Annotated in this window: 45 protein-coding genes, 1 tRNA gene and 1 pseudogene; 23 read left to right on the top strand and 24 right to left on the bottom strand. The window is 48.8% G+C overall.

Annotation, left to right across the window (positions count from 1 at the left end; genetic code table 11):
• The first annotated feature begins 425 nt into the window (after positions 1-425).
• Both QM529_01525 and QM529_01520 read left to right on the top strand, forming a co-directional pair.
• A complete protein-coding gene (locus QM529_01525) occupies positions 426-878 on the top strand; it encodes a hypothetical protein (GenBank protein ID MDI9313344.1) in 453 nt (150 codons plus the stop codon).
• 27 nt (positions 879-905) lie between these two features.
• Entirely contained in the window at positions 906-1,562 is a 657-nt protein-coding gene (locus tag QM529_01520) for a hypothetical protein (protein MDI9313343.1), read from the top strand.
• 453 nt (positions 1,563-2,015) lie between these two features.
• Here the strand turns inward: QM529_01520 and QM529_01515 are convergent, their stop codons facing one another.
• Entirely contained in the window at positions 2,016-2,669 is a 654-nt protein-coding gene (locus tag QM529_01515) for an HAD hydrolase-like protein (GenBank protein MDI9313342.1), read from the bottom strand.
• A gap of 9 nt (positions 2,670-2,678) precedes the next feature.
• Positions 2,679-3,536: an aminotransferase class IV gene (locus QM529_01510; protein MDI9313341.1), complete on the bottom strand. Its 858-nt coding sequence runs from the start codon at positions 3,534-3,536 to the stop codon at positions 2,679-2,681.
• Positions 3,537-3,641: 105 nt separating this feature from the next.
• Here QM529_01510 and argH point away from each other — a divergent pair, with 105 nt between their 5' ends.
• The 6 genes from argH to QM529_01480 all read left to right on the top strand — a co-directional run bounded on the left by argH (position 3,642) and on the right by QM529_01480 (position 9,539).
• Positions 3,642-5,036, top strand: a complete 1,395-nt coding sequence (gene argH, locus QM529_01505) for an argininosuccinate lyase (GenBank protein ID MDI9313340.1) — start codon at positions 3,642-3,644, stop codon at positions 5,034-5,036.
• The gene (locus QM529_01500) at positions 5,029-5,202 is read left to right on the top strand and encodes a hypothetical protein (protein MDI9313339.1); all 174 of its coding nucleotides are present in this window, start codon (positions 5,029-5,031) and stop codon (positions 5,200-5,202) included. The genes argH and QM529_01500 overlap by 8 nt, the downstream gene beginning before the upstream one ends.
• Before the next feature lie 26 nt (positions 5,203-5,228).
• Entirely contained in the window at positions 5,229-6,581 is a 1,353-nt protein-coding gene (gene lysA / locus QM529_01495; protein MDI9313338.1) for a diaminopimelate decarboxylase, read from the top strand.
• An 18-nt stretch (positions 6,582-6,599) separates the two neighbouring features.
• Positions 6,600-8,084 (top strand): M23 family metallopeptidase, encoded by a 1,485-nt coding sequence (locus QM529_01490; protein MDI9313337.1) that lies wholly within the window; start codon positions 6,600-6,602, stop codon positions 8,082-8,084.
• A gap of 49 nt (positions 8,085-8,133) precedes the next feature.
• Positions 8,134-9,375 (top strand): MFS transporter, encoded by a 1,242-nt coding sequence (locus QM529_01485; protein MDI9313336.1) that lies wholly within the window; start codon positions 8,134-8,136, stop codon positions 9,373-9,375.
• An 87-nt stretch (positions 9,376-9,462) separates the two neighbouring features.
• Positions 9,463-9,539, top strand: a tRNA-His gene (locus tag QM529_01480).
• Positions 9,540-9,615: 76 nt separating this feature from the next.
• Here QM529_01480 and QM529_01475 read toward each other — a convergent pair.
• From QM529_01475 to QM529_01465, 3 genes are all read right to left on the bottom strand, one after another.
• A complete protein-coding gene (locus tag QM529_01475; protein MDI9313335.1) occupies positions 9,616-10,188 on the bottom strand; it encodes a cation transporter in 573 nt (190 codons plus the stop codon).
• Positions 10,189-10,244: 56 nt separating this feature from the next.
• Positions 10,245-12,059, bottom strand: coding sequence for a translational GTPase TypA (gene typA / locus QM529_01470; protein ID MDI9313334.1), 1,815 nt, complete (start codon positions 12,057-12,059; stop codon positions 10,245-10,247).
• A 154-nt stretch (positions 12,060-12,213) separates the two neighbouring features.
• Positions 12,214-13,170 carry a TIGR01777 family oxidoreductase gene (locus tag QM529_01465; protein ID MDI9313333.1) on the bottom strand — a complete coding sequence of 319 codons (957 nt, stop codon included), beginning with the start codon at positions 13,168-13,170 and terminating at the stop codon, positions 12,214-12,216.
• 49 nt (positions 13,171-13,219) lie between these two features.
• Here QM529_01465 and hflX point away from each other — a divergent pair, with 49 nt between their 5' ends.
• The 9 genes from hflX to nth all read left to right on the top strand — a co-directional run bounded on the left by hflX (position 13,220) and on the right by nth (position 23,884).
• Positions 13,220-14,548 carry a GTPase HflX gene (gene hflX / locus QM529_01460; GenBank protein MDI9313332.1) on the top strand — a complete coding sequence of 443 codons (1,329 nt, stop codon included), beginning with the start codon at positions 13,220-13,222 and terminating at the stop codon, positions 14,546-14,548.
• 143 nt (positions 14,549-14,691) lie between these two features.
• Positions 14,692-14,892 carry a 50S ribosomal protein L35 gene (gene rpmI / locus QM529_01455; GenBank protein MDI9313331.1) on the top strand — a complete coding sequence of 67 codons (201 nt, stop codon included), beginning with the start codon at positions 14,692-14,694 and terminating at the stop codon, positions 14,890-14,892.
• Between the two features lie 53 nt (positions 14,893-14,945).
• Positions 14,946-15,323 carry a 50S ribosomal protein L20 gene (gene rplT / locus QM529_01450; GenBank protein MDI9313330.1) on the top strand — a complete coding sequence of 126 codons (378 nt, stop codon included), beginning with the start codon at positions 14,946-14,948 and terminating at the stop codon, positions 15,321-15,323.
• A gap of 165 nt (positions 15,324-15,488) precedes the next feature.
• Positions 15,489-16,589 (top strand): phenylalanine--tRNA ligase subunit alpha, encoded by a 1,101-nt coding sequence (gene pheS / locus QM529_01445; protein ID MDI9313329.1) that lies wholly within the window; start codon positions 15,489-15,491, stop codon positions 16,587-16,589.
• Between the two features lie 4 nt (positions 16,590-16,593).
• Complete coding sequence (gene pheT / locus QM529_01440) at positions 16,594-18,990, top strand: phenylalanine--tRNA ligase subunit beta (GenBank protein ID MDI9313328.1); 2,397 nt, start codon at positions 16,594-16,596, stop codon at positions 18,988-18,990.
• Between the two features lie 53 nt (positions 18,991-19,043).
• Positions 19,044-21,896 carry an excinuclease ABC subunit UvrA gene (uvrA, locus tag QM529_01435; GenBank protein ID MDI9313327.1) on the top strand — a complete coding sequence of 951 codons (2,853 nt, stop codon included), beginning with the start codon at positions 19,044-19,046 and terminating at the stop codon, positions 21,894-21,896.
• Positions 21,897-21,900: 4 nt separating this feature from the next.
• The gene (locus QM529_01430; GenBank protein ID MDI9313326.1) at positions 21,901-22,236 is read left to right on the top strand and encodes a YggT family protein; all 336 of its coding nucleotides are present in this window, start codon (positions 21,901-21,903) and stop codon (positions 22,234-22,236) included.
• 14 nt (positions 22,237-22,250) lie between these two features.
• A complete protein-coding gene (folD, locus tag QM529_01425) occupies positions 22,251-23,135 on the top strand; it encodes a bifunctional methylenetetrahydrofolate dehydrogenase/methenyltetrahydrofolate cyclohydrolase FolD (protein ID MDI9313325.1) in 885 nt (294 codons plus the stop codon).
• An 8-nt stretch (positions 23,136-23,143) separates the two neighbouring features.
• Entirely contained in the window at positions 23,144-23,884 is a 741-nt protein-coding gene (nth, locus tag QM529_01420; protein MDI9313324.1) for an endonuclease III, read from the top strand.
• A gap of 60 nt (positions 23,885-23,944) precedes the next feature.
• On the opposite strand, the gene QM529_01415 is transcribed toward nth, so the two are convergent.
• The 5 genes from QM529_01415 to QM529_01395 form a co-directional block, all read right to left on the bottom strand.
• The gene (locus tag QM529_01415; protein ID MDI9313323.1) at positions 23,945-24,649 is read right to left on the bottom strand and encodes a lysophospholipid acyltransferase family protein; all 705 of its coding nucleotides are present in this window, start codon (positions 24,647-24,649) and stop codon (positions 23,945-23,947) included.
• A gap of 14 nt (positions 24,650-24,663) precedes the next feature.
• Positions 24,664-25,926, bottom strand: coding sequence for a transcription termination factor Rho (gene rho, locus QM529_01410; GenBank protein MDI9313322.1), 1,263 nt, complete (start codon positions 25,924-25,926; stop codon positions 24,664-24,666).
• 199 nt (positions 25,927-26,125) lie between these two features.
• Entirely contained in the window at positions 26,126-27,559 is a 1,434-nt protein-coding gene (locus tag QM529_01405; GenBank protein MDI9313321.1) for a hypothetical protein, read from the bottom strand.
• A 37-nt stretch (positions 27,560-27,596) separates the two neighbouring features.
• Complete coding sequence (locus QM529_01400) at positions 27,597-28,373, bottom strand: ankyrin repeat domain-containing protein (GenBank protein ID MDI9313320.1); 777 nt, start codon at positions 28,371-28,373, stop codon at positions 27,597-27,599.
• Between the two features lie 475 nt (positions 28,374-28,848).
• Positions 28,849-29,166 (bottom strand): hypothetical protein, encoded by a 318-nt coding sequence (locus tag QM529_01395; protein ID MDI9313319.1) that lies wholly within the window; start codon positions 29,164-29,166, stop codon positions 28,849-28,851.
• 317 nt (positions 29,167-29,483) lie between these two features.
• Here QM529_01395 and QM529_01390 point away from each other — a divergent pair.
• Together QM529_01390 and QM529_01385 are read left to right on the top strand one after the other, a co-directional pair.
• Positions 29,484-29,744, top strand: a pseudogene (locus tag QM529_01390) (NifU N-terminal domain-containing protein).
• A gap of 75 nt (positions 29,745-29,819) precedes the next feature.
• Complete coding sequence (locus QM529_01385) at positions 29,820-30,068, top strand: NifU family protein (GenBank protein MDI9313318.1); 249 nt, start codon at positions 29,820-29,822, stop codon at positions 30,066-30,068.
• 85 nt (positions 30,069-30,153) lie between these two features.
• Here the strand turns inward: QM529_01385 and QM529_01380 are convergent, their stop codons facing one another.
• From QM529_01380 to QM529_01355, 6 genes are all read right to left on the bottom strand, one after another.
• Positions 30,154-30,645, bottom strand: coding sequence for a DUF805 domain-containing protein (locus tag QM529_01380; GenBank protein ID MDI9313317.1), 492 nt, complete (start codon positions 30,643-30,645; stop codon positions 30,154-30,156).
• Between the two features lie 93 nt (positions 30,646-30,738).
• Entirely contained in the window at positions 30,739-31,299 is a 561-nt protein-coding gene (locus QM529_01375; protein ID MDI9313316.1) for a DUF805 domain-containing protein, read from the bottom strand.
• A gap of 247 nt (positions 31,300-31,546) precedes the next feature.
• On the bottom strand, positions 31,547-32,131 hold the full coding sequence (locus QM529_01370; GenBank protein MDI9313315.1) for a DUF805 domain-containing protein: 585 nt from the start codon (positions 32,129-32,131) through the stop codon (positions 31,547-31,549).
• Positions 32,132-32,209: 78 nt separating this feature from the next.
• Positions 32,210-33,391: a serine hydrolase gene (locus tag QM529_01365; GenBank protein MDI9313314.1), complete on the bottom strand. Its 1,182-nt coding sequence runs from the start codon at positions 33,389-33,391 to the stop codon at positions 32,210-32,212.
• 89 nt (positions 33,392-33,480) lie between these two features.
• Positions 33,481-34,695, bottom strand: coding sequence for a serine hydrolase (locus QM529_01360; GenBank protein ID MDI9313313.1), 1,215 nt, complete (start codon positions 34,693-34,695; stop codon positions 33,481-33,483).
• Positions 34,696-34,725: 30 nt separating this feature from the next.
• Entirely contained in the window at positions 34,726-35,991 is a 1,266-nt protein-coding gene (locus tag QM529_01355; protein ID MDI9313312.1) for a serine hydrolase, read from the bottom strand.
• 183 nt (positions 35,992-36,174) lie between these two features.
• Between QM529_01355 and QM529_01350 the strand changes: the two genes are divergently transcribed.
• On the top strand, positions 36,175-37,329 hold the full coding sequence (locus tag QM529_01350; GenBank protein ID MDI9313311.1) for a type III PLP-dependent enzyme: 1,155 nt from the start codon (positions 36,175-36,177) through the stop codon (positions 37,327-37,329).
• 24 nt (positions 37,330-37,353) lie between these two features.
• Here the strand turns inward: QM529_01350 and era are convergent, their stop codons facing one another.
• The 7 genes from era to QM529_01315 are packed head-to-tail and all read right to left on the bottom strand — an operon-like array spanning position 37,354 to position 44,636.
• Positions 37,354-38,307: a GTPase Era gene (gene era, locus QM529_01345; protein ID MDI9313310.1), complete on the bottom strand. Its 954-nt coding sequence runs from the start codon at positions 38,305-38,307 to the stop codon at positions 37,354-37,356.
• A gap of 13 nt (positions 38,308-38,320) precedes the next feature.
• On the bottom strand, positions 38,321-39,013 hold the full coding sequence (gene rnc, locus QM529_01340; protein MDI9313309.1) for a ribonuclease III: 693 nt from the start codon (positions 39,011-39,013) through the stop codon (positions 38,321-38,323).
• A gap of 58 nt (positions 39,014-39,071) precedes the next feature.
• Complete coding sequence (gene lepB, locus QM529_01335) at positions 39,072-39,908, bottom strand: signal peptidase I (GenBank protein ID MDI9313308.1); 837 nt, start codon at positions 39,906-39,908, stop codon at positions 39,072-39,074.
• Positions 39,909-39,938: 30 nt separating this feature from the next.
• A complete protein-coding gene (prfA, locus tag QM529_01330; GenBank protein MDI9313307.1) occupies positions 39,939-41,060 on the bottom strand; it encodes a peptide chain release factor 1 in 1,122 nt (373 codons plus the stop codon).
• A 17-nt stretch (positions 41,061-41,077) separates the two neighbouring features.
• On the bottom strand, positions 41,078-42,373 hold the full coding sequence (gene hisS, locus QM529_01325; protein MDI9313306.1) for a histidine--tRNA ligase: 1,296 nt from the start codon (positions 42,371-42,373) through the stop codon (positions 41,078-41,080).
• A 29-nt stretch (positions 42,374-42,402) separates the two neighbouring features.
• Entirely contained in the window at positions 42,403-43,542 is a 1,140-nt protein-coding gene (ispG, locus tag QM529_01320) for a flavodoxin-dependent (E)-4-hydroxy-3-methylbut-2-enyl-diphosphate synthase (GenBank protein MDI9313305.1), read from the bottom strand.
• Between the two features lie 56 nt (positions 43,543-43,598).
• On the bottom strand, positions 43,599-44,636 hold the full coding sequence (locus QM529_01315; GenBank protein MDI9313304.1) for a glycosyltransferase family 10: 1,038 nt from the start codon (positions 44,634-44,636) through the stop codon (positions 43,599-43,601).
• 88 nt (positions 44,637-44,724) lie between these two features.
• Between QM529_01315 and QM529_01310 the strand changes: the two genes are divergently transcribed.
• Both QM529_01310 and QM529_01305 read left to right on the top strand, forming a co-directional pair.
• The gene (locus QM529_01310; protein MDI9313303.1) at positions 44,725-45,756 is read left to right on the top strand and encodes a glycosyltransferase family 2 protein; all 1,032 of its coding nucleotides are present in this window, start codon (positions 44,725-44,727) and stop codon (positions 45,754-45,756) included.
• 225 nt (positions 45,757-45,981) lie between these two features.
• Positions 45,982-47,871 (top strand): KUP/HAK/KT family potassium transporter, encoded by a 1,890-nt coding sequence (locus QM529_01305; GenBank protein MDI9313302.1) that lies wholly within the window; start codon positions 45,982-45,984, stop codon positions 47,869-47,871.
• 295 nt (positions 47,872-48,166) lie between these two features.
• On the opposite strand, the gene QM529_01300 is transcribed toward QM529_01305, so the two are convergent.
• Positions 48,167-49,711 carry a trimethylamine methyltransferase family protein gene (locus QM529_01300; protein ID MDI9313301.1) on the bottom strand — a complete coding sequence of 515 codons (1,545 nt, stop codon included), beginning with the start codon at positions 49,709-49,711 and terminating at the stop codon, positions 48,167-48,169.
• A gap of 217 nt (positions 49,712-49,928) precedes the next feature.
• Between QM529_01300 and QM529_01295 the strand changes: the two genes are divergently transcribed.
• Complete coding sequence (locus QM529_01295) at positions 49,929-51,440, top strand: glutamine synthetase family protein (protein ID MDI9313300.1); 1,512 nt, start codon at positions 49,929-49,931, stop codon at positions 51,438-51,440.
• Positions 51,441-51,654 lie beyond the last annotated feature (214 nt).

Raw genomic sequence — 51,654 nt, 5'->3', positions numbered from 1 at the left:
CAACCCAAGCCGATTCGGCGGGTCGCGTTTTCGCCTCCCCCGCCGTCCGAAAATAGCCCTTGGTTCGCCCTACCGCTCCGCTACTTGAGGGCAAGTATATTGTTTCCGAGGCGTCGCAATGGAAAACTGCGAAAGGGTTTTGGTGCAAAAATTTCGCTTGGATGGCTTGCAGATTCCTTTTCTATTGCCCTTTCGTTTCCTTTAACTGGCGATGCCTCGGAAGTGGATTCCCGACAATGTTGCTAAGGCAACATTTCGGGAATGACGGGAGAGGATTTTAGAGGGCGGAGAACTTGCGGCTGGGGTGACTGGTATGAGGGGCGAAATGCCTAATTTAATCGCTTTTTCCGTTAATTTTTTCTTGACTCTATCTTTTGTTATGCATAGTATTCTTTTATGAATTTATCTACTTTAAAGGAGCGAAGATGAAAAAATATTTATTATTAGCAAGCGTTATTTTATTGACTGGATGCGCGGCATGGAGGGACGAGTTATATGGTGTTCCGTTTAATCCAAAAACTTATACTGGCTATGTTGAAAAACGACCAAATGCGCAATTTCAAGCAGACGCTTTAAGAGGTATTCGAGGTATCACATTCGATCCAAAAGCTGTGCAGTTTGAGAATTTACTAGTGATAACCAAATTCAAAAGAAAATTCCTATGTGGTGAATTGAACGCAAAAAATCGTTTTGATGCATATGTTGGTTTTCAATCATTTATTTATTACGTAGATGTTAACGGAATAATCCAATTTGAAAACGATGAGGATTCGGATTATCGTTATTCTTTAACAGGAATTTGTTTTAGCATTTTAAAATCAAATCTCGTCAATTTATCAGGGCAGATAATTGTTGATGGATCGCATCGCAATTGGTGATATATGCATGAGAGATAAGGGTTTTTTATGACAGATGATAAAATTAAGACTATTGCCGATGTTATTGAGGAGATATATGACAAGGTTAAGCGAAGTAATAATTATTTGCCAAGCCTTGCAGACCATCCTGACGTAGCACCTCAGGCCTATGAGCATTTGCTAGAAATTGCCAAAATTTTAATAAAAGAAAATAGGCGTGATTTAATTGTCTACCCCATATATAGCTGGATGCCCTATCAACTTATAGGAAATTCAAAAATAAAATCAAACAGTTTAATAAAAAAAATGGAGAATTGCGATATATTAAAAAGCGCAGATACTATAAAAGATATTGCTGATAATATAAATTGCACTGATGATAAGTTGTTAGCAGCGACCTCGAAAGTCTTACATTTTTGCTATCCTAATGAATACGCTATCTTTGACAGCAGGGTTGGCAAGGCATTGAATCTTGATGAATATAATGCTGATGATTTTATTCTCTATACCCGTGCAATAAAAAGAGCGGCAAGAATAGAAAAGATGGAGTTGCGAGAGATAGAAGTTGCGCTTTTTCTTTATGGAAAAGAAAAGCAAGTAAAAGAAGATGCAAAGAAGAAAGCAGAGGAAGAAAAAGCGCAATTGCAGAAAAAAATAGCTACCCCACCAACTCCACCAACTCCACCAACTCCACCACCTGCTTAAGCTCCCTGTCCGCCGGTTGGGTTAATGGTTCGATGGGAATCATGATGGAGGTAACGCCGATGGCGCGGCCACTTTAACTTATTGCCATGAGCGGGCGGAAAGGTTGTTTTTTTGTAAAATTTTGTCCTTTTTTTGTAAAATTTTGTCCTTTTTTTATAAAAATTTTGTCCTTTTTTTATAAAAATTTCGTCCTTTTTTTGGTTGCTTTTCTTATAATTGTCTCGTATACAAATCGTCGGTAACTATAATATGCAAGTCACCTTTCAAATACTTAACACATTATAGCTAGCAAGGGGGTGGAAGCCTTGCAGATAAGATAAAAAAAAACGACCCGCAAACCCTTGTGGAAGGGGCAGGATAATCGTATCTTATCTCTCTCCAACAATTTTTTTATAGCACAATCTAAATGCGTTGTCAATACCGGTAGAAGAAAATACACTAACAACTTTTCCGCTACCCCACCAACCCCACCAACTCCGCCACCTGCTTAAGCTCCCTGTCCGCTGGTTGTTTTAATGGTTCGATGGGAATCATGATGGAGACAACGCCGATGGCGCGGGCGAAGGTAACATCAACATTCATGTCGCCGACATACCAAATCTGGTTGCGCGCTGGCCAATTTTTTTCCGCGCCGTAAATTTTTTCCATGACGGCGGCAAATGGTGCCGGGTCGGGTTTGTCGCGCACCGCATGCCCCGCCCCCACCACGGCCGAAAAAAATTTGCCCCAACCAACATGGGCGACCTCCGCCAACAACACCGGGTGATTTTTATTGCTGACCACCGCCATGGTTATTTGTTGGTCATGGAGCGCGGCCAGGGTTTCCGCCGCGCCGGTAAGTGGTTTTAATTCGCGCAGGTGCCGGCTGATATATTCCTCGTAATACACATCCCGCGCCTTCATAAATTGGCAACCAAAAATTTTGGGAAAGCTATCGCGTAGCGAATGTTGTCCGTTCAATTGGGTTTCGGCCTTGCTCTCCCACTGGCGTTTAATCCGCAACCGGTCAAATGTCGCCATCATCGAATCGTGGATAATATCCCAACTATCGACCAATGTATTGTCCCAATCAAAAATAATTAATTTCGGGCGTGAAATGTTCGTCATGAAGTAAGGTCATAATATAATTGGTTGCTTAAGCATTTCGGCGGTAATGGCCGCTTGAATTTTTTTCGTGATTGGCCCGCGTGTTCCCTGCCCGATTTTTTTATCATCAAGCATGGTTATCGGCACGCCGATTTGCGACGTGCTGGTTAAAAACATTTCGCGACCGGCGTAACATTCGGCGCGGGTGAATGCCCGCCATTCCAGCGGAATATCATTATCACGCGCCACCTTCTCCACCATTAATTTGGTGATGCCGTTCAAAATTTCATGGTCGGCAATATGGGTGCGAAGCACGCCCGATTTATCCACCAGCCACAGGTTCGACGAACCACCCTCGCTGATAATATCTTGGTCATTGTGGAAAGCAACCTCCGCCCCGCCGTTATCGCGCGCCCATTGTTTGGCCATGCAATTGGCGATAAGCGATATGACCTTAATATCCCGCCGTTGCCAACGAAAATCGCTGTGCGATTTTACCGCCACGCCATTTTCAATCGTGGCGCGGTCGTCAATGCGGTAATGTTTCACCATCATGCTAAGGTTGGGTTTTAAATCGTGGCTGTAATAATGGTCGCGCGGCGCGGTGCCACGGGTTATTTGCAAATATAACCCGCCGTGGCGCAATTGGTTTTGGCGGCAAAAATCGATAATTTTTAAACGCAACGCCGCGCGGCTGATGGCGTTGCTGATGTCGGTTTCCTGCAACGACCGATAAAGCCGGTCAAGATGGGGCTCCAGGTCGATAAGCCGGCCATGCCACGCCAGGATATATTCATAAACCCCATCGCCCAAACCATGGCCGCGGTCGTGCATCGACACCACGGCGGTTGAAAATGGTTGGTATAGGTTATGGGCGAAAACCGACATTGGGTCTTTATTAACTCAATTTCTGTGCCAACACAATCTGGCAATGTGATTTTATTACGCCCTCTTATATCTTTCTTTTTTTGGCGATGTTTGATATAAAAATTCATGGCCCACAAGCAGGATAACATTTTACGCACCAGTTTTTTAAACGACATGGCCGACGGCATGAGCGAGCTAAACTCCTCCCTCGCGGTTGATAAGGTTTTGTATGAGGAGGATATTGCCGGGTCCCTAGCCCATGTGGCCATGCTGGCGGCGCAAGGCATCATCACCAAACTTGATGCACAAAAAATTGCCGAGGGGTTAAAGCAAATCAAGGAAGAAATCGAAAATGGCGATTTCAAATGGCGCGACGATTTGGAGGATATTCACATCAATATCGAAAACCGCCTGCATGAACTTATCGGTGCGACCGCCGGCAAATTACACACCGCGCGCAGTCGCAACGACCAGGTAATGACCGACAGCAAATTATGGTTGCGCAAAAAAATCACGGCGACCATCGGCCAGGTTAAAAACCTGCGGCGGGTATTGTTTGACTTGGCGTCAAACCATGTTGATACCATCATGCCGGGTTATACCCATTTGCAAATGGCGCAGGTCATATCCCTCGCCCATTATTTTTTGGCCTATGACGAAATGTTTTCGCGCGACCAAAAACGTTTTGAAAATACCCTGTCGTTGCACGACGATTGCCCGCTTGGGTCGGGTGCCTTGGCCGGCACCAGTTTTAATATCGACCGCGCCATGACCGCCCGGGCCTTGGGCTTTGCCCGCCCCAGCAACAATTCGCTCGACGCCGTTTCATCGCGCGATTTTTTTATGAATTTTTTGGCCGATGCCGCCATCCACGCGGTGCATTTGTCGCGCATGGCGGAGGAAATGGTGCTGTGGGCATCGCCCCATTTTGGCTATATCACCATCGCCGACGAATGGTCATCGACCTCCTCCATCATGCCACAGAAAAAAAACCCCGACGCCGCCGAATTGGTGCGCGGCAAATCGGCGCGGGTGATTGCCTGCTTCAATCAATTGGCCATCGTGATGAAGGCACTGCCCCTGGCCTACGCCAAGGACATGCAGGAGGATAAAGAATGCCTGTTCGCCGGCGCGCGGGCAATAACCCTGATGCAACAGGCGGTGCACGGTATGTTAAGCACCATCACGATTAATAAGGAAGCAATGAAAAAAATGGCCAATATCGGTTTTGCCACCGCCACCGACCTGGCCGATAAATTGGTGCAGGAAAAAAACATGGATTTTCGCACCGCCTATCAACTAACCGCGCGAGTCGTAAAACGCGCCATTGCCCTGGGGTGCGATTTGTGCAATATGCCAGGCGATGAATTGCAAGCCATCGACAGCAACCTATCACCGGCGATGGTTAAAAACCTCACCCCCGATAATTCGCTGGCGATGAAACAATCCTTTGGTTCAACCGGCAAACAATCAATCCTGCAACAATTGGCAAGAATTAAAAAGGAAATGCACTATGAATAAATTAATGATTGCGTTACGCCACGCCACCCGGGTGACCATGGTCTTGGGCCTGTTGGTTTTGGTCGCGGTGCTGATGGCGGCCTGCGGCACCTATGGGTCGCCACAATACCCCGATGGCAAGGCGCCGTTTTACACCGCGCCGGTTTATAATTACATCAAGCGCTAACCAATTGTTTTTTTGCACCTATTTTTATGGTTCATTCTTGTCTTGACGATTTTGTTTATTACGACCAACATCAGCTGATGATGGAGGGGGTGGCTTTAAGCACTCTCGCCGACCATTATGGCACGCCGCTTTATTGCTATTCTAAGGCCTCGGTTATTCATGCCATCGACCAATATAAATCGGCCTTTGCCCAATCGCCCATCTTCAACCGTTCGGCCGGCGCAACCTCCCCCGAGGTCGCCATCCATTACGCGGCCAAGGCCAACAGCCGCCTTGCCCTGTTGCAAATTATCAAGGCTTCGGGCATTGGGCTTGATATTGTGTCGGTCGGCGAAATGATGGCGGGCATGCGCGCCGGTTTTGCACCGCAAGATATTATTTATTCCGGCGTCGGCAAAACCATGGCGGATATCGAATTTGCAATAAATAATAACATCGGCCAATTGAATGTCGAATCATTTGACGAAATAAACATGCTGGTCGCGGCGGCGCAAAAAATAAAACCCGCCAAACCAATCGATGTGGCGGTGCGCATCAACCCCGATATTTCGGCCGGCGCCCACGGCAAAATATCAACTGGCAAAGCTGGGGATAAATTTGGCATCGCCATCAACGAATGTTTTGCGGCTTACCAATCATTGGCGGCCTCGCCTTACCTTGCGCCCCATGCCATCGCCATGCATATTGGTTCGCAATTGACCGACATGGCGGTGGTGGAGAAGGCCTACCGCCAACTGGCCGATTTGATAAACAGCTTGCACCAGAAAAACATCACCATCAAAACCGCCGATATCGGCGGCGGCATGGCCATAACCTATGATAAGGAAACGCCCCTGCCCCTGGCTGATTATGCTGACATGGTGGGGCGCGTGTTTGCGCCGCTGGGGGCTATCGGCCTTAAAAAAATTGCCATCGAACCCGGTCGGTCGATAATCGCCCGCGCCGGCGTGTTATTAACCCGCGTTATTTTACAAAAAACCAGTGGCGGCCGGCATATCACGGTGGTCGATGCGGCGATGAACGACCTTATCCGCCCCACCCTTTACCATGCGCACCATGCGATATTACCGCTTGATGGCGGCAACCAACCATCGGGCGAAGCAATTGACATGGCGGCGCAAGATGTGGTAGGTGGCATATGCGAGACAGGGGATTTTCTCGCCCTGGCACGAAACTTGCCTAAGTTTAATAACGGTGACAAATTGGCGGTGTTGCAAGTGGGTGCCTATGGTGCGATGATGATGTCAAATTATAATACCCGCATGATGCCAGCCGAAGTGGTTGTCGCGGGGACAGAACATAGGTTGATACGCCCGCGCCAGACATTCGATGATTTTTTTGCTTTAGAACAACAACTTGAAACAACAATTGTAATATAATCAACCAATATTTGTGCCATGAAGAACGTTACAGCTTTTGATGATTTGGGCAAGCGCGCCAATAAATTTTCTCGTCCGGTGGCTGTTTTTTTTATTTTAATGGGCATCGGCGCGTTGTTTTTGGGTTATTGGTTTCAAGATAATTTGCAACTGGCGTCTGACGGCTCCAACCCTGCTATCAAAACCGCCGATACCAGCTCGATTGATAACGCCCTTGACGCAACCGGTTTGGGGCCGCAGGGCGACAATAGCAATGCCCCATCAGCATTACCTGGCACAGGCAACATAGTGGGCAACGTCACCCTGCCATCAGCCACGAAGGATAAAAAAGCGAACAACAGCGCGCCAACGCCAACCACCGCAATACCTTTGGTCGCCGCCAATATCAGCAAAAATGACCTATATAGTTTTATGCAAAAAGATAGCTTTGGTAAGGCCTTGGTGCGCGGTGGCGTCTCCCCGGCGGAGGCTTACCTCGCCACCCAACAGGCGCGAAAAATATTCCCCCTTTCCAGTTTGGGCGAAAACCAAGTGGTCAAACTCGATTTTGGTCGCACCGCGGATAACCAACGTTTCCTAAAACAATTTTCAGTGCGGGTGGGTGATACATCGCAATTGTTGGTCAAACGATTAGACGGCGGCACGTTCGAGGCCACCATGAACCAATTGGCGGTCGATAATTCGGTTAAGTTATATCGCTTTAAAATCGACAAAACCGGCAGTTTGGCCTCCAGCGCCGAAGCCGCCGGCTTATCACAAGAAAATATTCAAAACATGGTCGACTTGCTATCGCTTGATATCAACCTGCAAACCGATATTCACACCGCTGATTTGATTCAATTGCTGTTTGACGAAAGCACCGTCGCGCAAAAGGACGAAATCGGTGGTAACTTGCGGGTGGTGTTTGTCTCATCGCCCAAGGTCGGCACCGACAACGCCTTCTTCTACTTTGTCGATGAAGGTGGTTCGGCCGGTTATTATAACAGCGACGGCAAAAGCCAACGCAAAATGTTGTTGGCAACACCAGTCGACGGGGCGCGTATTACCTCTGGCTTTGGCGACCGGTTGCACCCAGTCCTCGGTTTTACCCGCGCCCATCGGGGGATAGATTTCGCCGCACCGATTGGCACCAAGGTCAAGGCGTCGGGTGATGGCGTGGTGGAGGTCTTGCGCTGGGAGAGCGGCTATGGCAATTATTTAAAAATTCGCCACCGCGATGGTTATGCCACCGCCTACGCCCACCTGTCGCGTTATGACACCGGCCTTGCGCTGGGCAGTAAGGTTAAGCAAGGCCAAATAGTTGCCTATGTTGGCAACACCGGCATCAGCACCGGCCCCCACCTGCATTATGAAATTATGATTAGCGACAACCAAGTTAATCCCTCCACCGTGAAATTACCGGCGCTACGCGCCCTGCGTGGTAACGACCTTAACCGCTTTGAATTGGTTAAAAAAGACGCCTTGCTTCGCATTCAAAACGCGCAGATAATGGCCAAGGAATAGCTAAGGTATAATCCTTGGTAGTATTTTTTTAAGAGGTCGGAGGCGTAACATGATTCACCCGTCTCTATCGCGCACCGTGGCTATCCAGCTCAGCGTTTTGCTTATTATCGCGGCGATGACCTATCACGGCGTCATCATTCAAATCCAGGCCAGCGATTATAACATCAGCACCCTTGGTATCGGGATTATCAATAGTTTTTTTTACATCGGCTATTTTGTTTCTTGCATCTTGACCAAGCGCTTTATCGCGGCTTGGGGTTATATCCGCGGTCATGCCTTGATGACCACCATTTACGGCCTGGCGACCTTGCTTTTCCCCATCCACCCGGGGGTTGTCACATGGTCCCTGCTTTATGGTATTTGCGGCATCGCGTCGGGCGGCATGTTTGTTGTGTTTGAAACCTGGCTTAATTTTGCCACCGACAACAAGGGGCGCGGTCAAATTATGGCGATGTATATTATCATGATAACCTTGGGTAAAATTATCGGCAATTATGCCTTTAATTATATCAGCAGTTTCAGCTTCTCGCACTACAGCTACATCACGATGTTTATTTTGGCGTCGATGTTGCCGCTTCTCACCACCACCCTGCAACAACCCAGCCCGGTAACTGGCAATTTTTTATCATTTCGCGCGGTGTATAAAATATCGCCGGCCGCGCTGGTTGTGCTATTTTTAAGCCAAATCGGCAGTGCCTCGGCCAACAGTCTTGGCGCTATCTTGGGTAAAATGATGGGCTTTAATTCCTGGTATATTTCTAACCTGATGAGCTTGATATTTGTCTCGGCCATTGTCATGCAATTACCGTTGGGCAATTTATCGAACCGGGTCGATAGGCGACTGGTGATGCTGTGGGTCGCGGTGGTCATGGCCATCGGCAACCTAATGCTTATATTTTCGGCCATCGACACGCGGTGGTTTTGGCTGGCGATGGTTCTTATCGGCGCGACGATTTATAATTTTTATCCCCTGGCGATGGCTCATATCAACGACCTGCTTCATGAACAACATCGCGCCGCGGTTACCGCGCAATTGTTGTTGGTGGCATCGATTGGCCAAACCATCGGCCCGCTGACGACCTCTTACTTTATGGCGCATTTTGGTTACAAGGGATTCTCGATGGTGTTGTTGGCCGAAAGCGCGCTGATATTATTATTCTTGCTTAACCGACTGCGGGTGCGTCACCCAACTAAACAAGATAGAACCGTTATTAAATTTGTGCCCGAGCTACCGATGGCACCATCGGTCGTGCAACCGGTTGAGGCAAAAATTAGGCGGACAAAAAAATAAGGATTGCTGTTTTATGGTGGCTATGGTAAGCCTCCTTTAAAAATTGCTATAATTTTTTTTGAAATTTTTTTTTCAATATCTATTGTGGTGGCTGTAGCTCAGTTGGTTAGAGCACCTGATTGTGGTTCAGGGGGTCGCCGGTTCAAATCCGGTCAGCCACCCCATCCTTGATTATTATCCTTTGATTTGTATGGCGGTGCTTGGGAAGGCCTCACGAAGTGCCCGCGCCGCCAATAATATTTAATTAATTTTTAGTGATTTTTGATAAACCTCGAGCGCGCCCGAGCTATGCAAGATTGCGATAAACACCCCCACCACCACGTCGGGCCAAATCGATGGGTAAAAAATAGTAATCAAGCCGGTGGCGATAATCGCAATGTTATTGATGGCGTCGTTGCGCGACGATAAATAGGTCGCCCGCAACAGATTATTTTTTTTATTTTTTCGCTGATGCCCCACCAGTAACAGCGAGCAAAAAACATTAACCGCGAGCGCGCCGAGGCTAACCCACGATATCACATGGCCCGACGGCGGAATTTGAATGGTTAATTGGCGATATAATGCCCAGATGGTTGCCACCGCCGGCAAGGCCATGGTGATGGCCAAAAACAACCCAACCCGCCGCCGCCATAATGCCGACCACAGGGCGGCAAAAAAAACCAGCAGGTTCATCGCCGCATCCTCCAAAAAATCTATCGAATCGGCGGTTAAGGCCACCGAATTAATCTTAACGGCGTAGAAAAATTCAACCGCAAAATATAACAAATTTAATGCCGCAATCACCAGAATGATTCTGCGTAGTTCTTTTTTCATGCTGTTGAGGCCTTCTTATCCATTTACAGGTTGCCTAACCTTATCGCAACCTTGCCTTAAGCAACCTGTTTCGAGGCGCGTTTCCGTTCATGTTCGGTCAGGTAACGTTTGCGAATGCGGATACATTTTGGTGTAATCTCGACCAATTCGTCATCTTCAATAAATTCGACCGCGGTTTCCAGCGTCAATGGCACCGGCGTTATCAACCGCACGGCTTCATCCGCGCCCGACGCCCGCACATTGGTCAATTGCTTGCCCTTCAAGGGGTTAACAATCAAGTCGTTGTCGCGGCTGTGAATGCCTATCACCATGCCCTCGTATAATTTGTCGCCTGGGCTGGAATACATCCGGCCACGGTCTTGCAATTTCCACAGGGCGTAGGCCACGGCCTCCCCCTGCTCCGACGATATCAACACCCCATTGCGCCGTCCGGGAATATCGGCCTTCACCGGCCCATATTCGTCAAACACATGCGACATCAAACCCGTGCCGCGCGTCATGGTCATGAATTCCGATTGGAAGCCAATCAAGCCGCGCGCCGGTATTTTATACTCCAAGCGCGTTCTGCCATTGCCGTCTGATTCCATGTTTTGCAATTCGCCACGGCGGCGGCCCAATTCTTCCATCGCCGCCCCTTGGGTGTCATCTTCCAAATCAATCGTCAGTGCTTCATATGGTTCGCATTTTTCACCATTGACCTCGCGGTAAACCACCCGTGGTTTGCCAACCGCCAATTCAAATCCTTCGCGCCGCATGTTTTCGATTAAGATGGTCAGGTGAAGCTCGCCGCGCCCCGATACGCGGAACACATCGGCGTCGGCCGTGTCCTCAACCTTCAGCGCGACATTAACCAACAGCTCGCGCATCAAACGCTCGCGAATTTGTCGGCTGGTAACAAATTTTCCCTCGGTGCCGGCCAGCGGCGAAGTATTAACCATAAAATCCATCGTTAAGGTCGGCTCGTCAATCGCCATCACCGGCAGGCCAACCGGGTTATTCGGGTCGGCTATCGTCACACCGATGCCGATATCGTCAAGGCCCGAGATAATAACAATATCGCCGGCCTCGGCTTCCTCCACCGGCACCCGTTCCAGCCCGCGAAACCCCAGCACCTGGTTAATGCGGCCTGGCGACAATTGTTTATCGCCATACATCACCACAACATTTTGCCCGGCCTTTATCAGGCCATTTTTAATTTTACCAACCCCCAATCGACCGGTGTAGGACGAATAATCCAAGGCCGATATTTGTAATTGCAATGGCGCGTTGCGGTCGCCGTCGGGTGGGCTTACGTGTTTCAACACCACCTCGAACAGCGGTTTCATGCTGTCGGATGGTTTATCAATATCCAGCGTAGCGTAACCATTGATGGCCGAGGCATAAACCACCGGAAAATCCAGCTGTTCGTTGCTCGCCCCCAAATTCACAAACAAATCAAATGTATGGTTCACCACCCAATCGGGGCGCGCCCCCGGGCGGTCGATTTTATTAACCACCACAATCGGCCGCAACCCCAAGGCCAAGGCTTTTTTGGTAACGAAACGGGTTTGCGGCATTGGCCCCTCCACCGCGTCAACCAACAGCACCACACCATCGACCATGCCGAGGACTCGTTCGACCTCGCCACCAAAATCGGCGTGCCCCGGGGTATCAACAATGTTGATGTGGGTGCCTTCAAAATTAACGGCGGTGTTTTTGGCAAGGATAGTAATACCGCGTTCTTTTTCAATATCGTTCGAATCCATCACCCGTTCGGTTACCTGCTGATGCTTGGCGAATGTGCCCGATTGTTGGAGCAGTTTATCGACCAAGGTGGTTTTTCCATGGTCGACGTGGGCAATGATGGCGATGTTTCGTAATTTGCGTGACATAATTATTTTATCAAAGGTTGTATAAAATTCGTTAGATAAAATAAATTCACCAAAAATTAGGTTTATTCCTCAACGTGTTTATAAGTTTTGTCATAGCACCCCCGCCGCCATAAGGCAAGCGGAGTCTGCGACGCGGGTAATTTATAGTTTTTGATTACTCAACAGGACGTTTAGATTGCAAAACGTCAAGCAACGCGGCCTCAATATCAGAAAATTGAAAGGTAAAGGATTGCGCCAATAGTTTTTTTGGTAATACCCGTTGGCCGTGAAGCAACAACCGGTCGCCCATTTCGCCGAAAATCCATTTTATCATAAAGGCCGGAATGAAAAACAATTCAAATTTTCTTAACACCTGGGCGAAAACTCTTGCGAATTCCTTTTGCGGCAACGGGTTGGGCGCGGTTAGGTTGTAAACGCCACGGCAATCTTTATGTTCGATAAAAAAATCGATGGCGTTGATGATATCGCGCAAATGAATCCATGACATGTAAAAATCGCCGCGCCCCATGCGCGCCGAGACAAAAAATTTGGCCGGCAGAATAAGCCGCGCCAACAACCCGCCGGGTTTTTTGGTTTGCACCGACCGCCCCAACACCAACCCCAAACGCATGATGACCGTGCGGCAGGTTGATTCGGCACGCCGCGCCTCATATTCCCAGGCGGCGCATAATTTGCTGGTAAATTCGTAACTGGCATTAACCCGCTCGTCGATGATTTCCAAGCCGCGCGCGCCATAGTAACCAATCGCTGAGGCCGAGATAAAAACCTTCGGCTTGTGTTTTAATTTTTCAAGCGACGCCACCAACCGGCGGGTTGTTACCAACCGCGATTCCATCAATATGGCTTTTTGCTTTTTGCTCCATTTTTTTGCTGAAATCGATTCGCCGGCCAGGTTGATAACCGCATCCAGCTGTTCATTTTGGTCCAATGATTCGGCCGAATTAATCATCCGCACCGATGGCGCCAGAAAACCATCCCCCTTGCGGCCGCGCCGCCCGTGCGGCGAACTCATGCCACGGGCCACGACAATTACCTGATGCCCGGCCATGGCAAAATGTTCAACCAGCGATGCGCCAATAAATCCCGTGCCACCTGTTATTAGAATTTTCATAGGTTTATCCTATTATCGATTCCTCTGTAAATAAAGCAAAAAAACCTTTATGATAATAAAAAATATGTCAAATGTTGGATTTTTAAATTCGGTCGCCAGACAACCCAATGCCGGTGTTTTTATCGTCTTGCCCTACCTGCCCAACCAACGCGCTCACCAAGCACAAAGGTTGCAGGAAGCAATCGAGCTGGTGCGCGCCCTGGGCGAGCGGGTGCTGGGCTACCACGCGGTGCCACTCCGCGCCATCAGCCCGGCGACCCTGATTGGTAAGGGCTCGCTCGATATCATCAAGGAAAAAATAAACGCCGCCGCGCCGCCGCGCGAATCATGGGAAACCAAGCCCGATGTTGCCTTTGTTTATGTCGATTACGCCCTGAGCGCGATACAGCAACGCAACATCGAAAAAAACCTAGCCTGCTATGTCGAAGACCGCGAAGGCCTCATCCTTAATATCTTTTCGAAACGCGCCACCAGCGAGGAAGGCCGGTTGCAGGTGAAGATGGCGCGATTGCAATATGACCAATCGCGCCTGGTGCGCAGTTGGACGCACCTTGAACGGCAACGTGGGAGCACTGGTAATATCGGCGGCCCGGGTGAAAGGCAAATCGAATTGGACAAGCGGAAACTCGCCGACGATATAAAAAAAATCGAGGTGAAATTGGAGAAGGTTATCAAAACCCGCACCCTGCATCGCAAAACGCGGCAGAAAGTCCCCTACCCGATTGTCGCCCTGGTGGGTTACACCAACGCCGGCAAATCGACGCTGTTCAATCGCTTAACCGGCGCGACCGAATTGGCGATGGATTTACTGTTCGCGACGCTTGATACCCATGTGCGGCGCGTCACCCTGCCGTCGCGGCGCGAGGTTATATTTTCTGACACGGTTGGCTTTATCAGCAACCTGCCAACCCATTTGATTGCCGCCTTCGGCGCGACGCTGGAGGAATTGGCCGAGGCGGCGATTATCATCCACCTGGCCGATTTGTCGGCCGATGATTTTGTTTTTAAGGTCAATGCGGTGGAAAAGGTGCTGGCGCAACTTAACTTGCCGCCGACGCAGAAAAAATTTCTGGTTGGCAACAAATATGATATTTTCAAGAAAAATGGCCATGCCACCAATTTGATAACCGACATCAATGTCTCGGCCGTGACCGGTGAAAACATCGACCAATTGTTCGCGCTGATAGACAAAGAATTGGACGGGCTGGAGGGGGTGGTTACCAAAACCTACGAAGTCGACATCAACGACGAACAATTACCGCAACGGCTTTACCATGCTGGCCGCGTGATAAAGGATGAGGTGATGGACGAACCGCCGCATCAACGCCATATCACGGTCAAATTATCGCGCCTGGAAATGGATAAATTGGGCAGTTAATCGGCGAGATAATGGGTTAGATAATTTGGCTAAAAAAGTGAAAAAAAACATGGTTGGGGGTTGCCTTTTGTTCTAATATTTGCTAGCCAAACGGATGACACTATCGGGATAATCATAACCTTAAAAAATAAGAATATCACACCATGCCAAAATTAAAAAACAAATCATCAGCCAAAAAAAGATTTAAAATCACCGCCACCGGCAAGGTGCGTTTTTACAGCGCTTACCTGCGCCACGGCACATCAAAACGGCCAAGCCAAATGAAACGGCAAAATCGCGGCTCGCAAATCATGCAACCGCAGGACGGGCGTAAAATTTTAAAAAATTACTTGGTCGTTCGCTAAAAAAAACAAGAAAACCAAAAAATAAAAAACCATAGAAGAGAAGGAGCATTATCATGGCAAGAATTAAACGCGGTGTTACCGCCCACGCCCGCCACAAAAAAGTTTTAAAAAAGGCCAAGGGGTATTTTGGCCGCCGCAAAAACACGATTCGGGTTGCGAAGCAGGCGGTTGAAAAGGCCGGCCAATATGCCTATCGCGATCGGCGCAACAAAAAACGCGTCATGCGTGGTTTGTGGATTCAGCGTATCAACGCCGCGGCGCGTATGCATGGTTTGACCTATAATCGTTTTATCGACGGTTTGAAAAAATCAAATATCGACCTCGATAGGAAGGTTTTGTCAGAAATCGCCATCCACGATGCCGATGGTTTTAAACAGCTTGCCGAAAAGGCCAAGGTGTTTGCTGATAAGGCCAATAGCAAGGCGGCTTAGTCGGCCGTTCTTGGCCAAGAACGCTAAGAAGCAAGCATTCCAAAAACCACCCAAAAAACAATTTGGGACAATGGGATAGGTTCGCTTTTTATTAACCGCTCAAGATTTTCACCCGCGATTTTATCGTTCATTGTTGATTGTTTTTATTTTTAGGAGACGTAACTTTTGTCCTCTACCATCGAAGATGTTTTATCGTTAGAAAAAAATGCCATCGCCGCCCTAACGGCGATAACCAACCTTGTCGCACTGGAACAATGGAAAAGTAAATTTTTAGGAAAAAAAAGCCAGTTAAACGAATTCGCCACCGCCATCGCCACCATGTCGGCGGAGGATAAAAAAACCTGCGGCCAGGCCATCAATCGTGTCAAAAACACCTTAACCGCCGCCCATGGCGACAAAATGGCCGAGCTCGGCGCGCGCGATTTGGCAAAAAAATTATCGGCCGAAAAAATTGACCTCACCCTGCCCGCGCGACCGGCGACGATTGGCAAGTTGCACGCCATCAACCAAACCATCGAAGAAGCCATCGCTATTTTGGGCGAGATGAATTTTGTCATGGCCACCGGCCCCGAAGTTGAAACCGATTTTTATAACTTCACCGCCCTGAATATTCCCGAATCGCACCCGGCGCGCCAGATGCAGGATACATTTTACGTGAATAAAAACGACGCGGAGGGTCGCCCGCTGGTGCTTCGCACCCACACCTCACCGGTGCAGATTCGCGCCGGTGAAAAACTGGGCGCGCCGTTACGCGTCATGGCGCCCGGGCGGGTTTACCGCGCCGACAGCGACATGACCCACACCCCGATGTTCCACCAAATCGAAGGCTTGGTGATTGATAAAAACATTAACTTCGGCCATTTGAAAGGTTGCCTGTTTGAATTTTGTCGCTCGTTTTTTGAAATCGCCGATTGGTCGGAATCGCTCCTGCGGTTTCGGCCGAGTTATTTTCCATTTACCGAACCGTCGGCCGAGGTCGACATTGCCGCCCACCGCAAGGACGGCAAATTAACCATCGGCACCGGCGATAGTTGGTTGGAAATTTTGGGGTCGGGCATGGTTCATAACAATGTTATCAAAAACATGGGGCTTGACCCCAATGAATGGCAGGGTTTTGCCTTCGGCCTTGGCGTTGAACGATTGGCCATGTTGAAATACGGCATCCCCGACCTGCGCACATTTTTTGATTCTGACCTGCGCTGGCTGGAGCATTATGGTTTTTCGCCCTACCTGCAACCATCTTTACTTACATCGTTGGTGATATAAAAAAATGAAATTTACTTTTTCTTGGCTCCGCGATCATTTGGAAACCTCGGCCACGCCGCAGGCAATTGCCGACAGCCTGACCGCCCTGGGGCTGGAGGTTGAAGCAATGACCGACAAAGCCCAAGCCCTGAAAGATTTTGTCATCGGCGAAGTCACCGAATGCGGCAAGCACCCCAATGCCGATAAATTATCGCTGTGTAAAGTTTCAGACGGCAACGCAACATTTCAAGTGGTGTGCGGCGCGCCCAATGTGCGGCAGGGGCTAAAAATTGTGCTGGCGCGCATCGGCGCGACTATTCCGCGCAACGGCATGGTGCTGGAAAAAGGCGTCATCCGCGGCATGGAATCGCAGGCGATGATTTGTTCGGCCTATGAATTAACCCTGGGCGACGACCACGATGGCATTATCGAATTGCCGAGCGACGCGCCGGTTGGAAAAAATTACGCCGCTTGGGCCGGCTTAGACGATGTATTGTTTGAAATAAAACTAACCCCCAATCGTGGCGATTGTTTGGGGGTGCGTGGCATTGCGCGTGATTTGGCGGCGGCCGGTTTGGGCGCATTAAAGCCATTCGCGCCATCAGCGGTGAAGGGCGATTTTGCCAGCCCGATAAATTGGGTGATTGAAGGGAATACAAAAGATGCCTGTGCAGTGGCCTGCCCCGTTGTGCTTGGCCGTTATTTCAAGGGCGTAAAAAACCAACCATCGCCGGCTTGGCTGAAACAAAAATTGCAATCGGTCGGGTTGAAATCAATTTCGGCCCTGGTCGACATCACCAATTATTTATCGCAAGATTTGGCGCGGCCACTCCATGTTTTTTCTGGCAAGAAATTAGGTGCGGGTGATTTGACCATGCGGTTTGCAAAAAATGGTGAAAGCCTGCTTGCGCTGGACGAGCAAACCTATGATTTGCGCGACGACATGTTGGTGATTGCCAATGGCCACGGCGTGCAATCGCTTGCCGGCATTATGGGCGGCATGGATAGCGGTTGTAAATTGGATGATGACGAGGTTTTTTTGGAGGTTGCCTATTTCAACCCCATGACAATCGCCAAAACCGGCAGGGCGTTAAACCTGTTGTCAGACGCGCGTTATCGGTTTGAACGCGGTGTCGACCCGGCTGGCCTGATGGCCGGGCTTGACCGCGCGACGCAATTGATTTTGGAAATCTGCGGCGGCACGGCATCAACCATCACCACCGCCGGTCAACCATTACCGGCGAAACCCGCAATTAATTTTAACCCGCAAATTATAAAAACCCTCGGCGGGATTGATTTGCCAAATGACACCATCGCGCAAAAATTAACCGCGCTCGGGTTTACCATCGATAAGAAAAAAGAAAGCTGGCTGGTAACCCCGCCAACATGGCGCGGCGATATCGAAAACGACCATTGCCTGGTGGAGGAGGTATTGCGCCTCCATGGGTTTGATAACATCCCGGAATGCCCCCTGCCCCGCGCGGTCGCGACCCGGGTGGTGGATGAAACCGGTCGCCGAATAATGGTCATGCGCCGCGCCCTGGCCATGCGCGGGTTTTATGAAACCGTTACCTGGTCATTCACCACCGAGCAATTGGCGCGTGATTTTGGCGCGACCGAGGTCATCACCCTGCAAAACCCAATTCATAGCGACATGAACAGCCTGCGGCCATCGGTGCTATGCAATTTATTATTGGCGGTCAAAAACAACCAAGACCGTGGGTTTGACGATATTAATCTGTTCGAGCAAGGCCTGGCCTTTCGCGGTGTCGCGCCCGACGAACAATGGCGCGCCATTGCGGGCGTGCGTTACGCGCCAACCCAACTTCATTGGCAAAAAAACTTGCCGTTGGATAGTTTCGTGCTGAAGGCCGATGTCGCCGCCGCCATCGCCGCCATTGGTTTTAACCCCGACAATTTGCAAATCAAACAAGATGCTTTGCCGGCGCATTTTCACCCCGGGCTGGCGGCCAGTTTGAATTTGGGGCGCGATACGATTGGTTATTTCGGCGCGCTTCACCCCGCCCTGTTGCAACATCATTCCGTCGATGGGCCGGTGTTTGGTTTTGAATTGTTTATCGATAAAATCCCGGCCAGCCGCGCGCAAAGCACCCGCACCCGCCCGCCGCTTTTGTTGAATGATTTACCACGGGTGACGCGCGATTTTGCTTTCGTGGTTGATAAAAAACATAGCGCGGCCAGCATTATCGCCGCGGTGAAAAAATCCGATAAGAAATATATCACCGCCGCCACTATTTTTGATATTTACGCCGATGCCAAAACCCCAGAAAAACAATCGGTGGCGGTGCGGGTAACCATCACCCCCGACGACAAAACATTGTCGGATGGCGATATAAAAAACCTCAGCGATAAAATTATTGCCGAGGTTATAAAATCAACCGGCGGCGAATTGCGACAATAAATAAATCAACCATCATCAAAAAAAAACAACACCAGCAACGAAAGGCTTACACCATGCAACAGGATAAAATCATCATCAAGGGCGCGCGCCAGAACAACCTCAAAAATATCTCGCTCGAATTACCGCGCAACAAATTGGTGGTTATCACCGGCCTTTCCGGGTCGGGCAAATCGTCGCTTGCCTTCGACACGATATTTGCCGAGGGGCAACGTCGCTACGTCGAGAGTTTATCATCCTACGCGCGGCAATTTTTGGAAATGATGCAAAAGCCCGATGTCGATTCGATAGAGGGTTTATCGCCGGCGATTTCCATCGAACAAAAAACCACGTCGCGCAACCCGCGCTCGACGGTTGGCACGGTGACCGAAATTTACGATTACATGCGCCTCATGTGGGCGCGCGCTGGCATTCCCTACTCCCCCGCGACTGGCTTGCCGATTGAAAGCCAAACCGTCAGCCAAATGGTCGACAGCGTGATGAAGATGGATGAGGGCATGAAAATTTTTATCATGGCGCCGGTGGTGCGTGGCCGCAAGGGCGAATACCGCAAGGAGATGCTCGATTACCGCAAAAAAGGTTTTCAACGGATAAAAATCGACGGCAATTTTTATGAATTGGACGATATTCCAACCCTCGATAAAAACCTCAAACACACTATTTCGGTGGTGGTCGACCGCTTGGTGGTCAGCAAAAAAGACGATGCCGCCGAAAAAGAATTTGCGCGCCGCCTGGCCGAAAGCATCGAGCAGGCATTAAAATTAAGCGAGGGCTTGATGACGGTCGAGGAAGCAACCGGTGGCAAGGAGCATATATTCTCCGAGCAATTTTCTTGTCCGGTGTCGGGCTTCACGATTGAAGAAATCGAGCCGCGACTTTTTTCATTCAACAACCCGCATGGTGCCTGCGCGGCCTGCGGCGGCATCGGCGAAAAACGCACGGTCGATGAGGCCCTGCTGGTGCCGAACGACAAATTGTCGTTGAAGGACGGCGCATTGCAAGGTTGGGGCGGTGCCAACCCCGCGCCATGGTATCGCCAAACGTTGGAGGCTCTCTGCAAGGCCTTCGGCGGCGACATGCACATGCCCTATCGCGATTTGCCGGCCAAAACCAAAAAGGCCATCATCCACGGCACCAAGGAAGCTATCGATTTTCAATTCGATGATGGCGTGCGCAAGGTAAAAAGCGTGAAACCATTCGAGGGCGTCATCGCCAATTTGGAACGGCGTTACCGCGAAACCGAATCGAATTGGGCGCGCGAGGATATCGAACGTTACATGTCGGTTGTGCCCTGCAACGAATGCGGCGGCATGAGGTTAAAGCCCGAGGCCTTGGCGGTTAAAATTAACAAAAAACATATATCGGAGGTTGCCGGCCTGTCGATTAGCGAGGCGCAAAAATGGTTTAGCGATTTGCCAAATCATTTGGATAAAAAACGCCAAACCATCGCCGAACGTATTTTGCGTGAAATCAAGGAACGTCTGCAATTTTTGGATAATGTGGGTTTGGATTATTTAAGCCTGTCGCGCCCCGCCGGCAGTTTGTCGGGCGGCGAATCGCAACGGATTCGCTTGGCCTCGCAAATTGGCTCGGGCCTGACCGGTGTGCTCTATGTGCTTGACGAACCATCCATCGGCCTGCACCAGCGGGATAACGCGCGGCTCCTCACCACCCTGGAACGTTTGCGCGACCTGGGGAACACGGTCATCGTTGTCGAGCATGACGAAGACGCGATGCGCCACGCCGATTATTTAATCGACATCGGCCCGGGCGCGGGTATTCACGGCGGGCATTTGGTCGCCATCGGCACGCCGGCCGAGGTCTTAAAATCGAAAGACAGCATCACCGCGCAATATCTATCGGGCAAGAAAGAAATCACCATTCCCAAAAACCGGCGCAAGGGCAATGGCAAAAAATTGGGCATCAGCGGGGCGAAGTCAAACAACCTAAAAAATGTTGGGGTGGAGATTCCGCTCGGCACATTAACCTGCGTCACCGGCGTGTCGGGTTCGGGCAAATCGACATTGATTTTGGAAACCCTTTACCCCGCCCTGTCAAAGGCCTTGATGGGGAGCACCTTCCCCGGGTTGCCATACGACAAATTGGAAAATTCGGTTTACCTTGATAAGGTTATCGACATCGACCAATCACCTATCGGTCGAACCCCACGGTCAAACCCCGCCACCTATACCGGCCTGTTCACGCCGATTCGCGATTGGTATACCAACTTGCCGGAGGCCAAGGCGCGCGGTTACGACGCCGGACGTTTCAGTTTCAACGTAAAGGGCGGGCGATGCGAGGCCTGCCAAGGCGACGGCATGATAAAAATCGAAATGCATTTCTTGCCCGATGTTTACGTGGTGTGCGACCAATGCCGTGGCAAACGATACAACCGCGAGACATTGGATATAACCTGGCGCGACAAAAATATTTTTGACATTCTCGACATGACGGTCGAGGAAGGCCATAAGTTTTTTGCCGCCGTGCCATTTATCAAGGAAAAACTCGAAACCCTCGAACGGGTTGGTTTGGGTTATATCAAAATTGGTCAATCGGCCACCACCCTGTCGGGCGGCGAGGCGCAACGGATAAAACTTGCCAAGGAATTGTCGCGCAAGGCGACCGGCAAAACAATTTATATTTTGGATGAGCCGACCACCGGTTTGCATATCGAGGATGTAAGAAAATTGCTTGATGTCTTGCAAGCTCTAGTCGAGCAAGGTAATACCGTGTTAGTTATCGAACATAATTTGGAGGTTATCAAATGCGCCGATTGGGTGATAGACATGGGGCCAGAGGGCGGCGACAAGGGCGGGCAAGTTGTGGCGATTGGCACGCCGGAGGATATTGCGGCATCGCCGAAATCCCTAACCGGTGAATTTTTGAAACCAATTTTAAAACGGAAATAAAAACATGATAGAAAATATTGCGGCGATATTCCTGATTATATTTAACGCGGTGGTGCAATTTTATTATTGGCTGGCCATCGTCCATATTTTATTATCGTGGTTATTGGCCTTCAACATCATCGACGTGCAAAACCGCATTGCGGCAAAAATTGTGTTCGGCGTTAATCGACTTATGATGCCGATATATGATTGGATACATCAATTCTTGCGGCCGATTGGCGGCGGCATGATAGCGATGTTCGATTTTCGACCGATGCTGTTCATCGTCTTTCTCTATTTCTTTCGACCGATGGTTTATGCTATAGTCGCAAAAATCGTTACGATGCTAACCCAACACTAAACTAGAGACAAAAAATGACAACAATTATCGACGGCAAAGTATTTGCTGAAAACCTCGTAAACGACATCGCGCGCGAGGCAAAAAAAATTATCGCCAAGGGCGTGAAGCCATGCCTGGTGGTGGTGTTGGTCGGCGACAACCCGGCGTCGGAAGTTTATGTCAAAAACAAAATCAAAACCACCATTGCCGCCGGCATGGAAAGTCGCGAACATCGCCTGCCCGCCGCGACATCGGAAAAAGATTTGCTTGACCTGATTGACAAATTAAACCGCGACCCATCGGTCAATGGTATTTTGGTGCAATTGCCATTACCAAAAGGGTTGGACGAGCATAAGGTTATCCAAACCATCTCGGCCGAAAAAGATGTCGATGGTTTCCACCTGACCAATGTTGGGTTGCTGTCGACCGGCGGCAAAAACGCGCTGGTGCCCTGCACCCCCTATGGCTGTTTATTGTTGTTGCAAGATTATTTTAAAAACAAAGATTTGGCTGGGCGCAAGGCCGCGGTTATCGGCCGTTCGAACATTGTCGGCAAACCGATGTTTCAATTATTATTGTCGGCCAACGCGACGCCGACGATTTTGCACAGCAAAACAAAAAACATGGAAAAGGAATTGGCGCAATATGATATCGTGGTCGCGGCGGTCGGCGTGCCCGAAATGGTCAAGGGCGCGTGGTTGAAAAAAGACGCGGTGGTTATCGACGTCGGCATCAACCGCATCGAACGTAACGGCAAAAAAATTATCGTCGGCGATGTTGACACGGCATCAGCCATGGGGATTGCCGCCGCCATTACACCGGTGCCGGGTGGCGTCGGGCCAATGACCATCGCCTGCCTCCTGCGCAACACGCTCGTCGCGACCGCGCGGCAACATGGATTGCCCGAGCCACAACTTTAGCCCATAAAATGACGCGTCCGAAATCGCCCTCAAGTAGCGAAGCGCGTCCTCAAGTAGCGTCAGCGGTAGGACAAAATTTTGGGCAAACCAACCTGCCCTCAAGTAGCGGAGCGGTAGGGCAAACCAAATTGGTAAAAAAAATTTTTGCGGCCTTTCGCCAACATAACCCCGAGCCCAAGGGCGAACTATACCACACCAACAATTTTACCCTGTTGCTGGCGGTAATATTGTCGGCCCAGGCGACCGATGCCGGCGTGAATAAAGCCACCAGGCCGTTGTTCGACAAAATTGCCACACCGCAAGATGTGATTGATATGGGTTTGGAAAAATTTACCGACGCGGTGCGGAGCATCGGGCTTTATAAAACCAAGGCCAGCAATATCATGAAAACCTGCCACATCTTGGTTGAAAAACATAATGGCGTGGTGCCGCAAACGATGGATGAGTTGCGGCAATTGCCGGGCGTCGGCCGCAAAACCGCCAATGTCGTATTGAATATTGCCTTTGGTCAGCCGACCATCGCGGTTGACACCCATGTGTTTCGCGTCAGCAACCGATTGGGCCTATGCCGCACCACCAACCCTGAAAAAACCGAGGAAGCATTATTAAAAATCATTCCAACAGAATTTTTATCGCACGCGCACCACTGGCTTATTTTGCATGGCCGCTATATTTGCAAAAGCCAAAATCCACAATGCACTAATTGTTTTTTGACCAACTGGTGCGAATTTTATCGCACCAATAAATAATAGTGCGATTTTTATCGCACCCACAAATTATAGTGCGACTATTTTCGTTGCAAATAAAACCTAAGTATTTTTTTCCAGCGCGCGGGTTTTTGTTTCGATACGCTGTTGCAGTTCTTTTAAAAAATCCTCTTTCGTCAACCCGCTCGGCATGGCCGGCAAAATCGCCACTTCCGCCCTGCCCTTTTTCATATAATCTTTGTTCCAAAAACAACCGGTGTTAACCGCCACCGGATAAACCGGCGCGCCCAACCGCGCCATCATGTAAACCCCGGGTTGATATGGCCGGGTTTTGCCAACCTTCATCCGCGTCCCCTCGGGGAAGATCACCAACACGCGTTTTTTTGCCAATTGCTTCTTCATCGATTTTATTATGGTCAGCATCGCCGCCGCGCCGGCAGCGCGGTCGATGGCGATATTCTCCGCCGCCTTTAAAAATCCACCAACTATCGGCACGGCCAGCAATTCCTTTTTCAAAATGATGCAGGGGTTGTAAAACTCAACCGATAGCAACATCGTTTCAAACATCGATTGATGCTTCATCGCCAACACATAGGGCGGCTTGGCCAAATGGTCACGCCCTGTCACATGATAGGATAAACCGACAATGTGGCGCAATGCCCACAGCAATCCACCCTCCCACCATTTGGAAAGCAGGTAAACCCAATATTGTTTTTTGATAATATAAAGCGGCGAAAAAATTAAACCTAACAACAATGTCCACACGACAGCAAACACATAATAACTATATTGCCTTACCGCCGCCATTATCGTTACCACCGCTATTGGTTCATGGTATCAAAAAAGTCGTTGTTGCTTTTGGTTGATTTTAATTTTTCGGTTAAGAATTCCATCGCCTCAACACTGCCCATCGGGTTTAGCACGCGGCGTAAAACCCACATTTTTGATAGGGTGTTTTTGTCGACCAAGACTTCCTCTTTCCGCGTGCCCGATTTCACAACATCGATGGCGGGGAAAATCCGTTTGTCAGAAATTTTGCGGTCAAGCACGATTTCGGCGTTGCCGGTGCCTTTGAATTCTTCAAAAATCACCTCATCCATGCGCGAACCGGTATCAATCAGCGCGGTTGAAATAATCGTCAGCGAGCCGCCTTCCTCAATATTTCTGGCGGCACCAAAAAATCGTTTTGGCCGTTGCAAGGCATTGGCGTCAACCCCACCGGTCAAAATCTTACCTGACGAGGGCACCACGGTGTTATAGGCACGGCCGAGGCGCGTGATGGAATCGAGCAGAATAACCACATCTTTTTTATGTTCGACCAAACGTTTGGCCTTGGCAATTACCATGTCGGCAACCTGCACGTGGCGGGTGGCCGGTTCGTCAAAGGTTGATGAAATAACATCGCCCTTGACCGAACGTTGCATGTCGGTCACTTCCTCCGGCCGTTCGTCAATCAACAGCACGATGAGGTAAATTTCCGGGTGATTTTTTTCGAGCGCATGGGCGATGTTTTGCATGATAACGGTTTTACCGGTGCGCGGCGGCGCGACAATCAATGCCCGTTGCCCCTTGCCCAATGGCGCAACAAGTTCGATAACGCGGGTGGTGAAATCACGTTTGCCGTCCTTATCCATTTCGATTTCCAATTTTAATTTTTGCGTCGGGTAAAGCGGCGTCAAGTTATCAAAATTAACGCGATTTTTGCACATGGCCGGGTCGTCAAAATTGACCTCCTCAACCTTTTCCAGCGAGAAGTAACGTTCGCCTTCCTTTGGCGCGACAATGTTACCGCTGATGGTATCGCCAGTGCGCAACGACAGCGATTTAATGGTCGCCGGCGTTACGTAAATATCATCGGGGCCGGCCAAATAATTGGAGCCGGTCGAGCGCAGAAAACCGAAGCCGTCTTGCATAACCTCGAGCACGCCGTGGGCCGAAATCGATTCCCCCTTGAGCGCGATTGATTTTAATATCGCGAACATCATTTCCTGACGGCGCATGGCGGCGGGGTTTTCGACCCCGTGTTTTTCAGCCAGCGATAAAAGCTCGCCGGTGTTTTTGGAAGATAATTCCTTGAGATGCATGTTTTTTTTTCCTATAATAATTTTCTTATAATGATTTTTTTAGATTAGAACAAAAACCGACATAGCGGTTGTTGCGAATTAAATATAAGATTCAGGACGAACCCTTAAAAATTCTATGTAACCTTCCTACCCCAGCAAAACCAGCATGTCAAGCGATAATGCGGTTTTATTTTATCGGCGGTCAATTTGCCATAAATACTTAGAAATTTACCCCCAGGCCAAGGCCGGTGAAGACCGCCAATGGCCCGGCTGGCACGGTGTATTTATAATTATCTGAAGTAATTATACCGTTGATAAGCACGTTATCGGCCAGACCGCTGGTATAGGCTGTTTTCAGCAACGAATGTATATATTTTACATTAATATCGGTATGAAAAAGGCCATTATCATAACTGAGTGTAATTTGCGGCGACAAAACAAACCCGATGCCGCCGGTATAATTGGCGGCGGTTAGAATCGCCCCGGCGTTGCCAATCACCGGCGTTTTGCCAACTGATGTTGGTGTGGTTGGCGTGGCTGGCTGGGTTGGGTCAGGATTCCCTGGGGAAACCGGAATACCCGAATTGGTAGGTGGCAATAGCTTCCCTTGGTTGGTTGGGTCAGCATCCGGAGCAATCGCGCCGCCAACATAAACGATAGTGCCATTTTGCAACCCCGCCTTAATTTGAGCATCGGTAAGGGGGGAGGCAGGATTGGTGGCGGAGGTAATTACCCCGAAAGCACTGATTGAATAACCGCCGCTAAAACATTGATTCGCCGCGAGCTTACGATTGCCAACCGTGTTATCAATATAGGTGTTTGCATTTGATTTGATCGGAATAATATAATAAAAATTGGGAAGATAAGCATTGCCCTGCGGTAATGCCCAGCCATTTGAATCGGTAATATATAGACCAACGCTAGAGTTTGCGTTATTACAACTGGCGTAGGGATTCCATTTATTACCAGTTGTTGGGTCAGTCAAATCGGTGTGTGGGTCAACAACGTAGCGATAGGCCGCGCCGCTCGACACCAAAATATTGCTCGCCCCGGGCTGGCTGGCACTTGGCGTGATGCTCAGGCTGGACAGCCCGACCCCGACCCCAATACCAAATTTTAATCCCCAATAACCGCCCTTATCAAGGTTAAAATTAATGCTTGGCACCAAGGACACAACATTCATATTGACGTTGTAATCATAACTGCCGGCGGCGGTTTGTGCCTCTGCCCCGTTGGTGGTTGTCCAACCGTGGTTAAAGCCGGCATAATCAAACCCGATGCCAAACCCCGAAATATGTTGATAAATAAACGACGCCCCATAGCCAAAGGTTGATTGCCCATCGCCGGCGGTGTTTAAACCATCGTTCCGTTGCAACACGCCCCCCGCAAAATTATAGATATAACCAAAATTGCCTGTTAGCATCAATTTGCCATCGATGTCGTAAGCCAATAGGTTGGTGTTTTTTTCGACCGGTGTTGGGCTGGTGGCCAGAGATTTGTTGACGATTAATTTTTGCACCGAATTGATATTGGTAGCGGCCGTGGCCAGCGTCGGGGTAAATAATAAGGTCGCCAATGCCATGCTGGCTAGGCCAAGTCCTATTTTCTTGGTTGAAAAATCAACCCCCGTTTTTTTTGTATATATTTTTTGCATAAACATTACCCTCCCGAAAGTTAAAAAATATCATTTGTTATTTCTGCGCGCCCGCTTGCCGCAACAAATCGGCTGATTCTTGATGGTCGTTTTTCATCGCCAGGCTTAGGGCGGTTTCGCCGTCCTTTGCCCGCATGTTGGGGTTAGCCCCCTTGTTTAATAACATCCGCACCGTGCTGTCGTTACCGCGCGACGCCGCCCACATCAGCGCGCTCCAGCCATCTTTATCTTGCTGATTGAGGTTGTTGCCATTTTTTGCCGCAAGCAACAGGGGGATAATGCCGGTTTTACCGGTGCTACTGGCCCAAATAAGGGCGGTGCCTTTGCTTTTATCTTTTTTATTAACCTTCGCGCCAGCCGCGAGCAACAATTTCACGATTTCTTCATCGCCACCACTGCTGGCATACATCAAGGCTGTCCAACCGATGGTATCGTCGTCATTCACGTCAATCCCCTTTTGCGCCAATAACAGCGATACAATTTTGGTGTGCCCATTATAGGCCGCGGCCATCAGGGCAGTGATGCCACTTTTGTCATTTTTGTTAAGCTTGGCTTTTTTATCCAGCAGGTCTTGCACCATGCTGGTAAAGCCCTTGCCGCTGGCAATAATCAAGGGCGTGTCGCCGTTGACATCGCGCTTATTTATATCTTTGCCAGTTGCAATAAGGCCACGCGCCGTCACCTGGTCATTGCTGGATATTGCGTCGGTCAAGGCACTGGCGATTGCCGATTGAGATAAAACAACGGAAATCGCAATCGCCGCACCGCTGACAAACAATCGCCGCGCTATCGAATTATATGACATATTCTTCATCTTCTCTCCGTCTTCCTTCTATCTTTTCTTCCCTAGTTTTTTATCCAGGTGTTTTATTTTTAATTTCTATATAAAGAGGAAAAGATGTTTATGCAAGCGTTTTTTTAATATATTCATCTTTGAATTAATAAAAACAACTAATAGTTTTATAAAATGGGTTATAATTTTTTATTTCACGCGCGTGATGGCGCGACGCCTCCCGTCATCTTACAATATGGTTGATACAATACCGGGGTAAGCGGCGATTCGATAAAAAATGCCGCCGATTTTACCCTTATGGTGGCCCTGCCCCGCTTTTTTGGGATAAGGGCAATAATAATAAAGAATGGTTTGTCTTCTCCCCCTTTGCCAATAAATTGGCAAAGGGGGAGGAGAAAACAACGAGCCGAGTTAGTTGTTGTTTTTAGGAGGCTCGCCGAAAACTATAAACCTAAATAAATGTCCCAATAAATGTCCTAACTATCAAAAAACGTGATTAACGCCGCCCCAATAGAGAGGCGTTCTCAAACTCACCATCGCCATCCATGGTATGCGGCGGCGACATATCGGCCTCCATTCTTTCATTATTTTTTTGCAACTGGCGGCGCGTATCGCTGAATTTTTTATTGTTAATGCGCGCCGCTTGTGATTCACGAATATCTTGGCGAATCCCCTCATTTAAAATATCGATGCGTGAATTAAATTCGGCGATCGCCACACCGGCGACCGAGCCCAGCATGCTCATTGTCAAAATCATTAAAATAATTTCGGCAATAGTCGTTTTGCCACTTGCATTGTTGCGATGTGTCCCCATTGTTGTCCCCCTAAAATAATATTTATTGATATGACTTCTTGCCCATCAATAACTGCTATTATAAAGTATTAGGCAAAATAAGTCAATATTTTTATCTGTTTTTTTCTTAGATATGCTATTTTTTATTACAATTTTATATAAATATCGCAAGTATTAATTATGCTTAGTTGTTAATTTTATTTTTGCAATTTTTTTTTAGTTTTCGGCTGATAACCGAACGCGGTGGATTACCCCAATATGTTACCGATTGATTTTCGCATAAATAAGGACTATATTACTCCTATAAGAATTCACCCCGAAAGAACCAAAAAAAAACCATGTTTATCGAAACCGAAACCACCCCAAACCCCGAGGTTCTAACCTTTCGGCCGCATATCGACGGCGGTGGCATGGCCCTGCCGCGCGTTTTTTCATTTCCCAGCAAAGAACTGGCCAAGGAAAAATCACCCCTCGCCTATCATATTTTTGGTATCGACGGTGTGCGCGAGGTTTTTTTGGGCACCGATTTTATTTCGGTGATGAAATCGCCCGAGCAATCATGGGCGACGATGAAACCGCTTATTATCAGCAATATCATCGACAATTTTGCACGCGGTGAGAAGATTATTATCGAAACCACGGGCAATGTCGCGACGGAAAGTAAAAAGGTCATTTTGCACGACCCGAAGGACGCACCGACCGTCGAAAAAATAGAAGAATTAATCGAAACCCGCATTCGCCCGGCCGTGGCACGCGACGGCGGCAACATCGTGCTTGAGGGGTTTGATAAGGGCATTGTTTACCTGGCGATGCAGGGCGCTTGCTCGGGTTGCCCATCGTCAACCGCGACCTTGAAGGCCGGCATCGAAAACATGTTGAAACATTTTATCCCCGAGGTTACGGAGGTTCGGCAATCCTTATAAAATCTTATAGGAATTGCAAGGGTTTATGCCCCTGGCCCGCTTGCCAAAAAAAGCGCGAAGCAACCATATAATTGGTTATTATTTATTAGTTTTGTGGCGCGCCGTAATGGTTGATGCCCTTATCGCTAGGCTTGACCAACCACAGCAACAACATCAGGCTGTAAAGCGCGCAGACCATACCCACCAACACCGCGGCGGGCCCAAAATTGTCGACCGGCAGGTTGGAAAAAAAGGAAAAACCATCGTGGCAAAAACCATAATCCATCATACCAAAACCATCGCCCCTGCCCATCATATTGGATGAATCCAATAGCGAGGCAAAAAGCGTAAAGGGCAAGGTCGGCAACAACAACATCGGCAACAGAAAAAATCCTGAACGATTGGTGTCGTGTAGCCGACGGATTGTTACGGTGATGGATGGCAAAATGGTGAGGATGGCAATTACCCAGCCAACCATCGGTATCAGCCATAGAATGGTGCGAAAAAATTGAAACCACCAAAATTCTGAGCGGCTGGCGCGGCCCGAAATGACTATCGATTTGCTAAAGCAGGTTTTAATGGAGTTAGCAAGATTCATGTTCGTTAATTTGTTATGCGCTGTTATTTTGTGTCGTCAACATACACTAACCGCTAGGGTTTGTCATTATTAGTTTCAACTATCTTTTAATTTTTATCGCAAGCCATAATTATTAATGCCCTTATTACCGCGTTTCAACAACCACCACAGCAACACCAGGCTATAAATCGCCACCATCATGGTCAACAGGATAGCGAATGCCCCCAGGTTATGGGTTGGTTGGTCCAGCCTTATGGTCAAGGAAATATTGTCGTGGGTGAGGACGTAATGCACCTTACGCGAAATATAATTCATTATGGCGGTGCTGTAATTAATAACGTGCGAGATGCCAGCCACACCCATCATGGTGCTACCCACCATGCCCATCAACACCCCCTGCAGGTTTAACAGCGGAAAGGCCATGGCGACCGGCCACACCGGCACGAATATCAACGGCAAAAGATAAAAACCCGAATGGTTGGTGTCGTGCAATCGCCGCACCGTCACCGCAATGGCGGGCAGAATACTGGCCAGCCAAAACAGCCAGCCGATAAGCGGCATCCACCAAATGACAAAGCGAAATACTTGGAACCACCAAAATTCTGAACGGCTAGCGCGGCCAGAAAAAGTGATATATTTGCCAAAGCAAGTTTTTATAGAATCGGATAGGTTCATTATTGTCCCTCTTTTTATTACATTTCTGTTATTGTCTGTCCTGAGACATTTTATAGGGTATTTTGTATTTTTTGTTATTGCCAACCACGGCCATTTTGCATGGTTTTTGGCCGATATTGTTTTATGGCTGTCTGTGCCGGCCTTGGGTTATATGGCCGTTGGCTCGGGATTCACGGCCTTGCTAACCGCGATGCCTGCCCCTTTTGACTTTTGTATTTTTTGGCTGGCTTTCTTAGCCAGCAGGCCGCTATTTTTTGCTTGCGGGTTTTTGCCCTGGCTTGGCGGTTGCGCCATGGGTTGCGATAAATATTTTTATGTTGTTTTTTAATTCAACGATGGCATCCTTGCCATAGATATTATCGCCGTTGGTGCCGCGTTGGCAATAAGATACCAGCAAAATAATTTCATAAATCAAACTGCAATAAAAAAGGCTAAGCACCCTAAATTGGGTTGCCCATTGAAGCGGTTGACCCGATGGTTGAAATAAAAAATCATTCAACATCACCCCCTGTTGCAACAGCGCGCGCACGCCAAGCAAAAACCACGGCACATAAAAAAACTTCGGCAAAAGAAACCACGCCGAATGCTCCACATCATGCAGGCGGCGCACATGGCACGCCACGATGGAGGGTAAAAGCACCCCCGTCGCCACCAAGGTCAATAACAACGCCATGTCATTGGCCGTAACCAAAAGATACATCAGGAGGCCATAAACGATTTGAAATGACCAAAATTCTAAACGGCTGGTCCGGCCGCTGTAACGGTGAAACCCAAGAAAAGAATTTTTATAAATATAAAAAATCGACCAACCGATGTTTGAAATTTTTGCCATGGCGATTATTGGTTATCAAATTATCAAGTAAAAAACAAGGTTGCGATGCAGGTGATATTATAGCCTTAGGCGCGCCCATTAAGCAATGTCGCGGGTAATGGCGGCGGTCATTAGCAATGGGTTTTTCCAACCATCGTCATGCTCCGGCGTGGGCCAGGTCGAAACCATGACCATCACCAAATTGTTTTTTTTATCTATCGACACCATTTGGCCATAAACGCCGAAGCAGCTGATATGCGGCGGCGTTACATCATTTATCCAGAAGAAATTTTTATAACCGCCGCCCGGCGCCAGGGCGGGGTTGGTTTTGTCAAACTTGTATGGCGCGGGGTTATAACATTCAGCGACCAACGATTCCGTCAATACCTGCTTGTCGTTGATGAAGCCGTCCTCCGCCATCATAACACCAAATGCCAATATATCGCGCGCCCGCGCGCACAAACCGCCAGAACCGATGCCAAAGCCGCTGGGGTCAAGTGTGATGTAGCCATTGGCACCGGCGCCCATCGGCCGCCATAAAAATTCAGAAATCAGGTCAGCAATTTTTTTACCGGTTAGTTTTTCAAAACAATGGGTAACAACATCGGCCTCAACACAGCGATAAACCATTTGCTCGCCATGGGGAAAGCTTATTTTTTTTAATGTTTGCAACAGCGCAAAATTGTCGCGGGGGTAGGAGCCGTCGTTCCCCTTCCATCCATTGGCGATATCAAGCGCGTAGCTATCGCCGCTGGTATCGTCGATGGGAAATTCATAATAATCTTGCTTAAACTCGATGCCACTGCGCATGTCCATCGCCTGTTGCACGGTGGCACCGGCATAGCCGGTGTTGTTCATCTCGGGCAAAATGGATTCTATCAACATATCACCACGCAGGATTTTTTCGGCCTTCAATTTCTGGCCGACCGCGCCGATAACTGATTTGGTGACAGATTGCAATAAATGACAACTGGCGGCGTTGGTGAAGCTATGGTATTTTTCAAAAATTATTTTGCCGCGATGATAAACCAAAAAACCATCAACAAACCCATGGTCGAGGTATTGCTTCACGCTGGTCGCCCTGCCCTTACTATCGGTAAAATTTATCGCCTCTATATCCTGCTTCTGTTCGGCAAAATGCAACATGTTTTTTTCATCGCGGGCGATGGTCGCGGTTGGCATGAATTGATTGCAATGATTAAATGCCCAGCGCATTTGCGGCGGGCTATCCCAATTTTCCAAATTGACCTGCAACTCATTTGTCACCGGTTTACCCGCCATGATGGGTGGTTGCGCTAGATTATTAGGAAAAATATTGGGCAATGAGGTTGGCAATCTTTATTGATGACAAATAATTTAGGACAAGTAATTTAGGATAGCGCATTAACGATGGCTTCGCTTGCCAGAAGCGAATCGACCCAGCCATTATCGGTGCCGTGGGTCGGCCAACTGCTAAAGGCGGTAATCACTACGTCGTTGGTTTTGTCGATGTAAACCAATTGGCCAAACACGCCCGAGCATAAAATCACCTGCGGCGATTGGTCATTAATCCAGAAAAAATTCTTGTAACCGCCGCAGGGGGTTAACTCCGGGTGTTTTTTATCAAATTGGTAAGGCGCCGGGTTGTAACATTCGGCGACCAATGATTCGGGCAGTAGTTGTTTGCCGTTGATAACCCCGCCCTCCGCCATCATAACGCCGAATTTTAACATATCAACCGCGCGGGCGCAGGCCCCACCCGACCCGATGCCATAGCCGTGGGAATCGACGGTGAAGAAGGCGTCACCCTCCGCCCCCATCGGTCGCCAGAAAAATTCAGAAACCAATTCGGCAATTTTTTTACCGGTTAGTTTTTCGATGCAATGGGTCACCACGTCGGTTTCAACGCAACGATAAATCATGTCGTGGCCATGGGCGAAGATTTGTTTTTTGTAGGTTTGGAGTAATGAAAAATTATCCGATGCAATATTGCCAGGGTTCGGTTTCCAACCGCTGGCGACGTCCAAATCAAAACAATCGCCCTGCAATGGGTTTTCAAAATAGGTTTCTTTAAAATCGATGCCGGTGCGCATATCCATCGCCTGTTGCATTGTCGCGCCGGCGTAGCCGGTTTTTTTCATCTCGGGCAAGATGTCTTCTACCAACATGTCGCCACGCAAGATTTTTTCGGCCTTTAATTTTTGCGCCACCGCGCCAACCAATGATTTGCTCATCGATTGCATCAAATGCCGGCTGGTGGCGGTGGTGAAGGCAAAATATTTTTCAAAAACAATTGCCCCCTTATGATAAACCACATAGGCGTCGGTGAAGCCGTTGCTAAGGTAAGCCTCCAGGGTCATGGCCTGCCCCTGGTTATCGGTAAAAGGCACCGTCGATAAATCTTGCAATTTTTTTGGAAAAAACAACGCGTTTTTTTCATCGCGCGCGATTATCGCCGACGGCATGATTTCGTTGCAATGGCTAAATGCCCAGCGGTTATAGGGCGGCGAATCCCAATTTTCCAGATTGACCCGCCATTCCTGCGGGACGGGTTTGCCCCGCATGATGGGCGGTTGCGGTTGGTTATTAGTAAAAATTTTTTTCATCGTCATTTATAAAAAAAACCATAGACACGCCTAAGCAAGGTTTTTGCTGATGGCCTCGCTCAACAACATTACATCGTGCCATTCGTCGACATTGTAATAGGTTGGGCTGGTGGCAAATTGCACTATCACCATGTCCTTTTCTTTATCCATGATGACATTTTGGCCAAACACGCCGCTACACATAATAACCGGCGGCGCAACATCCTTTATCCAAAAAAAGTTTTTATAACCACCGCACGGGGTTATCTCCTCATTTTTTTTATCAAATGGGTAAGGTGACGGGTCGTAACATTCGGCAACCCGCGCCGCCGATAACAATTGCTTGCCGTTGACAACCCCATCCTCGGTCATCATAACGCCAAATTTTAACATATCAACCGCCCGTGCCGACATGCCACCGCAACCGATGCCATAACCCATCGGGTCAACGGCGATGGCGGCATCGGCCTCCGCCCCCATTGGTCGCCAAAAAAATTCGGAAATCAATTCGGCAATTTTTTTGCCGGTTAGTTTTTCGAAGCAGTGGGTGGCGACGTCGGTATCGGTTGAACGATAGACTACTTGTTCCCCGGGGGGTGATATTAGCTTTTTATAAGTTTGCATCAAGCTATAATTGTCCTTGGGGTGGCGACCATCATTTGGCTTCCACCCATTGGCGGCATCAAGCGCGTAACAATCGCTTGCGATGTCGTCCATCTCATCATAATTTTCAGAAAAACTTATGCCGCTTCTCATGTCCATCAGATGCTGGATGGTCGCGCCGCCGTAGGCTGTTCCTTTAAGCTCGGGCAAAACCTTTTCCACCAACATGTCGCCATGCAATATCTTATCGTCTTTTAATTTTTGGCCGATCGCGCCGACAATCGATTTGCCCATCGATTGCATCAAATGACAACTGCGCTGGTTGGTGAAGGCAAAGTATTTTTCAAAAATAATTTTACCCTTGTGATAAACCAAAAAGGCATCGACAAAACCCTTTTCCAAATAATCCTGCATGCTGGTCTTGACGCCGCGGCTATTGGTAAAGGTTAACCCTTCAAGGTTTTGTGGTGCCGTCGGAAAAAATAAAGCATTTTTTTCATCGCGCGCAATTACCGCCGAGGGAATAATTTCACTGCAATGATTAAATGACCAGCGGTTATAGGGCGGCATATCCCAATTTTTTAAATTGATTCGCCATTCTTGCGGAATTGGCTTGCCCTGCATGATGGGCGGTTGCGGCCGGTCGTTGGCGTAGGCCGCTATTGTGTCCATTGCGCCCCCGCCAAGTTTCGCATTGTTTGTTGTGTTATTCATTATGTCATTCTCTATTTTTTTTATCATATAGTTTGTCCTCCCTATATTGTTCTAATCTAATCATGGTCATTATTTATTTGACCCACAACTATTTAAATCTAGCATTATAGTTTTATTATACAAGCAGAATCTTTTCGTTATTGTTATATTGTTTTTGAATGTCAAAAATGCTATGAGAGCGAAATGTTAAGCGAAAAACAAAAAAAATTCCTTCTGGGAAACGAAAAACTCCCCACGCCGTTCCAAGTTATCGACCTTGAACTGGTGGCCGAGCAGTATAAAAAATTTCGCGACCATTTATCCTTTGCCAATATCTATTACGCGGTCAAATCAAACCCCAATGATGAGGTTGTTAAGAAATTGGTCTCCTTGGGGAGTTATTTTGATACTGCCTCTATCGAAGAAATCGACCAAGTGTTGTCGCATGGTGCAACGCCCGACAAATTATCCTATGGCTCGACGATAAAAAAATCATCGGCGATTAAGGCCGCCCTGGCGAAGGGCATCCGCCTGTTCGCGATGGATTCAGATATGGAATTAAAAAAAATTGCGGATGAAGCCAAAGCCCTCGGGCTGACCGATGTCGGCGTTTATTGCCGCATTCTGCATGATGGCACGGGCTCGGGCTACCCGCTAAACCACAAATTTGGCACCACCCCCGCCGAAACGATTGAATTATTAAGCCGCGCCCGTGAATTGGGCCTGGTGCCGCGCGGCGTTTCGTTCCACGTGGGGTCGCAGGCGCGGTTGTCCGCCCCGTGGCTAAATGCCTTGAAAACGGTAAAGGAAATTTTTGATGCCCTGGCGGCGCGCGGCATCATGCTTGACCTTATCAACCTGGGTGGCGGCTACCCCGCCCGTTATCGCAACGATGAAAACACCATGAGCATCGACGCCATCGGTGCCGATATCGCCGCCGAAATAAAAAAACTATTCGGCGACCAAAAAATTTATTACCTTATCGAACCTGGCCGCGCCCTGGTGGCCGAGGCCGCCATTTCAGTCGCCGAGGTTATTTTAAAAAGCCACAAAGAAAACAGCGGCGAGTGGTTGTATATCGACCTTGGGGTTTATAACGGCTTGTTTGAGGCCATCGACCCAACGGCGCAACATGTTATTGCGCCGCTACAACCAATTCCTGGGCCGACCGAACCGATGATTTTGGCCGGGCCGACCTGTGATAGCTGGGATACGCTTTATAGCAAGGCGAAATATGACCTGCCACGCGATTTAAAACCTGGCGACCGATTGGTGTTTATCAATACCGGCAGTTACAGCGGTAGCATGTCGTCGCTCAATTTTAACGGCTTCGCGCCGATTCATATCTACACCATTTAATATCGTTGCTGGCCTTGGTCGCCTTTACAAGCCAAAGCCAAATTCGGTGGCGTCGTGTTTTTCGCGCCAATCGGGCGTCAGGCGGATGAAGATTTTTAGAAAAACCTTTTGCTCGAATAGCTCCTCCATCTGTTGGCGCGCGCGACTGGCGATGGTTTTCATATTCTGCCCACCACGCCCCAATATCATCGGCCGGTGATTTTCCTTTTCGATGTGAATTGTTTGATGAATATGGAGGGTGGTTTTGTTTGTTTTATTATTTTTTTCGACCTTCCAACTTTCGGTTTCGACCCCCAAGCGATAGGGTAATTCTTGATGCAAATAATTAAACAATTGCTCGCGCAAAATTTCCGCGGCAAATAATCGGTCAGGTAGGTCGCTGGCTTGGTCGCTGTCGTAATGCCATGCCCCCTGCGGCAATCGGCTAACCAACAATTTTAACAAATCGCTGGTGCCATCTTTTTTCAAGGCCGATATCATCAACACCCGTTCGACCGATGATTCTTTTTCTATTTTTTCGGCCAAGGAAAGCAATTGTTCTTTTTTTACCTTATCAATTTTGTTCAGCACCGCGATAACCGACGCCTTGTTTTTTTCCAACTGCGATAAAATATGCAACACATTGGGCGTCAGGCCGCTGTCGGCGGCGATAAGCAACACCGCGCAATCGACCCGCTCCAAGGCCTGCCATGCCGCCTTGACCATTTGCCGGTCAAAACTATCCTTGGCGTTAAAAATACCCGGCGTATCGATAAGCGCCATCTGCGCCCCGCCCGATTCGACAATCGCCGTCAGGCGAAAACGTGTGGTTTGTGGTTTGCGGCTGACGATGGAAACTTTTTGGCCGGTCAAAACATTGGCCAGGGTTGATTTCCCCGCGTTGGGCGCGCCCAGCAACGCTACCACGCCAAATTGTTTATCGCTGTTGCTATCAGTTTTTTTATCCGCTTCTTGATTAGAATTTTTATCCTTTATCATTTTTTTTCTTTCATTATAAATCTAGTTTTTTAATAATCGTCATGGCTTGGGTTGCCGCCTTGCTCATGGCCAATTTTTTTGTTTTGGCGGTCGCGGTGATAACGCCAACCGACGGCACCCCCGTTTCCAATTCAACGGCAAAGGTTGGCTCATGGTCGCTACCGCCGGTCGACAATAATTTGTAACTCGGCGGCGGTAACTTCCTTGCCTGCAACCATTCTTGCAATTGGCCGCGTGGGTTGTTGATTGTCCCCTCGGCCTCGACCAAAAATTCTTGCCAATGTTTTCTGACAAAGGATTCGACCACCTCCATCCCCTTGCTTATATAGAGCGCGGCCAAAAAGGCTTCAAGGCTATTCACCATCGCCGATTCGATGGCGCGCTCGCCAAGTTTGTTTGGAATTTTCGTTTCCAGCAACGCCGCCAAACCCAATTTGCTGGCGACGCTATATAATGTGTCGGTCGATACCATGCGGGCCGAGGCAATGGATAAAAAACCCTCCTTTTGCTCGGGGTATAGTTCATACAGCCAACGCGCCATCACCAACCCCAACACGCGGTCGCCCAAAAATTCCAATCGTTCGTAATTGCCCTCATGCTTTGCGCTGGGGTGGGTGAAGGCCTGGCGCAACAGCGGCTCGTGGTCTATATTGAAATCGATACCAATGGCGAGGTTTATTAGCTCCAGAAAAACTTTATCTTTCATTGTTATATTGCTTCATGATTTGGGGACAACGATGGCTCATAACCTATTTGCCTTTTAATTATTGCACCACCGAAAAAAATCGCTTGAAGCGCAACGACCAGCCAAACGATGTTTTGTTATCATTTTTATTGGTGGAAAATAACACGCAGGCGACGCGACCGATGATGTTTTCGCGCGGAATAAAACCAACGCCAAAGGGCGGCAGAACGCGGCTATCAAGCGAATTGTCACGATTATCACCCACGCCAAAATACTGGCCTGCCGGCACCACATAGGGGGCGGTATTGGCCAATTCCCCCTGGTTACCGTTTAGTTGGATGACGTTATAGGATTTTACGAGGCCATTATCCTTATAATTGCGGGGAATGGTTTCCTTAAATTGTTGAACGCTCATGTCATTATTATCGTCCATGCCATAATCTTCAATCGCCGTGCGTGGCAATGGTTTGCCATTTACCCATAGGATGCCCTTTTTCATCTGCAACGTATCCCCGGGCAGGCCGACGATGCGTTTGACGTAACTTTCTTTCGGGTTGGGGGGGAAGCGAAACACCACCACATCGCCGCGTTTAACCTCGGTGCCAAAAATGCGGCCGGCAAAATCCACCGGTTCTAGCGGCAGGCTGTATTTGCCATAGCCGTAGCTCATTTTATTAACCAAAATATAATCACCAATCAATAGGTTTGGCACCATCGATGACGAGGGAATAACGAACGGTTCAAACAACAGGGCGCGAAACGCCATGACCAAAAGAAAAATTTGCGCGAAAAAAAACCCGAGGTCGTATTTTTGTTCGATTTTTTTTGAAAAAAACCCGTGGCCGCGCACATGCCGCACCGCGAAATCAACTAGCACCAGAAATAATAAAAGATAAATAACTATCGATAAATGCATTGGTTGTGCCCTTTAAAAACTATTTTTTGCTTATTGCGTTTCCAACTGGGTTAAGAAACTTGATAGTCTTTCTTCCTTATCGGTTTTTATCAACGGCTCGATGACGTCATCCAGCGCCGAACCCTGCATGATTTCATTTAATTTGTAAAGGGTTAATTTAATGCGATGGTCGGAGACGCGGCCCTCGGGGAAGTTATAGGTTCTAATTTTTTCCGCCCGTTCGCCCGACCCGACCATCAAACGGCGTGCCGCGGTGCGTTTTTTCATTTTTTCCTCGCGCTGATGCTCGAACAACCGCGCGCGGAGGAGGCGCATCGCCTGCGCCCGGTTTTTATGTTGCGATTTTTCGGTTTGGCAGGCCACCGCCACGCCCGACGGCAAGTGGGTAATCCGCACCGCCGAATCCGTCGTGTTAACATGTTGGCCGCCGGCGCCTTGCGACCGATAGGTATCGACCCGCAAATCCTCGGGGCTGATGGTGATTTCGACCTCCTCCGGCTCGGGCAAAATCGCCACTGTCGCGGTTGAGGTATGAACCCGCCCGGCGTTTTCGGTAACCGGCACCCGTTGCACGCGGTGCACGCCGCCCTCGAACTTCATCCGCTCGAAAGCTCCCTCCCCCTTTATCGAGGCCGAACCGGTCGCCAAGCCGCCCAGGTCATTTTCGCTGATATCGATGGTTTCAAACCGCCAGCCATTTTTTTCGGCGTAACGGCGATACATGGCGAGGAGGTCGCCGGCGAACAAGGCCGCCTCCAACCCGCCGGTGCCGGCCCGCACCTCAACGATTAAGGAATCGATATTGTCGTCTTCGTCGCTGGGAATCAATTCCAATTCGAGCTCGTGGCGCAGAACCGGCAATTGCGGCGTTAATTCCTCTTTTTCCTGAGTCGCCACGGCGCGCATCTCCTGGTCTAATGTTTTATCGGCTAACATCTCGTCGCAATCCTGCAGTGATTTTACCATGCGCAGGTATTTTTCCATGTCGGGCACAATTTTGGCCAGCGACGATAATTCCTTGGCCAGGCCGCCCATACCCTTGAAACCGGTAGTGTCGCCCTTGACCATTTTGTCCTGCAATTCTTGGTAATAGGCCAATCGTTGGTTGACATAATTGTCAAATGGGTTGGTGGTTTTTTTTGCGTCGCTCATTTTTTTTTATTTATCCTTTACGCTATTTTTTTTGCTTTGGCGATGATATCGCTTAAGCCCATGGTTTCTTGCTTGGTTGCCTGTTGGTTTTCCTGAGTGCTTTGTTCGGTATTTTGTTGTAAATTTTTATATTGAAATTGATTCTTTGCCAACTCGTCATCGCCAAAAATGATGGCCACCGCGGCGTTTAATTTGTTGGCGCGGCTCAGGGATTTTTTGATATCGCCGCTGAGGCCAATTTCAACCCGCAAACCGGCGTTGCGCAATTGCATCGCCACGCCGGCGACCTTGGCCAATGATTTATCGCCTATCGGGCAGAGGAACAATAAGGGCGATTCCTGAACCGCATCATCCGGCAATAGCTCCAACAAACGCTCCAGGCCGGCGGCGAAGCCAACGCCGCGCACGTCCCTTGCCCCGAACATTGCCGGCAAATCGTCGTAACGCCCGCCGGCCAAGATGGTGCCCTGCGCCCCCAATTGTTGGGTGACAAATTCAAACGCCGTGTGGCAATAATAATCCAATCCGCGCACCAATTGTTGGTTAACGGCGAAGGGAATCTTGGCGTCGGTTAATAAAGCCTGTAGCGCGGCAAATTTCTCGGCCGATTCTTTATCATAATAGTTTTTTAAATGCGGCGCGCCGGCCACCAATTTTTTATCGCCCTCATCTTTTGAATCCAATATGCGCAGGGGATTTTGTTGCAAACGCATTTTTGAATCGGCCGACAAATCGTTTTTGTAGGGATTAAAATAATCGACCAGGGCGGCGCGGTAGGCGACGCGCGATTCGCGGCTCCCCAAGGAATTTATTTCCAAGCGGTAATCACCAATGCCAAGCCCAGTTAAAAAACCATGGCCGAGGGTGATGACCTCGGCGTCGACCATCGCGGTCGCGGCCGATGATTGCGGCGCGTGTAAATACTCGACGCCAAATTGGTGAAATTGGCGATAACGACCACGTTGCGGCCGTTCGTAACGAAACATCGGCCCGTGATAAAAAAACTTGCAGGGCAATTGTTGTTGCAAACCATTTTCAACAAATGCCCGCATGACGCCGGCGGTGTTTTCGGGGCGCAGGCAGATTTTATCCCCGCCCCTATCCTCAAAGACAAACATTTCCTTGTGAATAATATCCGATTCCTGGCCCAGCGATTCGGTAAAAACCTGCACCGATTCGATAAGCGGTGTGATGATTTCTTGATAATTATAAAGCTCGGCGATGCGCCGCGCCCGCGCCACCACGGTGGCCAATTTGGCCGATCTTTTGCCAATAAAATCTTGGGTGCCACGCACCGATTGAATATTGCTCATGATTTTGGTTTTTATTATTACTGGTCTGGTTATTTGTGGCCGCTTGCTGATGCGCCGCTGTTATGCCGCGCCGCCAATTTTTCTTCCACTAAACCGACCAAATAATCAACGATATTATCATCTTGGAAGCGGTGCGCCGGAATGCCGCCCAAATATATTTGGTGGGTGGCGTGGCCGCTTGCCCCCTTGCCGCCGCCGGTAAAGCCAATGTCGGTTTCGCGCGCCTCGCCCGGGCCGTTAACCACACAGCCGATGACCGACAGGGTGATTTCTTCCTTGATATGCGCCAGGCGTTTTTCCAACTCGCCGACGATTTTTATCACGTCAAATTGCTGGCGCGCGCAACTGGGGCAGGAAATAATTTTGACGCCACGGCTTCTTATGCTCAGGGATTTTAAAATTTCGTAGGCAACGCGAACCTCCTCCACCGGGTCAGCCGACAGCGACACGCGAACCGTATCGCCAATTCCCGCCCACAATAAATTACCCATACCGATGGCCGATTTAATCGAACCGCTCATCAACCCGCCGGCCTCGGTAATCCCCAGATGCAGGGGGCAATCGATTTGTTCCGCCAATTGTTGGTAGGCCGCCACCGCCAAAAAAATGTCGGAGGCCTTGACCGAAATTTTAAATTCATGAAAATCCAAATCTTGTAATATTTTTGCGTGGTGAAGGGCGGATTCGACCAGGGCCTCGGGGCATGGCTCGCCATATTTTTCAAGCAGGTGTTTTTCCAACGACCCGCCGTTGACGCCGATACGCATCGAACAGCCATTATCACGCGCCGCCTGCACCACTTCCCTCACGCGGTCTATCGGCCCAATGTTGCCGGGGTTGATGCGCAGGCAGGCCGCGCCGTTTTTCGCCGCCTCTATCCCTCGGCGATAATGAAAATGAATATCGGCGACTATCGGCACCGACGAATATTTGGTGATTTCTTTCAGGGCGGCGCTGGAGGCTTCATCGGGGCAGGAGACGCGAACAATATCGGCCCCGGCCTCGGCTGAGGCCTCGATTTGTTTCAACGTGGCGGTGGTGTCGGTGGTTAGGCTGTTGGTCATGGTTTGCACCGCTATCGGCGCGTTGCCACCAACCGATATCGCCCCGACCTTGATGGTTCGGCATGGGCGGCGATGGATGGTGCGAAACGGGCGATGGTTTTCCATGATTATTTTATGATTATTCTATTTCTGCCTTAAAAAATTATTGCGCAAATGATGTTTTAAGCCATACCATATTTATGACAAATTCGCCATATCAGGTTGAACAGATTCTCCGCCATCATCAGGCGTTTTTTGTTGGCTTTAATCGCTGGCAAGTTTTTTTCGTATGCCCCCGATTTGATGGTGCGTTTGATAAGGGCGATGGCATCCCTCGGCCGGCTGATATCGATGGCAGTTATCGACGCGGTGTCGAAATAATCCGCGACGTTTGGTGCGCCGGCATAAAAAACAAAACATTCGGCGAGCAATGGGTCGGCCAATTTTTCGGTCCAATAATGGGGGATGAGCGAATTTTCCAGCGCGATATGATATTTATATTTTTCCAACCCGGCGGCTTTATCGGCGATGAATTGCCGCTTGCTGCCAAAAATATCCAGCATATCGCCCAATTCCTTATCCTTCGCCAATTCATCGACGAAGGCAACGCGCAATTGTTGTTGCGCGGTGCGATGCTGGCGCGACGCAATCACCGATAGGATTTTTTCTGGTGATTTGTTTTTATGGGGCGATTGCAACAAATCTTGCCAATTTTTGGTGATGACTCGTTCGCTTGATTTTTGCTTGTCCTGGGCAAAACCATACCACCATTCCAACCCGCCGTGCGATTCGACCCATTTGCCATCGCGATACCATGTTGGTCTTGGCCGTTGCGCGACAACGATGCCAAATTGCGACAGAAATTTTTTACCATAAACCACCCGCGCGAAGGGCAAAACCATCGGTTCGGTTTGAATATGTATTTTGCGCCGGCGTGGATGGTTAATCACCAATGGCCAATAGGGAATGGAAAGTTTTTTGGCAATGCTATGCCACAGGTTTTTTTTATAGGGCGGGTAATGCCACACCACCACAATATCATCGGGCAAAATCGCTTGGTTGAAAACAAAATGTAAGTTTTTCCATAACACACCATCCCTACCCCGTTGTGGGGCTTGCCGCGCCAATACCCTGGCCGACGCCAGATGCTCGGTCAGTATATTTACCCGCGTCGTTGTTTTTAACCTATGAGCCGGCTTGCTTGGTTGTTTTTTCATCATAATTCTTTTATATCTTTCGCATTAGCTTCACAAGGGCTTCCCAACAGATTCCAAACCGATTCCCAAGAATTTTTATGCACCCACCACCATGCCCAGCACCCCACTTGTTTCGATTATCATGCCGGTGTTCAATGGTGAGCAATATATTGCGCGCGCCATCGATTCGGTGTTGCAACAAACCTATAAACAACTGGAATTAATTATTGTCGATGATGGTTCGACCGACGGCACGGCGACCATGGTTAAAAAATACCAAGCAAGCGATAAACGCGTAAAATATATTAAAAACAAAAAAAACAGCAAGCAATGGTTTTCGCGCAATGTGGGGCTGGCCGCCGCAACCGGCGATTATATTGCCTGGCAAGATGCCGACGACATGGCCGATAAAACCCGCATCGCCAAACAACTAGATTTTTTACAAAAAAACAAAGCTTATGATTTGGTGGCCAGCGACATGATGGTCATCAACCAAGATGATAAAAAAATTTCCATCGTGCGGGGCGGCACAGCAAGCCCACAAGATTCATGGTTGCATCGCCAAAGACTATTTTGCCCCAGCCTGATGTTTAAAAAAAATATATTATTATCGCTCGCCCCGCCCTATTGTCGCCCCTTGCCGATTGGTGAAGACATCGACCTGCTTTATCGTTTGCGCGAACAAAAACATCAATGCGGCATTATCCATCAATCGCTTTACCATTATCGGCGCGCCGGCGGGCAAACCACTGGTTTTCATTTTCTATCGTTGCTTTATGGCGAATTGGTGCGCTATTCATCCTACAGCCGGCAAAACTTGGCGCGCGACCTGTTGCATTTTCATAACGACGAATTGTTGGCGGCGCGCGATTTGCCAAGTGCCTTTATCCCTTTCTTGCGTGAAAAAAAACTACAGCACGTGCATAAGGTTTTTATCAATCGTTTTGTCATTGGGCAATATTATTCGTTATTAAAAACGCCGCTGGTTTTTATCAACAACCTGCCGCTGTTAGGGCGATTTTATATTACATTGTTGCACCATCAGCCGGTGCGATTCATTATTGCGTCGGTTATGGCCGTGCCGCGTCAATTGTTGCGACTGGTTTATTGCCGCCTGACCCAGCAACGTTTTTTTGTCGACTAAATTATGTCTTTTTTACTGCTTGCGCGGGCTTGACAGCAACCATCACGGCTTGCTATTACAATTGCCCATCGAAGCATTCTTCCCCCCACAACACAAGCGCATCGCATAAAATGCTAAGATATTTTATCTTTTATTAATTATATTATTTTATTTCCACTTATACGATAGTTGCTTCTTAGCTTGCAACCATCGTCCACCTTTCCTTTAGAAAACGTTGCTCTCACCATGTCAAAAGCTCATAAAAAATCTGGCCTATTTGGCTTAGGCTTTCTTTCGTTGGGGATTGTCTATGGCGACATCGGCACCAGCCCGCTTTATACCATCAATGGCATATTTAATAATATCACGGGCATTGCCTTAACGCCGGTTAATATCCTCGGTGCAATCTCGGCTATTTTTTGGGCATTGATTATCACCGTGTCGCTAAAATACGTAATGATAGTGCTTCGCGCCGACAATCGTGGCGAGGGTGGTATCCTTGCGCTACTCACGCTTGTCTCTTCTATCACCCGAAGCAATAGCCGTAGTTACGGCATTTTCCTCGCCTTGGGCATGTTGGGGGCGGCCTTGTTTTTGGCCGAAAGCGTTATCACGCCAGCAATTTCGGTGCTGGGTGCGTTGGAGGGGTTGAATTACGCCCCAGCGCTACAAGATATCCGTTTTAACGTCGTGAGTATAGCGGTTTTAATTTTGCTTGTGTTGTTTTACGCCCAACGTAGCGGCACCGCAAAAATTGGCAATTATTTTAGCTACATCATGGTATTGTGGTTTGTGACATTGGGGTTTTTTGGTTTTTTGAGCATCGCCAAGAACCCAGCTATATTAGCCGCCCTTAACCCGGTAGTCGCCATACGTTTTTTATGTGGCGATGGCAAAATATTATTTGTCGCCCTTAGCGGTATTGTGCTGGCCGTGACCGGCGTCGAGGCGCTTTATGCTGATATGGGGCATTTGGGCAGGAACCCTATTCGTTTTGCTTGGACATTGCTGGTCTTTCCGGCCCTCTCCCTTAATTATCTTGGCCAGGGGGCTGAGCTCCTGCTTAATCCTGAAGAGGCTATCAAAAATCCTTTCTACCATCTTTTTCCTGAGCCTTATATTTTGCCGGCGGTTATTCTGGCTACCTTTGCCACGATTATTGCGTCGCAGGCAGTTATTTCAGGAACATTTTCGATGACGCGCCAGGCGGTGCAACTGGGGTTGTTGCCGCGTCTAAACATCATTCACAAATCGCCCAATGTTATCGGGCAAATTTATATCCCGCTTATCAATTGGTTGCTATTCTTTTTGGTTTTTATGACGACCATTATTTTTCAAAGCTCCCACAACCTTGCCTCGGCCTATGGTATTTCGGTAACCCTGACCATGATTATTTCTTCTATCTTAATGTATCAAGTCGTGACCAAACGCTGGCATTGGAAAAAATGGATAGCCCTGCCGGTTATTTCTTTCTTTTTGTTATTTGATTTTTCCTTTGCCCTTTCTTGCTTGAGTAAGTTATGGCACGGTGGCTGGTTCACCCTGGCGATTGCGGCATTCGTGATGATTATCGTGACGACGTGGCGGCAAGGCAAGGCCATTTTGGTGCGGGTGATGCGGAGCGAGGCCTTCTACCTGGAGCCCTACATCAAGAATCTTATGAAGCGCAAAAAATACCCCAACGTTAACCGCACGGCGGTCTATTTGGTGGAAAATCCCGATTCGGTGCCGTCGGCTTTCGTCGATAACCTAAAACACAACATGGTGATGCACGACCGAAATATTTTCTTAACCGTTGAATTCACCACCGCATCGACCGTGCCAATTTCTCATCGTTTGGAAATGAAAGAAATCATCCCGGGGTTTTGGCAAGTCAAGGTGCGTTATGGTTTTATGGAACACCCCGATATTCACCCGGTGTTGGAAATTATGAAGGAGCGCGGCCTGGATGTTGACCCCACCAAGACATCCTACTTCATGAGCCATCAAACAATTGTTTCGACCCATATTTATGGCATGGCCTATTGGCGCGAACAGGTTTTTTCTTGGATGTATCGCAATTCCAATTCGATTTTTGAATATTTCGATATTCCGCCAAGTCAGGTTGTCATTCTCGGCTCGCGGATACAGATATAGCGCTTCCGCTAAGGACTGTATTGCTGCCGCAAGCGAGATAATCTTTATAGTTTTTATCTCAAGCGATGTTCGCACGCTTCTAGATTTAAGGGCAGATTACTGCCGCAAGTGTAAGAAAAGGTTATTTTTCTTTAAAATAAGTGGTAGAGAATACAGGTTTTTGCGCTTGCACTAGGCACAATTTATTGCCCTACCACTTCGTTGCTTGAGGGCAATAAATTTGCCATACCACTTCGTTGCTTGAGGGCAATAAATTCGCCCTATCGCTTCGCTACTTGAGGGCAAACCAAATTGCCTAGATATTCGAATCCGGCACGGCGTCTTTTTTCTGCTTGATAAAGGCCAAGATGGCTTCGTCCTTGGCCTTATCCAACACCGGCGCATGGTCAGGGTATTCGGTTAAAAGTTTTTTTACCAATTTGTTGGCGCGTTGCGTCATATCCTGTTCGCCCTCGGCCAGCCACTGTTCAAAACTATTATTGTCGGCGATCGGTGAGCGGTGGAACGCCGTTTCATAATTATTTTGCGTATGTTCACAACCTAAGAAATGGCCGCCGTGTTTGACCTCGTAAATCGCGCCCATCGCCTGTTGGTTATCATCGGGGGTGATGCCTTGCGAAAATTTAACCATCATCAGGGCTTGGTCGGCGTCCATCACAAATTTTTCGTATGATGCCGACAGCCCGCCCTCCAACCAACCAGCCGTGTGGAGCATGAAATTAACCCCGGCCAACATGGCGGTTTGCAATGTGTTGGCCGATTCGTAACCCGCCTGGGCGTCGGTGATTTTTGAACCATTCAGACCACCGCCCGAACGGAACGGCACGCCCAACCGCCGCGCCAATTGCGCCGCACCATAAAGCACCAGGGACGATTCCGGCCCGCCAAACGTCGGCGCGCCCGATTGCATCGAAATGGTCGAGGAAAAAGTGCCAAACACCACCGGTGCACCCGGCCGCACCAATTGCGTCAGGGCTATACCCGCCAAACATTCGGCGTAAAGTTGCGTTAACGTGCCCATCACCGTGACCGGGCTCATCGCGCCCGATAAAATAAATGGCGAAATGACCGTTGCCTGGTTATTTTTGGCGTAAACTTTTAACGCGGCCAACATGGTGCCATCAAACACCAGCGGTGAATTGGCATTGATAAGGTTAATAACGACGCAATTTTTATCGACAAAATCCGCGCCGAATAAAATTTTGCACATCTCGACCGTATCCTCGGCACGCTCGCCCGCCGTTACCGATCCCATGAATGGTTTGTCGCTGTATTTCATATGGCTGTAAACCATGTCGAGGTGCCGTTTATTGACCGGCAAATCAACCGGTTCGCACACCGTGCCACCCGAATGGTGGATGCCCGGCGACAGGTAAGCTAGTTTTATAAAATTGCGAAAATCCTCAATCGTGCCGTAACGCCGCCCCTTATCCAAATCACGCACAAATGGCGAGCCATAATTTGGCACCAGCACCATGTTTTTGCCGCCGATTTGCACATTGCGCGCCGGGTTGCGGGCATATTGGGTAAATTCCTTGGGGGCGGTTTTTTGAATAATGCCCTTTAAAAAGCCAGGCTCGAAATGAACCTTGTCGCCCTTCACATCGGCACCGGCCTTTTTCCAAAGCTCCAAACTTTCGGGGTCGTCGCGAAATTCAATACCCAGTTCTTTTAAAATTTTGTCGGCATTGCCCTCGATAATTGTCAGCACTTCATCGGAAAATGGGTCATAGGTTGGCACCGCGCGGGTGATATAGGCCGGATAGGAAAGTGCCGAGCCAGCGGCGCGGGCGGCGGTGCGTGCCCCCCGTCCCCGTCTTTTGTTTTCAACATCACTCATACGGGTGTTTTGCTATAGTTTAAAGAAAAATGCAAGAGCAAAAAATTGCAAACCAAAACTACCAAGAGTGTTATAAAATTTTATAGCAATGATTTATTTTTTTAGCGAAATAAAATATATTTTCTAAGCTTTCGTTACTTATTGTTTGCGGTTGATGAAGTCGTATGTTATAATGCGAAACCAGTTTTCGGAAAAAAACACGAGGGTAAATTAAAAAATGACAAAACAGAAAAACGGCGGCGATCTTTGGCAGATTTATTTTAAAAATAATAAAGAGATTCCCAATATCATAGAAGCCAATCACCAAGCTGTCTCGGCCGAGATTGAAACCTTCAGACAAAAATACCCTCGCCTATCGTCTATCGATGTTTTATTCCCTGGTTACTCTGGGCATTTACGCGGCAAACGTATCGCCATCCATGATGTAAAATCATTGGCCGCCGGCGACGTGCATATTCCCATTTCGATTTCGTTGCTTGATTTTGCCGGTGCCAATTGCACCTTTTTACCCCAAGGGAACGAAGACGCCGACCCCGATTGCCTGTGGGAACCAATCGCCGGCACCATGAATATCGTGCCCTGGGCCAATGAATATATCGATAATGGTAAGGGCGAGATTTCGCTGGGCGGCCAACGGGCGCAAATTTTGGGACGTCACACCATGCCCGACGGCACCCCCGCCCCGGGTGACCCGCGCCATGTGCTGGCCAAGCAAATTGCTTCCTTCGCCGAATTGGGGTTGCGCCCCGCCATGGCGTTGGAATTTGAATTTTACCTCTGCAGAATGGCATTGGATAAGGAAGGTCGGCCACAAATGGCGTCCTACAGCAAATCGGGCCACCCGCCGATTGATATTCATTGCAACGACATGACCGACATGGATAGTTTTGACGCCGTCCTGTCTGAAATGACCGCCACGTTAAAGGCGCAGGGCATGGACGCGCTGTGCGCCACCAAGGAATATTCCCCCGGGCAATATGAAATCAACCTGCCATACGATACCGACGTGATGCGCCTGTGCGACCAGGCCTTGCTCTATCGCCGCGTTATCAAGGCGGTGGCAAAAAAACACGGGCTTAACGCAACCTTCATGGCCAAACCCTTTGCGGGTTTTGCTGGCTCGGGGTTGCATGTCCATATCAGCCTGTTCGACGAACAGGGTAATAATATATTTGAAAAGGGGTTGGATGAAAAAGGCCGCCCGCTGGTTAACGACCAATTGCTCCACACCATCGGCGGGGCGATGAAACACACCAAGGATTTGATGGTGCTCCTCTGCCCGACCAGCAATTCTTATCGTCGCTTCATGCTTTATGGTGCCTACGCCCCCATCAATTCATCTTGGAATATTGACGACCGGTCGGTTGCCTTCCGCATTCCATTATCCAACGCAAAAAACACACGGCTTGAATATCGCATCGCCGGGTCGGACGCTAACCCTTACTTTGTTTGCGCCGCCTTGCTGGCCGCGGTTAAGGATGGCCTGGAAAACAAAATTGTTCCACCGGCCAAGGCCAAGGTCGAGCAAGGGCGCGGCATGGATAACAAACCGGATTTCCCCTTCTATTGGTATCAGGCGATTGAGAATTTTCACCAATCGGCCTTTGCCAAAAAAGCATTTGGCGAGGAACACCACGAGCGGCTTTACAAATTTCACTTGAGCGAATTTCATTCGTTCCATTCGTTTCAATCGCGGCTTGATATCACGCGGTATTTCTTTCATTTGTAAGCGTTTGCACTAAGCACTTTATTGCTACCGCAAGTGAGCAAAGGTGTTTTAAGATTCCGCTAAGGGGGGCTTCCGCAGTCGAGGCAACAGCCATATAAGACTTTGCTGAGGGGCAATTTATTTACCCTATCACTTCGTTACTTGAGGGCAATTTATTTGCCCTATCACTTCGTTACTTGAGGGCAATTTATTTGCCCTATCACTTCGTTACTTG

It is taken from the genome of Hydrotalea sp. (assembly GCA_030054115.1).
Taxonomy (GTDB): Bacteria; Pseudomonadota; Alphaproteobacteria; order JASGCL01; family JASGCL01; genus JASGCL01.
This window is presented reverse-complemented; position numbering and strand designations above follow the sequence as displayed.

Bases quoted from the DNA above. Each gene is read 5' to 3' on its own strand.
- QM529_01305 (MDI9313302.1), top strand. From the start codon at position 45,982: ATGTCAAAAGCTCATAAAAAATCTGGCCTATTTGGCTTAGGCTTTCTT.
- QM529_01415 (MDI9313323.1), bottom strand. From the start codon at position 24,649: ATGGCGGCGGTAAGGCAATATAGTTATTATGTGTTTGCTGTCGTGTGG.
- QM529_01350 (MDI9313311.1), top strand. From the start codon at position 36,175: ATGTTAAGCGAAAAACAAAAAAAATTCCTTCTGGGAAACGAAAAACTC.
- uvrA (MDI9313327.1), top strand. From the start codon at position 19,044: ATGCAACAGGATAAAATCATCATCAAGGGCGCGCGCCAGAACAACCTC.
- QM529_01490 (MDI9313337.1), top strand. From the start codon at position 6,600: ATGAAGAACGTTACAGCTTTTGATGATTTGGGCAAGCGCGCCAATAAA.
- QM529_01510 (MDI9313341.1), bottom strand. From the start codon at position 3,536: ATGTCGGTTTTCGCCCATAACCTATACCAACCATTTTCAACCGCCGTG.
- hflX (MDI9313332.1), top strand. From the start codon at position 13,220: ATGATAATAAAAAATATGTCAAATGTTGGATTTTTAAATTCGGTCGCC.
- QM529_01375 (MDI9313316.1), bottom strand. From the start codon at position 31,299: ATGAACCTATCCGATTCTATAAAAACTTGCTTTGGCAAATATATCACT.
- lysA (MDI9313338.1), top strand. From the start codon at position 5,229: ATGGTTCATTCTTGTCTTGACGATTTTGTTTATTACGACCAACATCAG.
- rpmI (MDI9313331.1), top strand. From the start codon at position 14,692: ATGCCAAAATTAAAAAACAAATCATCAGCCAAAAAAAGATTTAAAATC.
- QM529_01360 (MDI9313313.1), bottom strand. From the start codon at position 34,695: ATGAAAAAAATTTTTACTAATAACCAACCGCAACCGCCCATCATGCGG.
- typA (MDI9313334.1), bottom strand. From the start codon at position 12,059: ATGTCACGCAAATTACGAAACATCGCCATCATTGCCCACGTCGACCAT.
- QM529_01520 (MDI9313343.1), top strand. From the start codon at position 906: ATGACAGATGATAAAATTAAGACTATTGCCGATGTTATTGAGGAGATA.
- era (MDI9313310.1), bottom strand. From the start codon at position 38,307: ATGATAAAGGATAAAAATTCTAATCAAGAAGCGGATAAAAAAACTGAT.
- QM529_01365 (MDI9313314.1), bottom strand. From the start codon at position 33,391: ATGGCGGGTAAACCGGTGACAAATGAGTTGCAGGTCAATTTGGAAAAT.
- QM529_01500 (MDI9313339.1), top strand. From the start codon at position 5,029: ATGAATAAATTAATGATTGCGTTACGCCACGCCACCCGGGTGACCATG.
- QM529_01485 (MDI9313336.1), top strand. From the start codon at position 8,134: ATGATTCACCCGTCTCTATCGCGCACCGTGGCTATCCAGCTCAGCGTT.
- QM529_01315 (MDI9313304.1), bottom strand. From the start codon at position 44,636: ATGATGAAAAAACAACCAAGCAAGCCGGCTCATAGGTTAAAAACAACG.
- QM529_01300 (MDI9313301.1), bottom strand. From the start codon at position 49,711: ATGAGTGATGTTGAAAACAAAAGACGGGGACGGGGGGCACGCACCGCC.
- nth (MDI9313324.1), top strand. From the start codon at position 23,144: ATGACGCGTCCGAAATCGCCCTCAAGTAGCGAAGCGCGTCCTCAAGTA.
- folD (MDI9313325.1), top strand. From the start codon at position 22,251: ATGACAACAATTATCGACGGCAAAGTATTTGCTGAAAACCTCGTAAAC.
- QM529_01310 (MDI9313303.1), top strand. From the start codon at position 44,725: ATGCCCAGCACCCCACTTGTTTCGATTATCATGCCGGTGTTCAATGGT.
- QM529_01525 (MDI9313344.1), top strand. From the start codon at position 426: ATGAAAAAATATTTATTATTAGCAAGCGTTATTTTATTGACTGGATGC.
- rplT (MDI9313330.1), top strand. From the start codon at position 14,946: ATGGCAAGAATTAAACGCGGTGTTACCGCCCACGCCCGCCACAAAAAA.
- ispG (MDI9313305.1), bottom strand. From the start codon at position 43,542: ATGGAAAACCATCGCCCGTTTCGCACCATCCATCGCCGCCCATGCCGA.
- QM529_01475 (MDI9313335.1), bottom strand. From the start codon at position 10,188: ATGAAAAAAGAACTACGCAGAATCATTCTGGTGATTGCGGCATTAAAT.
- rho (MDI9313322.1), bottom strand. From the start codon at position 25,926: ATGCATCTCAAGGAATTATCTTCCAAAAACACCGGCGAGCTTTTATCG.
- lepB (MDI9313308.1), bottom strand. From the start codon at position 39,908: ATGCATTTATCGATAGTTATTTATCTTTTATTATTTCTGGTGCTAGTT.
- QM529_01380 (MDI9313317.1), bottom strand. From the start codon at position 30,645: ATGAATCTTGCTAACTCCATTAAAACCTGCTTTAGCAAATCGATAGTC.
- QM529_01355 (MDI9313312.1), bottom strand. From the start codon at position 35,991: ATGAATAACACAACAAACAATGCGAAACTTGGCGGGGGCGCAATGGAC.
- QM529_01515 (MDI9313342.1), bottom strand. From the start codon at position 2,669: ATGACGAACATTTCACGCCCGAAATTAATTATTTTTGATTGGGACAAT.
- QM529_01465 (MDI9313333.1), bottom strand. From the start codon at position 13,170: ATGAAAATTCTAATAACAGGTGGCACGGGATTTATTGGCGCATCGCTG.
- QM529_01295 (MDI9313300.1), top strand. From the start codon at position 49,929: ATGACAAAACAGAAAAACGGCGGCGATCTTTGGCAGATTTATTTTAAA.
- argH (MDI9313340.1), top strand. From the start codon at position 3,642: ATGGCCCACAAGCAGGATAACATTTTACGCACCAGTTTTTTAAACGAC.
- pheT (MDI9313328.1), top strand. From the start codon at position 16,594: ATGAAATTTACTTTTTCTTGGCTCCGCGATCATTTGGAAACCTCGGCC.
- QM529_01430 (MDI9313326.1), top strand. From the start codon at position 21,901: ATGATAGAAAATATTGCGGCGATATTCCTGATTATATTTAACGCGGTG.
- hisS (MDI9313306.1), bottom strand. From the start codon at position 42,373: ATGAGCAATATTCAATCGGTGCGTGGCACCCAAGATTTTATTGGCAAA.
- prfA (MDI9313307.1), bottom strand. From the start codon at position 41,060: ATGAGCGACGCAAAAAAAACCACCAACCCATTTGACAATTATGTCAAC.
- QM529_01400 (MDI9313320.1), bottom strand. From the start codon at position 28,373: ATGAAGAATATGTCATATAATTCGATAGCGCGGCGATTGTTTGTCAGC.
- QM529_01370 (MDI9313315.1), bottom strand. From the start codon at position 32,131: ATGGCAAAAATTTCAAACATCGGTTGGTCGATTTTTTATATTTATAAA.
- QM529_01395 (MDI9313319.1), bottom strand. From the start codon at position 29,166: ATGGGGACACATCGCAACAATGCAAGTGGCAAAACGACTATTGCCGAA.
- QM529_01405 (MDI9313321.1), bottom strand. From the start codon at position 27,559: ATGCAAAAAATATATACAAAAAAAACGGGGGTTGATTTTTCAACCAAG.
- rnc (MDI9313309.1), bottom strand. From the start codon at position 39,013: ATGAAAGATAAAGTTTTTCTGGAGCTAATAAACCTCGCCATTGGTATC.